Below are 52926 nucleotides of genomic sequence, written 5' to 3'. Positions count from 1 at the left end.
TATTCCAAAATTACAAAATATGACTATCGATTAGGTTTACAAAATAGGTTAAGGGTAGAGAGGAACTCCTCTCTACCCTTAACTATTCTCACAACCTTAATCTATGGTAAAAATTAGGTTGTAAATCTCTATCAAAGCTGTACCCTCAAAATGATCCAAACTTGCCAAGTTATTTTTTCCAGTGATCACCTACCGAGAATTCTACTAATAAGTTCACTCCTGGTAAGCTTACACACTCTTCCATTAATTGCTTAATTTGTGGCACATAGTTATAAATTAAGTGTTCTGGAATCGAGAATACTAACTCATCGTGTACTTGTAATAACGGTAGCACTTCTGGCATTTTCTCAGTAATAGCTTTATTTAAAGCCACCATGGCGATTTTAATAATTTCGGCAGCCGAACCTTGGATTGGATAGTTAGTCGCATTACGTTTTTCCGCCTCAGCTACCGGACGAATTGTCGACTGAATGCGTGGTAATGGAATTACTCGCCCTTCAATTGTTTGTACGTACATACAACTGCTTGCTTTATTAATTGTCTTATCAATAAAGCCCTTAATGCTTGGATAGGTCTCAAAGTAACTATCAATATAAGCTTTAGCATCTTGACGGCTAATGCCTAATTCGATTGATAAACTATAAGCCGTTTTCCCATAGTTTAAACCGAAGTTAATCGCTTTAGCAATTTGACGTTGTTTGTACTCTACTTGATATAGTGCAACATTGAAAAGTTTAGAAGCTGTACGAGCGTGGATATCTTCTCCATGGGCAAAAGCTTCTAACATATGCTCATCTTGTGATAAACATGCAGAAACTCTTAACTCGATTTGACTATAGTCGAAACTTACAATCTTATAGCCAGGTTGGGCTACAAAGCTCGCACGGATTTCTTTAGCTATATCTGAACGTGCTGGTACGTTTTGTAAGTTTGGATCTTGCGATGATAAACGTCCAGTTACCACTTGCGTTTGTTGGAACGTGGTGTGGATCATTTGCTCTTTATTCGCTTTAGCGAGTTCAATTAGCGGTAATACGTGGGTACTAATAATAGTCGTTAATGAGCGGTACTCTAAAATCGGCTCAATAATTGGATGCGATAACTCACGTAAAGCTTCAGCACTGGTCGAACCATTATTCATGTCTGGTAACATGAGTTTTTCAAACAGGATTTGTCCGGTTTGTTTTGGAGAGTTAATATTAAACTCTTGTCCGGCTAACTCATAAACCTTAGCTTCAACTTGTGCAATTTCAGCCTGTAAAGCTTGAGCAACAGCTTTGAGACGCGTATAGTCAACTTTAACCCCATTAACTTCCATGGCATAGAGGTATTTCCATAGAGGTTGTTCAACTTGCGCGTAAAGTGAACTTTGCGCAAGGGTTTTACAGCAACTATAAAGTACTGGCATAAAGGCAATACTTTCATTTAGCGCTGTCATAATTTGCTCAAGATCAACTTTAGTTTTTAAGTATTTAATTGGCGTAAAGTCTAGACCAGTAAAAGCTTTCGCATAACCAGCAATATTAGTATCTTTAACTGCTGAGTTACGTGTATAAGCTAGCACTTTGAGATCATGCACATTCGCGCCTACTTGTTGTACGGTTGCTAAGTCTAAAGCACAAATATGTGCTAGATCTTTTAAGTCACTTACTAAAACTGGAATATGCGCATACTTCTGATCCAAAAGAGGTAAAACTACTAACTCTTTAAAAGCCCCCACAAAAGCTTTAAAATTTTCGGTTACATATTGCGCAGATTTCTCTTTAGCAACAAAGATTTGTCCGGTAAGTAATTCTTGAACTCCTTCAAACGATAAGCTAAATACTTGGCGACTTGCAAACTCTGTTTGCCATGCCGGACGTACATAGTTACTATCTAATGCCGCAACTTGTTTCTCTTGCGCTAGAGCCTGTTGGTTGGCCTCTTGCGCTGCTGTGTCTGTTTGACTTTCAACCAGTACTTTTAGAGCCACAGGTGTTTTATGTAGTGGGTTGAATTCCCAGAGCAAACTTACTTGTGCCGCCTGTGCTAAAGCACTCATTAAAGGACTAGCTTGTAAAGCTCGACTAAAAACTTGTTGCTTAGCTTCTAATGAAGTAAGAGCGGGTAACTCATCACTTACGCTCGAGAGATTAATTAATTGTTGCTCAACAATCTTGTCAGAGTAGTTCGTAAGATCAACCGCAAACTTCTCGGTACTTGCTAAGAGAGCTAAATCTTGCTCCGTACAAATATAAGCTTCTTGTTTATCTGCTTTTGCTCCTTTAGAGCTCTTCGAACTTTTTGTTTTACTGTTGGCGCGCGCACGTGATGAAGCTGGAGCTTCACTAGCAGGAGTACCATCAGGCAGCAAACCTGTATTAAATACTTCTTGACGCTCTTCAGGTGTTAAATGCTTGATCGCAGTTTTATTGATTTTCAGGAACGGACGTGATTCAAACATTCCATGCTCAGAATGATAGGCTGCAATCCCAGGTTGTACTAAATCTTGTTTATCTTCTAAGAAGTGCAGCGTATTTGCCATTAAAGAACTACGTAAAGAATTTAATTCGTACTCTTCAACAATTTGCAAGATTTTGTTTACATCCGGATCTTGCATCACAAAATCTTCTAACTCAATATTCTCGAGCGGCACTTGGGTGTAAATAGTTGCTAGTTTATACGATAAGAAAGCATTCTCACGTCCTTCAAGTAAACGCTTCGCTAGGGTTTCTGGACGGAGATTAGTTACTTGTTTGGTAAACTCTCCATTATCGATTGCACGGTAAATGTCTTCTAAACCACCATAACCATTAATAATGGCAGCCGCTGACTTCTCTCCGACATTTTTTACCCCTGGAATATTATCAGCACTATCACCACAAAGGGCTAAGAAGTCAATTGTGTACTCAATTGGTACACCAAATTTAGTATGAGCATTTTTTAGATCATAGCTAGACTTACCTTCATCACTTAGACTAATATGTTCATCGATTAGCTGAATAAAGTCTTTATCGCGCGACTCAATAATTACGTGATGCCCTTTAGCACTGTGATACTTAGCAATAGTCCCGATTACGTCATCGGCCTCATAGCCATCAATAATACGCACTGGGAAACCCATGGCTTTAATAAGTTTAATAATCGGTTCAAACTGTGCTTTTAATTGTTCATCAGGTGAGGCACGATGTCCTTTATATTCGCTATAAATTTCTTGACGGAACGACGGACTCTTTGGGTCAAAAACTACCACAATGTTTTCTGGTAACTGATTACGCCACAGAGCATTTAAAGAAGTAATAGTACCGTTAATAGCACCGGTATCTTGTTTTTTCGAATTTAAATATAAATCTAAGAAGACATGATAGTTACGAAAAATTAAGGCCGTACCATCAATAATGTATAAGGTTTGATCAAACATAGAATATCTACTTTTAGGTCATTTCTCACAAATTAAGGTTACTTAAGCCTTAACTGGTAAGCTCTGACTTGAATGGGATTGCCATTCACATAAATCTTGGTTAATTAGGGATGAAAAAGTCCTTAAATTTTACCATATATCAGCAATCAAACGCGAAGTATATCAAGCTCAACCTTTGCGCAGGACAAGCAGAACTATCAGACATAACTAAAGGGCATTATGTAGTAAAATATAAGACGTAAAAAATTGTCTAACTTAAGAGTAAGCTTTTACTTTTAAGCTAAATTATTATTCGATTTATCCATGAAAAACTCATTCTTATCTTTGCCAGAAGTCACTAACCTTTGCAAAATCGTGTGGGGTAGTGATTCTAAGATAGCAGCAGATTTCTATACGCAGCCTTATGCCGAAGAATTTACGCAATTTAGCGGCTTTCAGGCTGGACGCTTGAGCGATGATCAGTACTTTGTACAACAATTAGTACGTTTTGGTTATCTCGTGCCAAGTGATCTAGATACGCAAGCCTTACCAGATCTGGTAACGCAAGCTCCTCTGTATGCAACTCATACAGACTATTTAGAGCGTTTACAACATAGTTTAGCTCGCGCTAGTGCTTTAACTCTAGAACTAGCACCGTTAGTAGCTTACGGAGAAGCTTTAGCTAATGAACTATTAGCGCAAAGCACTAATCTTCAAGCGCATAAAAAAGCTAGCACTAACAAAGCCGCTAACCTAGACAAACATACGCTACAAAACACCGCGCTTACCAATAGCCAACAACTTAGCACTAATGCTTGGGGACAAACAATTATTACAGCCTCTGACGCAGCAAGTGATTTAGTTGACATTGCCTCACTTCTTAGCGATAAGACACAAGCTACTTTAGGTACTAAAGGCTTATTACGTTTACGTCTGTTTTGGCAAGGTACTAAAGCGCAAGCCGCGCAATTACAAGGTAAATTTACCCTTAAGCAAATTAATGCCGCAGTAACGCAACGCCTCATTTACCAATACATTGCCCAAAACTCGCAACTCCAAGAGCAAGAGTGGGTAATGGTAGTTAATGAAGAGTTAAAACTCTTACCAGATTGGCGCTTACGTGTTGAGCAGTATCTGCAACTAGTAACAATCTTACAGCAATCTCTAGCGAACAATGCAGAACTACAAGCTCTTCGAGTAAAAGCAAACACTGCTAACCCTGCTAGCTCTCGCGTTGATATAAGCTTTGCTAACACTGATAGTGAATTAGCTTCAGCTACAAAGGATACTGACGCTAATACTAACGCTACACAAAGCACAGTTCAAAGCACAGAACAAATTGTAGCTCAAAGTACAGCTAAAAGTTCAGCTCAAAGTTCCGAGCAAGAAAACTTTGTAGCTTATAAACAAACCTATCGCCAAGCTTTACTGCAAGCTTATAGCGAACTCCCTGAATATTTACAAACGGCTCTAGCACGTGGTGAACATGCTTTAGTAGCTTTACTAGATCGTCTGGTACGTACCGGTTTAATTAAATTAGGGAACCAACTCTATCAAGCTAAAGACTTAACTCTTGCTAATTGGGTAAATGTCGATAATCCGCATAAACATCCAAGCAACCTAGTTAGCATTGCCGCTCATCAAGTACATCTAAATTTAAGCACTAGTCCAAGTGCTTATCCGCAAGTAGCTGAGCAAGATATACATCTCGGCTTAGAGTTTTTACAAGCTTTACAAGGTACGGGAGCTGCTGGTTTTTTAGTCTCTAAACGAGCCCTACTACAGAACCATATCGCTAGTACTACGAGCATAAGTTTAGATCAAGCTGGTTTTACTACTAGTCAAGCTCACAGTAAAATCCTGCAAAAACTAGGCTGGCAACCTTGTGTCCCTCAAGGACGTTATTCACTCTTAGCTGGAGCATTTAGTAATTGGCAACAAGGACAAACCGTTGTCGCTAATGCAATCCCAAGTTTAGGTATGCTTTTAGCTCAAGAGCAACCAGCAGTAGCAAATGCTTGGGCAACTATAAGTCAAGCTCTCTATGATGTAAATTATCAAAAAGGTACACTAAGTACTGGTTATGACTATTTAGCAACCATGCGTAAATATGTACTTGCACCAGCTGCAGCCCATAGTAGTCACTTAGATGCTTTAGGTTTTATTACTCCTGCAGCAAGTATCTCTTATACCACTTTAGGTAATAGTGCAACTAGTCAAGAAGTTTTAGGTAACTTCTTTGCGCAAGAGAACACGGTCGATTTCCAACTATGTAATACTCTTGCCCTTAACCATAGTACAAACCTGCAAGAAGCAACTTCTAAGTTAGATCTAGCTGCACTACTGCAAGATTTAAGCTTAAGCAATTTACAAACTCTTGCTCAACAAGTAAACGCTGATCAAAGTATTCTTGCTTACGATTATTTACTCCTAGTGCCACGTACGGCATGTTTTAGTGCAGATTGGTATAAGCAAGCAAATCAAGCTTTAACTCAAGCATTTGTACGTGCAGGTGAAGTACCAATCTTTATTATTTTACCGGTTAATAGTACTAATACCTCAAGCACTACTTCAAGTACTAACACAAATGAGACTAGTGCAACAAGTACAACAGATAATGTAACTTCAAGTGACATATCTCTTACTAACGAGCAAGTTAGTACCGCTACTTTAGCTTCTTTAGGAGGGATTATTGTCGCTAAACGAGCTTTACCTAAGATTGTGCAACAACTTGCAGCAGGAGAAACGGTTGCTGCGTTAGCGATAAACGGCATAGTTACCCACTTAGCTCCTTTAGCTCTGGATGTTGAAGCGCAACAAACAAGCTTACTCGCTTATGAACTAATGCAACAAAGCTTAAACTCAAGCGTTGCATTACATGACCTAGAACTAAGTGAGAAGCAGTTTGCGCAATTAGCCAAAGATTTACAATTAAGCCTTGCTGAGTTAACTAGTACTTTAAGCTGTGAGCCGCAAGTAGTTACTGCTAAGCAAGTAAATTCTTCTACAACCGCCGAAGCAGAAGCTACTGCAGAAAGTAATTCTCATTCAGTTTCTGACGGTGACACTTCTGCTAATAGTGACACTACTGTAAGTACCGACGCTACTGCAAATGCTGAAACTACTACTGCTGCTGTAAGGATCTCTCAAGCACAAAGTAAAACTAAAGGTGGCTTTTTCCGCAACCTCTTTAAAGGCAGCAAGAAAGAACCTAAAGCAGAGCTTAAAGCTGAATCTAAAGCTAACGCTAGCAATGAGGACAAAGTAACTAACAACCATCAAGCTTATAGCGAGCAGGTAAACAAACAACAGGAAACGTCTGCTTCTAAGAGCTCTTTAGTTGCAAATTCTGCAAACGAGCAAGCAACTGTATATCAGTACCAACTAGATTTAAGAAAATTAGCTGACTTAATAGTAGCTAAACAACTGTCTTAATATTTATGACTAAATTACCCCTTTTAGCCAGCATTCCTAAATTTGTTATAGAAATGCCTACCGGTAATAAGCCGGAACTAGACTTTTTTCATCAACCATATGCAGCAATGTTTACTCCAATTAAAGGGGTAGACATTGTTAAGCTTATGCTTGAACGTGGACAAATTAGCCAAGAGATGGCTAATTTGTACCATCCTGCTTTTGAGTTTGATATTAATGCTCCAGGTTTTACTACTGACGAATATGAGCATGCCCCATTCTTAAAAGCACTCCAACCCTATTTTGACTTTTATAAGTACAAAGAACAGTGTTCACCTTTACCTTCAACTGTCTTATCGATCCAAAGCGTAAACGAAGCTATTAGCGTTAATAATCTGTTAGCTCATGTTGCTTTAGATCCGAATATTGCTAATGGACAGTGGGTTTTAGTGTGTGAAGATCAAGTTAATCTTCATCCTGAATGGGCATGGCGTTTAGAAAGTATTCTCGCGAGTTATGGTTTAAGTGGACAATTACAAAGAGATCTTTGTACGCAAGAACAACTTGTAGCTTTAGAGCAGCGTACGACCGCAGAAGAACGTCAATACTTAAATAACACTAAATACATCTTCTTAAGCTATGATAAAAATGCCTCTTTTGCCCAACTAAGCAAAGAAGAATTAGATAATTTAGGCATTTATCCTGAAAGCCAGATCGATACCGATGTAAGCAGTTACACCTATAAGTTAAATTCGATTTTAGGGCAACAAGAAATTAACCCGTCGAATGTTTTTAACTTCTATCGTGGTGCATTCTTCCTGATCCGCAAACCAGCTTTAAGTGAAAAAATTGCTCCGTCTGTAATTCGCGCTTTAGATAAGCTGACTTATGGACAAGCTTTTACTACTCTAAACTCATCAGGGATCGTAAAAGTACAAAGCCTCAATGGTGATAACACTCATGAATCAGTACCTCTAGCCGTAAGTGAACAAGCCATTGCGCGTCAGCAAGCAGATTTACCAGAATACTTAAAACAAACAACTGCTAACTGGCAAGAATATCACACCCTCTTACCGTTTGATGGGAATCTGTACTGGACTAAAGATGCTGTGCACTTTATTATGGAGTTTACTACCCATAGTGTAGCTATGGCAAATCCAGCCCTAGGAGTACACACGCGTAAAGATAATGCCAATAATCTACACGACGCGCAAGCGCAACAACTAGCTTTACAAGCAAGTATGGCGCTCGGCTTTGAGCAGCAAAGTCATGCCATTACTTCTCATGGTTATGATTACTTAAGTAATATTCGTAAGTATGTAATGACGACTACTGATAATCAGCAATATTTAGGGCGCTTCTTTAGTCAAGAAAATACTAAAAACTTTACCGCTTGGCCTTTACCTAGCATCGAAAAATGGGATTTAGAGCAGGTCGAGCAAAGTTACTATTATCCAATTGACATGCAACGCTCGCAACCGGTACAACCGCGTTTAGAGACTACGGCGCTAACCTTAGCACAACGTGAGTTACTGCTAAGCATTGTTAATGATCAAACCATTGCCGATGATGACTTTGTGCTAATTGCTAAAGACCGAGCATTATTACGTCCATCTTGGTATAACACTTTAAATAAAGCCATTGGCTTTATGCATCAACGTTATCCAGAGTGTAACTTATTATTTACTGGGATTGGCGCGGTTGAATCTGGTTTTAGACCAATTGATGATCCGAATTTCAATACTAAACTCGAACTCTTACGTAAAAATAACTTACATACCCAACAACAAGATTGGGTGCACCCTCTAGGTGCTGATCTCGAAGCAGCAGTAAGTAGTTCATATATTTTTAGTGAATATCCTTTAGTCCTGATTCGTAAAAAAGCACTAACGCAAAAACTGCAAGCCGATGATTATCGTGATCGGAGTAAACTTTACCTCGATCGCTATGCGTCGCTGTTTGAGTTTAAAGTGGGTAGTTGTCTGTGGTTAAACCCAAGTTTAGCTCTAGTTTATAGTCAAGAGAAAATTAGCCAAAACCCAAGTGCGGCTACGCAAGAAGATCATTCGGTTGATTATTTACTACATGGTGAAGTTGAGCAGCAAGACTTAAATAAATTAATTGCTGAATATCCTGGTAAACCGCAAGATATGCAGCAAGCATTAATTCAAGCGCAAATTGAGCGTATTAATCCTTTACCTGCAACTAAATTGCCAACTGATGAAGACATTACGCGTGCTGACTACTATAAAACCGGTGAGCTCAATGCTCCTTACGTACCTGAAAACCTCGACACCAGTGATTTAACTGCCGAGCAAGCTGCTAAAATTGCTGCTGACAAACCATGGTACTTTGGGACAGATGTGCCAATTACCGAGTTAATTGCGCAACAAGAGCCAGAACTTCAAGCTAAAATTCAGCAAAAATCACCAGAATTACAAAATCTGGCTGGATATGCACGTGCTGGCTTTTTACCAGATAAACTAGCCAAAGTTAAAAAATACGTAATTAACTTACCTTCTTCGGTAGATCGTCTGCAAGCCTTTATGCAGCAGTCGCATATTGCCGACTTTTACGTGCACCATGCTGTAATCGGAAAAAACCTCAACCAAGAAGAAAAAGAAGCAGCCTTTGATATTCCGCGTTATCACGCACGTTACAATCGTGAAATGCAGCCAGGCGAATATGGTTGTTCCTTATCGCATACGCAAATTCTGCGTAAAGCTTTATATGATCCTGAACTCGATCTCGATGATTGGGTAATGATTATCGAAGATGACACTAAATTACATCCAGATTGGTATAACTTACTGAATCAGATTTTAATTTATGTTGAGTATCATTTACGTGATCGTGTAATGATTATTAACGGGGCGCAAAACCAAGTACCTCACTTTAACTTCTTAGAACCAGAAGAGTTCTGTAGTGTACACTCGTTAAACTCAATTGTTCCAGGCTATCATGAAATAGCTCCAGATACTCTAGGTATAGGTTTATTACAAAAACCTTTCCCTGCTGGTGCAGGTTTCTACCTAATCAAGAAACGTCTGCTCGTGGCTGAACGTAAACGTATTGAAGGTAAAATCGACTGGGTAGGTGATGACATTGCTGCTTACTATCGTTTTAGACCTGGCATGTTTGCCTACACTAATCCACAAATGGGTTATGACGATACAGCTCTTGAGTCTATTCTTAATGCTGAACGTATTGCTAGTCTTGAGCGCGAGAAAATCAAACTGCGCTCAGTGCCACTTACTTCTCCATCTGAATATTTACAAGCTAGTCACTACTTTGTGATCCAAAAAAGCTTAAGTGAAGAAGAGATTAACCGTAAGTTCCCAGGATTTACGATCATTCCGTTTAAAGACTATGCTGCTTTACCGCGTGCTGAACAAGAAGAGTTATTCGACTTCGAACGCTTTAAGCAATCGTACGGACGAGAAATTACACCTGCAGAGTTAAATCTAACTCTGGCACACCAAGCTGCGTGGAATCATATTCTGCAAATGCCAATCTCGAACTTTACGTTCCACTTTATTGTAGAAGATGATCAAGAGTTAATCCATGATTACAAATATAAGCTCAATTGCTTATGTGATTATGTCGATACGCGTCTAGATTTAGATACACTCTTAATCATGACTTCAAACTCGATTCAAGAACAAAGCTTTGAGAATAAGTTACCTTATGAACAATGGGAAGCTAACCATCTCTTTGTTCCAGAAGATAAGTACTTCCACGTTAACGACGAAATCGATATTGGTGTAACTACGCGTAAAACACCAAACGGTTCGGGATCGTACATCTTCTTAAAATTCGTACCAAGCGTTCAACATCATTATTTAACTAATGGTACTAAACGCTTCTTCTTAGCAAGTGATTATGTGTTAGGTATGCCATATAGCGTTAAGTCTATTGCCGTATGCCAACCACCTATGACCATTTCCTCTCAAAAATAGGTATGACTAAACTCGCTAAATCTTATTTATTACTCTTAGGGCATAATCTTTCTTATGCCCTAAGTTGTCGTCAACCTGGAGCGCAGATTTTTACGCATGTCCCAGCCTTTAACTACAGTGAAGCGCAATTAGCGGCTCGCTTTGATGCGCAAGCTTATAAAGCTACGCTAAACAATGACGAGCAAGTATCGATGACCTTGCAACAACAAATCCTTGCACACTTAGACCTCTATGCTTTAATTGCGAGCGATGAACAACTTAGTGATGAGCAATGGGTAGTTGTTTGTGAGAACGGACAAATCCTTGCTTCAAATTGGCAAGAACAAGTAGAAGATATTCTGCATGTGCTGACAACTGATCCGCTTGCAGCTAAGATTGGGGTAATTAATTTATCTAATCTTAAGAATTTATCATTATTAAGTCGTGAGCCTGCACAATATGATCCGCAAACAAACGAGCAAATCCAAGCGCAAGAGCTAACAACTACTTTTAGCTTAGAGCAAGCTCGGTATCAAAGTCAGCGTGCTGCTTTAATGCCTGAATTTGCAGCTTATCTTGAGCAAGCCGATCCTTTTAACTTTGCCAGTGAGCAAGCCCAAGATATTTATAATCTACACGGACAAAAAGCTAAAGAGTTTGCAACAATTAATTTAAAGAACTCGACGTGTAACTTCGAGAGTTTAAATCAGGCGCTTAAACTTGAATTAAACAACCAACAGGCTTATAGTCCGTTCTACTTAATTAAAGTAGCAACAGTACGCCAAATTGTGCAACAGCTGCAAGTTGATGCTGCATTAATGCAACAACAAGTAGCACAAGCACAACAAGCTATAGCTAAGCTTGCAGCCCAAGAGGCTAAGTTTTATCAAGCCGCACCTGCGCTTGAACGTCCTAGAATTGATGCTGCCCCTTGGCATAAAACTATTGCTTGGCATCCTGGACAATGGGAGTTAATTCTTACAGATTATCGTTTAGGGCAAGCCTATGCAGCTAATCCGGATCTCGGTGTTAGTCAGCATCATCAAGGACAAATTGTTCTCTCGTTTGACGCGCAAAAGTATGTTAACTATATGCTAGGCATGCAGATCGTAGTCGAGCAAAAAAGCCTTGGCTACGACTATGTAGCGCAAATGCCTAAGTTTGTTACCTATGATGAGCAAGACCCTTATACTTTAAGTTACTTTTATCGCCAAGAGGATACAGCTGACTTTATTCCGGTAGCCTTAAGTTCACCTTCAGCTCATGAGCAACAAAGTCTAGCTAATGCGTGGACGATTATGGTGAATACGATCGGTAATAGCCAACTCCTTGTCTACAAAGAGCATTTAAATAAAAGCATTGCCCTATATCGCATTTTCCAAGCATTATTAGTAAACCAAGACTTTAAAGCTGGTGATTACTTTATTGTCCTTAATGCTGATAATGAATTAGCTCCGTACTGGAAAGCGCGTTTAAATCAAGCTTTACGCGTAACGGCCAACCTTGTAAGCAGTAACTTAATGATTGCTGGTAGTGTTGATGGTGCTACGGATTTTAACTATTTACCTGCTAACTTCTTTAAACAGTCCCATCAAAACTTTGATGAGTCTCTGCATAAATCATTATCTTTACTGCCAACCTTAAGTCCGCAGCTCTATTTAGAGCATGACTTTTATGCACAAACGCTAAATTCACTCGTGCGTTTTGTGCGACGAGATATAGATTTTTGGCTCTTTAGTAAGCAATTTATCTTCTCTTACTTAGAGCGCTTACGTGATAGATTAAGTAAAGTAGTACTTGATCCTGCAAGTATCCAAGCAAGACAAGCCGAGCTGCAAAAACAGCAAGCTCATACAACCCAAGTGGAACAAGAGTTTTATGAGCAAAACAGTAACTATGATCTAATCGAAGATTATCTGAACACTGTGCCTGAAGCTTACAATATGTTCCAAGGCTATCGCTTAGAAAAAAGCAGTAAAATTTACCGCCAACTAAGCGAGCAAGTGCAAGCACTAACTAACTTAGCTAAACAGCTAACTCCGCATGAGCGCCAAACCGCTACGCTACAAAGCCTCTTAAGCTTTAATTACTTATTACGTCAAAGTCACGGACAAAATCATCCTTTTGTTGATCTTAATGCCCTTGCCGAACTTGTAGACTGGCAAACTTTAAGTGATAGTCAGGTAATGGCAATGGCTGCGCCATTGTTTATGTTTGAGTTTTTACAGATTACTAATCTGATTAAAGTTTTTAGTGCTCATGATATTGTGCAACTTAATCCACCTTTAAGCATTCCTAATACTAAGGTGAAGGATTTTGCTCAGGCGCAAAACGATCTGTATGCTCTAACTTCACGCCAAGTGCGTCGCACTAATCGTCAAAGCCAAAGATCTTTACGTTATAGTCAAAGCAATAAATCGCAAACTCCAGATTACGTTGCTCCTATGCCTAAGTTCTTAATTAACTTACCGCAATCAGTAGAACGTAAACAAGCTTTCTTAGCCCAACCTTATACGCACGATTTCCAAATCATCCCAGCCGTATATGGTAAAGATCTAAGCCCAGAACAAGTGCACGAGCAATTCGACGTCCTTAAGTTCTATCAAATTTACGAACGTCCTGTTGCTCCAGGAGAGATTGGTTGTACGCTCTCACATATGCACTTATATCAACAAGTGCTAGCTGATGATTCAATTGCCGATGATCAATGGATTTTAGTTTGTGAAGACGATACAGTATTCCGCGCTGATTGGTATCAACGCTTAAATCACTTACTGCATTATCTACAAACACAAAACCAAGCAGCTCCAGAGTTTATTCAGCTTAATAACAATAATCTAAACAAAGATAGCGAATTAAGCCTTGAGCAATTAAAGAAAATTACTTTCTTTAATTTTGCCGACGAAGACCTGTACTACTTACAACAAGGGCAAAGTATTTTCTTCCCGCACAATGTTGTAAGTTATGGTTCATCGAACTATCTGTTCCGTAAATCTTTATTACGCCAAGCGCGTTTTATTAATCAGAGTCGTCCTTATTGGGTAGCTGATGATTTTCCACAGTTTTTTGCTTTTAAACCAGACGCTTATACTTACTCGCTACCGATGTTAAGTCAACAAAACGTCGAAGAGTTTAACTCGTTAATTAACGATGACCGCGAAAACGTAATTCTGCAAAATCGTCAACGTTTACGCAATAAAGAACTCTACAAACCGCTTAACTTTATTCATAAACACGTAATTATTCTGCAAAATAAACTTACAACCGTGCAGATTAAACAACGTTATCCGGAAGTAACACATATTATCCCGCGTGCTGATTACGAGAAATACAGCGATCAAGAATTATTAGATAAATTCTATAACCAAGCTGCATATCAAGAGCGCTATAAGTGTTTACCTGGACGTGAAGAAATGATCTTGGCGATTATGCACCAAGAAGCCTATAAGTACATTCACAAACTAACTACCGAAGTGCATAATTACTTCTTAGTTATTGAAGATAATCAGCTGCCATTAACTAATCAACTAGCGAATTATCTCAACTTAGTAGTGACGGCTGTAGCTTCACGTTTAAATACAAATACTGGTTTTATTCTCCTCCAAAACACCTTTATGGAGCGAGCGCTTAAGGCCGTAGACGGTAATCCTTTAGCCTTACCAGGACATGTAGATCTAGCGGCGCAATTAGCTCAACAAGGACGTGATTTAACTAGCTTACCTATGTATGATGAGCAAGTTAATCAGTTTGGCTATAAGTTTACGGATTACGTAATTGCACCAGAAGCTTATCCGCAATATTATGTCTTTGGGGATCAAGCAGATACTACCTACTTAAAAATCAATCCGTATCTAAGCATTCAGGTGCTCAATCAATACGCTGAACAATATCCTCGTGCTTACTTTATTTTCAGTTATGACATTGCTGAATATAAAGTCGCAAGCGAAAAAATTAGTTGGCGTCATGGTGATTTACCGAATATGCTTTACTTCCATAGTGTAGCCTTTGCTACCGTGTTTCCGCCATTATTTATTACGCAGGAAAATTAAATTTTATGGCACAAACCAAATTTCGGGCTTATATGCTTACTGGCTTAGACGCAGCACGCGACTTTGCAGCAAGCTTTACGCCTTTTGTGCGTCAATTTACGACTGTACAAGCCGTAAATTGGGCAAGCTTACCGCCAGAGATTCCGGATTTGTTTAGCACTGAAATAAGTGCTACACAAAAAACGCAAGTGCTAAGCCATTTACGTTTATGGCAAAACATTGCCCTTGATCCGAGTCTAGATGAGCAAGCTTGGGTGGTAATTGTTGAGCAAGGTACTGCCTTAGCTCCGCATTGGCAACGCAAGTTAGATCTTGCTATAGAGCAAGTTAAACAACAAGCTGCGCAAGAACAAGCTCAACAAGCTCAACAAAATCAGCAAGAACAGCAAGAACAGCAACCTCAACAAGAATCACAAGAACAAGAAGCTGCAAATATCCAAGGCTTAATGCCAATTGTGCACTTAGGGCATCCGCAATTTCTTGCTTGGCATGCTAAAGAGCACGAGTTTACAGAGAGCGCTCTAGCTAAACTGCAAGTAAGTAACCTCTTACCTATTAACGATCCTGTACAAAACTATGTACATGAGAAAATGGCTAACCATCCATTATGGCAGTACCAAGAGCCTTACTTACAAGCTAGTATGCTAGCTCAAGCTAATCCTGAACTTGCATTTACCGGAGAAGCTTATGCTCTAACTAAAGCTACAGCTAAACATTTAGCTAATATGTATTTAAGTGTTAACCAAGCTTTAGCCAGCTATAAACAACCTGAGTTTGCGCAAGATTTAGGCAAGCAAATTGATTTAAGCTTAACGCAGATTCTTGCTCAATGCTCAGCCCGTGTAATCTTACCTAGTTTAAGTGTTGCTTTTAGCCAACTGACGAAAGCGCAACCGCAAGTACTTACCGATTTAGCTCTGGCAGGGAGTTTACAAGTAGTAATCCCTTCGCATGTAGAGTACAAAGAGTACATTAAAGAGCAAGTGAATGCCTCATTAGAGCATTGGCAAAGCTTAAGTGCAACCCAGCAAGAGTTTTTACAAACTTTAGTGCAACAAGAAGTGCCGGTATTTCCTAATGATCTAAGACTACCGTGCCAAGGTTATAACTTAAGTAGTCATATCCAAAAATATGTCTTAGCAGATCAAGGAGCATTTGCATGGCGTCCAACTTCACAATTATCACGTTTCTATGCTCAAGCTCATACCGCTGATTTTAAGTTAGTAACCTTACCGCAAGTAAATCAAGCCGAGTTCCAAGAGTATCTCTCACTGCAAACTAAACAAGGACAGCTTGAGTATTTAACTCCGCATGCAAGTTTAAATACTTTACGTACCGAATTCGCATGGGGGAAATTACTTACGCAAGTGCTTACTGATCCTAATCTTGGTAATCACGATTGGGTACTACTAAGTTCGGATAATGTAGTGCTTGATACCCATTGGCAACAAAAACTTAATGCTCAACTCTTTAGCCTAGCTTATCAGCAACCTGAGACTGGAGCTTTAGTTTTAGGGACAACTAGCGAGCGTAACTTTAAAGCTACTTATGCAGCTCGTGCTGGTAATAATGCTCTAGCGACTTGTGCTAAAGCAGAAGCTGGCTATAGTGTGTTACCAGTAGCGCAAGTAAATGCTCGTTATACACTTAATGCAGCTCAAGCCTTGGCGCAAACGAGCTACCAATGGGAAAATAATCTAGCTCTAACTTATCAACCAGTTGAAGTGTTATATGGCATCCTTGCGGATAACTTCCTTGCAGCTCCTACGCAGCAAGCGCTAGCCTCTCAAGCAAATGCCGTAGAGGAGCAAGATGAAGCAGCACAGGAGCAAGCAAATGCCGAGGAAAGCCAAACAAATGCCGCTCAGGATCAAGGTGCTAGTCTGCAAGCTCCACTCTATCTTGCAAGTACTGAAGCCTTTATGGGTAGTCTGCCAGATAGCGAAGAGTTCTTACGCTTAGCTGGAGTAGAGCCTAGTCTCTTAAGTGCCCAAGATCAACAACGCCAAGTTGAACTTAGTCGCCTGTGGCAAGTAAACTTAGCGGCATTAAGTGCACAACAAGTAGGTATTCTGCGTCAAGAGCTCGAACAAGCTGCTAATACCAATTCTAATACTAACGCTACTAGTGATCAAAACTCATCGCTGCAAGTAATTACGCGCTTTTTACAAAGCCACACTGGGCACAACACCTTTCCACAAAATGGCGTTGATAGCTTTAAACGTCTGGCAAGTAAAGCCGACTTACAAGCTGTTAAAGAGCGTGTCTTTAAATTTATGCAGCAAAATGCTCAACGCATTAGTAATGAGTACATTGACTTTAGTCAGCAGATTAATACTCCGTATACTAACCAAGATAGTCGTACCAACCAAGATAAAGTTGTGCGTAAGCAAATTGCCCAATACGTAGATGCTTTAACTCCAAACGACTACCTCCTAGGTACTAATAGTTTATATAGCCAAGCTAATACTACTCTTTCATATGTTTGGCCACAAGCACAAATTATTAGTAAAGGTGAGTATGTATTAACTGACTGGCAGTTAATTTACCCACGCGTAAAATGGCTTGATGATTCAAATTCTGTAAGTAGTGAAGCTTTAAGCTCGAGAAGCGTGTCTGCTACTCTCACACCAAATCTTCTACTCTTAAACGTTGGAGCTTTACGTGCTAAAGCCCGTGCTTTAGCCTTTAATACATTTACCTTTAAGCTTGAAGAGTTTAGAGAGTTAGTGTTACCTGAAACTAAGGTTGGGCAAATTGAACCTGCGTTAGCAATTAACAACTACATGCAGCAATTCTTTGCGCAAACATCGCCACGTCCAAGTTTACATCAATCACGTGATACTTCGATGACTAGTCTCCAGCGTTTCTTTGCTCAAGATACTGCCCGTAAAGTAGGTACACAAGATCATGTAAGTCAATTACACAAGTTTGTACTTTATGATCCGAGCGCCCCTCAAGCCTTAGCTTACTTTAAGCATCAAGTTGCGCCATTAGAGTTTAATGCTCAAGCAGCTGTTAACCCTAATGACAAGCAACTAGCTACTAAGTTTAATACTGACCTGTTCCAACGCTTAGCTGGTTATAAACCAACGCCACAAGCCATGGCACAAACCGCTAGTCATTGTCAGCTTTATACGCAAATCCTTGCCGACGATACTATTGGCGAGCAAGATTGGGTGCTAATTTGCCAAACGCCACTAATGTTTAATCAGCAATGGCGTGAACGCTTAAATGAAATCTTGTCTTATGCTAAGTCTCCTTATGCTAAACATTTACAATTAATTCTTACGCAAGTGGAACAAGTAGATACGTTTAAACCTCTAGGTGACTTAAACCTTGGAACACATAAACAACTGCTTACTTATCCGCAAGAATACTTAATTGTAAGTGATCTGCAAGATTTACAATTAATGCCAACCTTACCAGCTCATAGTAATGGTTGTTATTTAATTCGTAAACAAGCACTACGCAATGCGGCTTCTGAATTTGCTAAACCTTATTGGTTAGCTGATAACTTTACGTTTGTCTTACCGTTTGTACCATTTAGTGTAGCTATAGCTAATCCTGTATTAGCCCAAACTAATGCTAAACTTGTACAAGCCGTAACGCACGACTAAGACAAAAAAAGATCCAAGATATTACTATCTTGGATCTTTTTTTATATTAATACTTGCGACCACTCTGGAATAAGAGTAAAACGACATTGTTGTTGCTCATCTTGCTCTACCAGAGAGACTTGAAGATTAAGTACTTGTGCACTTGCTGCCGGATACACCGACCATAGGGCATCTTGCAATAAAGCTTCTAAAAAGCCTTGTACTTGCCAATAAGCATAGAACAGATTGTCAGGAGTACTTAAATAGAGATCATATTGCATATCAACTTCAGATAGAGGAGTTATCTCTACCCAGAGTTGCATAATCCCTAGGCGTTGTTGCGCTTGGACAGCAGATAAAACACGCTGCTGTTGAGCTGTTAGTCCTTGAATTAAACTATTAACCTTACCTAGAGCTAAGTCCGGACTTAAGCATTGAGGTACATGATATACCGCCATAAACTCTAGTTGTAAGGTTTGTTGTTTAACTTCTTGTTCTAAACGAGCACTGCGCACAGCTTCTTGTTTTTCTTGTAAAGTTTGGGTTATCGCTTGTAAAACTAACTGGTTTATATAGCTTACATTTGGTCCATTAAGCTTATGCACACTTATGTTTGGTAGTTTATGTTTACTGCCTAAGTGTTCTTGCATATAACGAATCAAATGCGGTAAAGCTTGTTGTCCTGTAAATCTTACATTACGATAAGTACCTACTTTAGTGATGTACACCAAACTAAAATACTCAATTAAACGACTACTTATGCGCGCAAAACTATATTGCATTAAATCTAGACTTGCACGTAAGTTACCAATTTCTGGAGTCGTTAGTTGTGGTAAATATTTTACAAACACATAGGCTGAAGCGATTTGTTCGGCTTCGTCCAAGTAGTTAGTTGCAAAAATATTCGCCAGATGAGAAATGGTAGTTTGGATAGGTGCAGACTTATCTCCATTGTCTGGTTGCTGCGTATCATTACTAACTAATAGTTGTTGGTTTTGCTCATTGGTTAGCTCGGCCGCTAAAGGGCTCGTAATTAAAGAATTAACCTCAGTTTTTTCTTGTTTAGTTGTTTGAGCCGCTTTAAACTGCGCTAGAACTCCCATGTCAATATTTACCTTGCCACGAGTAGTATATTGCAGTTGCGCTAAGTCTAAAACTAATGGTTCAGTATCTACTTCCCCATGAGTAGCTAGAGCACCTAGATTTAAGTTAGCTTCTAAACCATAAGAGCTTGTGGCTTGATTTAAGTTTAAGAGATCAGCTGGACTTAAGTAATCATTACTTTGGCGCGGCAGAGGAGTACTTAAATCTGCTAAAGCAATATTAGCCGCTGTCGTTTTAGTTACGGCAGCTTTAGGTGGTTTAGAGGCATTAAGTTTACTTGCGTCTAAAGTTAAAGTACTTGGAGCAATAATTGCTTGTTGCTTGTCTGTAAGATTAACTTTAAACTCAGATAATGGCGTATCTTGAGCTGCCAGAGAAGATGGTAAGTAGAGAGCATTAAAACTCTCTAAATGCCGAGCTAAAGATACTGACGGACTAGTATATGGTTGATATAAATGTCTAAGATTTATTAAGTTCCAATCACGTGAGAAAGGTAATGGTAAATCTTGACTTGTATGTTCAACCGTATACTTATAAGCTTGCGCTCGTTTAAAGTCTAAAGCGTAAGTTAATAAGTCGTTAACTACAGCTAGACGACGTTGCCGTAGCACTTGCGCAAACTCAGTGCGAGCATTAAGCCCTGGTTGAGCATAACGCACTATAGCTTCTAAGGTATCACAATTTTCCCCTAAGTAAGAACCTATAGCCGTAGGTACAGACACTAAATTAGCAGCTTGGATACCAGGATCTAAGCGAACTTTATGCATTAAGCCGTAAAGTTTTTGTCCATGCACAAAAGGATAAACTTCAATTACTTGTCCCAATTGTTCCGGATGATTTAACCAAGGAGATATCGCAGCCGTTTGCTCGAGACTAGCAGCTGCAGCATGAGCTGCAGCTTGTGCTCCAGCAATATGAGCCGTTTGTAACACATGGTTAACTAATAACTCTTGGCGTTTATATTTCCACACTTGGGCATAACTTGCTAAAGGTGTTGATATAGCTAGAGAGCTATTAAGCGGAGTTAATACTTGGGTTAATTCACTTGTTAGTTCTGGAGTTAAGAATGTTGCTTGGTTACTAGAAGCAAGAGCATCAACAGTCTCAACTAATTGATCTTGTGAAGTTAAATTGTGAACCCTACGTCGCGCTTGCCCTAAAGCATGCGTGGCTTGCGTTTCTAAGTCTTGCGCTGGTATAACCTCGGTTTGACTAGCGCTTTGCGCATCCAAGTTGTTCGCACTGGTTGCTACTTTAATCGCACTATGCTTAGCAGTTGCTAAACTTTGGGTATTACCTTTGCCTTGTAGCTCTACTTGGGTCTCGCTTACATTAACAAGCGTAGATGCTTGCTCTGTATTGCCTAAGCTTGTACTTGCAGTACTTGCAGTACTTGCAGGATTTGCAGCACTTGCAGCACTTTCTGGATTTGTAGTACTTGCAAAGCTAGTACTTGCAGCCTCATTTACCCTTAAGTTATCTTGTCTACTGCTGTTATTGTTTGTGCCTGAGCCGTATAAGTCAGATGAGGTTACTGCTTTTAAGCTTTCATTACCATTACTTAGTGCAACATTAACTGGTGACTGTAAAGGTAAAGATTGCATAGTTACTTCACCTCGTAAAGCTTGATTTAGACTTTCAACTGTAGGGGTAGGATGATCAGCAAATCCTGGCAACATAAACTTAGCTGTTTGCACAAAGTCATAGTCATCATCGACAATGAGCGGCTTAGCTAAAGTATGTTGCTTATTACCTAGCATATTCAGATATTTTTGTAAGCGCGTATCTGTAGTTAAAGGATCTGTACTTATGCTTTCAGTACTAAGAGTACTAAAGGATGGAGCTAAAGGTGGTATTACTGCCGCAGCAGCAATAGCATCTAAGCTTTGCTTGCCATTAGGATTAATCTGCGCATTCTTATCTAAAAGCACCGTTACCGAACTTAAACCAGCTCCTGCACCACTAAATGGTGGCAGTAAATGAGCAAACTCATTATTAGTCATGGCATTAGTTGCTAAGACATCGACTTCAAGCTTATCGCTTAAAGTGTAGTCTACAGGTGTGCCTAACTCTAATAAGATATTGTCTTCGGTTAGATAACGGAGGTTTTGGTGATAAACGCGGATTTGTTCTTTTCCTGTAACACAGATTTTTACTTTGGCATAAATAAGATTACCTAAGTAATTAATGTAATTGTAGTTTAGAGCCCGATAATCTCTAAAGTGCGCTAAAACAATTAACATTAATTGCGGATCATAGTTATACCAGTGTAGAGCTCCTTTAACCGGTAAAAGATAAGCCGATAAAGGTTTAGGAGCTGGAACTACAGACGCCTCTACTTTAAGGTCAGCTTCTTTAGGAGAATCAGCTGAAGTTTTTGCTAAAGCGCTAGTCACTCGCGCTAGATTATCTAAAGCATAACCATTACGCACCGTACGATTATATAAACTTGGTAACGGTGAATAACTTTCGTAGTGCGATGAGTTAGCAGTGGTTTGGTCTGTAGTTTGAGCTGTAGTATCAACTGTAGTTTCAGTTGTAGCAACAACCGGAGTTTCTGCTGTGGTTTCAACAACAGCAGCATCAATTCGACTTTCTGTTGTAGCATCTGCTGTAGTGTCAGAAATAACTTCTGTAGCAGTACCTTTACCCTCTTCTTGCTCAGTGTTAGCTGTAAGGTAAACATCAGTACTTACAAATAACGCAGCATTATCAGCTTGGCTATTGCTTGTACTTTCAGTAGCTAAAGGATTAACCTCTCCAGTTTGGAGAATTGTAGGTTGTTGTCCTTCGAGATTTTCATACTTGTTATTTCCAACACTTGAAGAGACTGAAACCGCACCTTCTACATTTGTAGTTTCAGCTACTGCATTAGTCCTACCAACGACCTCATCTACACTAACTGTATTTCGGTCTTTGGAAGCAATATCTCCATAAACCTGTTCATCAACAGTTGTTGGTACGTTTAAACCTATAATCCCTAATTCATCTAACACTTGCGCCGCAAGAATTTCACTTTCAGCTGAAATAGGGACAACAATTTTAGTTTCTTGTTGCAAGCCGCTACGTAATTGCGTTAGAGATTGTGGAGATTTAGCTGATGGTAATTCATACCATGAACGGAAGTTAATACTTGCTGGTGTTTGTTGCTCACTTGCTTGTTCATGCTCGGCTAATTGATTATTAACTTCATGATCGGTCAGTTTAGCATTGGTAATGTAGTTGGCAATGTGTGACTGATCTGGTGAAGCTGTATAACCTTGAGTTAGAGCTGAACTTGCAGTTGCAACTGCAACTAAATTCGCTGCTTGTAAAGCCCGATCTCGTGCTTGATCTCCTGCATTAGCAAGACGCTGCGCTAAAGATGCTTGTGCATGCTCATGAGCTTGTACTTGCCAGAGATTATAACTATCAGCAGCTGCAGCATAACTTAAGAGTAATTCCCAGTTATCCGTTGTACCTGCTATTTGGGTTAACGGATAGACTTGTTGTCCTAAGTTAATGTTTTCTGCTTGGGCTTGAGTTTGGAGTTTTTGCCACGCAGTTTGCATATGGAAATTTGGTAAATCCATATGATCTGCTGCTGGACTTAAATCTCTAAGATGCACTTGCCCATAAGTAACATGTCCATCAGCATGTGCCCCTGGAGTTTCAGGTACAGCTGTATGTACATAAGCTGCCGTAGCTTGTTCACTAAATACTGTAGCAATTGCATTTTCAACTTCAGTGGTTAATGGTTGGAGAGACACACTATGGGTTTGAGATTCACCTTTTTCATTAACAACTTTTTGTTGGAATAAGGTGTTATAACCTTTAGTTTGTTGTCTTATTAAGTCATTATCTTGCGCTAAAGTTTCTAAAGCATTAGCTATTCCTTGTAATGGATCTGCTTTAGACGAATTATCGTCTTGAGCTAGATTTAGCTGACTACTTTTCTTATTAGCAGTAGCATTTTCAAGAGCATTAACTTCTTGAGATACAACTTGAGACGTAACAACATCAGAGTTTGCTAGTTCTTGTTCTACCGAAGCAAAAGATGGATTAGCTCGAGCACTTAAAGTGCGTGCAGCATTTTCTCTTTCTTCACCTCTTGGAGCAGCAACTACTTCTACATGTAACAGTTCATTAGAAATTGGTTGTTCACGTTCAATATCATGATTAGCAACTGTAGAAGTCTCTTCAGTATGCTGTACCGCCTCACCTTGTAAATAATGATGGGCTAAGTTCAAATTGATACCCATGCGTGTATAAATACGTCTAGGGTAAGGAGTTGAACTATAAGGAGCAGTTACTCGTGCATGTAGAGCTGTAATCGTTGAGGCAGCTTTAGCATGTTCGGTTTGCTCATGCTCAACTGCTGTAGGTTCAGTATTTGCAGCTTGCTTATGCTTAACTTGTGTTTGAACATCATCAGTTACTGCAGCTTGCTCATCGCTAACTAAAGTTGAATCATTAACTAGTTGCGCTTTCTCTGCTGTTGCTAATCCTTGCTCATGCTTACCAAAATCAGTTTGAGAATTATTAGAGTTAACTTCATCGGCGTTATTAATACTATTTGCCGTAACCTTATCTTTAATATATTCAAAGATCCGACCATCTAAGCATTTCGCACGATTACGGAGTAAAGTTACGATCTCTAAAGCTGATTTTTTTTCCTGATTAACAACTTCGCTAGTGTAGTATTGTTCTGAAGCTACTTTGCTTTGTTCTACTTGAGCTTGTAGTTGCTGCGCAACTTGTTGCGCCATTACTTGCGCGGCTGCTAAAGCAGCTGCATGAGCATAGATATCACGACCAGCTAGCTCATAACCTAGATCACCACTTTCTGGTAAAGCAGCATTTTCCGCTTGTTGATCTAAAGAAGCATAACTATACCAACTACGATCAGTTGTAGGAGATACATAAGAAATTTCTTTAGTAAAGGTACGTTTTACTAGTTGAGCTACAGCTTTGGCTGCTGCTTGGGTTACTTGTACGGCTGGGGTAATCCCTAAGAAAATTTCTTTAACTGTATAACCTTGACTTACTACTGCTGGTAAGTAGTTTTTGAGCATAAAGCCTTGTGGGGCTAAAGCTAAACTAGCGTAATACTCGCGAGCTAGCTTACTTAGATCATGATAAACAAAGGCTTGAGGTTTATTATTCCAGTAATTACTTGCACTCGTAACACTAAACAAATAGAAGAACGAACTAATTGACTGCATAATTTGCAGTACTTTAGGTGGTTTAACTTTCTCGTTACTATTAACTTGTTCCGTAGTAATTTCCGGTAAGGTTAAACTAATTACTTCGCTTTGCTCTTGGTTACTTTCTCTAATTACTTGGGTTAAGAGAGCTGCGTAATTAGTTGATCTTGGATTAAGGGCAATAGTAGTTTGTTCGTTACTATTATTTAGGCTCGGATTTAGATTGTTATTTAAGTAGTTGCTATGACTTGCAGCTTGCTTATTACCTTGCTGATTACTATTTAGCGTTATTTGTGCCGTAATAGTTTCAAGATTAGTTGCTAAGAAAGTTGCTGTGGTAATAGCTTTATCTTGGGTATAAGTAGTTTGCTCTGGTTCAGCGGTTAAACCACCGCCAGCTTGCCAAGCTTTAGTTGCAGCTAAGGTAGCTGCACAGGTGATTTTCTCTACCGAACTATTATCTACTTTTGGAGCTAATTCAAGACAGGTTGCACGCGAGGCATTACCTCCTAAGGTTAAGCCTTGCTGACTATTCTCCGCATTGAAACCACTATTCTCTTTACTATGAGTATCTTGCACTAGGAAAGATACTCTTCCTTGCCCCTTAAACTTACTTTCAATTTTTAAGTCAGAGATATAACTAGTGTCTATAGGGATCTCTTGTCCTGGACCGGCGTTCTTCCAAGCATAGAGTTTACCTTGTGGTTTAACTGCTTGTAGTTCGTGCTCGGTATTAACCTCCATAAATGGATAAGTTTGTAACTCGGTACGTGCTTGTAATTGCGCTTTATACAGATCAACGGTTAAAGTTTGCGAAAGATCTGTCACTGGTAAAGATACCGCTGCACCTACAAGCATTTGGCAAACATCTTCGTTGGCTAAAGACGAATGTAAACTTACGACTGCTTTCCCTTTAGTTAGGTACATGAGATCTGTAAGATTTACATCTTCTTGCACCGCTAAAGCTAAACCTGCAGGGAACTTCATACTGCCTGATACATATGTATCTTGGCGACTTAAGTTCACCATACTTGTGACTTGTACTTGTTCAACTTTTACTTGCGTCGAAGTATTGTCTAGCGACATTACAAGTTGCGGAGCTACCGTATCAGTGATAGCTGCAATAGTTGCACTAGCATTATCTGAAGTAGCAATAAGATCTAAAGAAGTAATCTTGTCTTGCTCTTCTAAAGAAGTAAGTTTAGATTGTTCTTCTAACTCCACCTGTGGTTGCTGCACAGGTGTTACCGGCACGCCAACCAGATGTAAGCTAGTTGTTTCTTCTGCAGTTGATTTTTGCTCAGTCTCTTGCTTATGCTCTTGCGCTAGAGATAGTACTCGGGCTTGTTCTTTATCCGCTTCTTGTGAAAGCTCGTACGAAGAGACAACTATCTCTTCAGTCTCTTGCAGTTCATACTGTTCAGAGTTAGTAATTGTTACTGCTGCATTAGCAAATTGACTTTGACTAAGACCTGCATTACTTGCAGTAACTTCTTTGCTTGCTTCTTCGTTTAAGCCTAAAGCTTCATTAGCATTAGCAACTAACTCTGAGCTAGCACTAGTTACTAATTGCGTAGCATTAACTGGTAATTCAGGAGTACTTAAATCAACTAAGGTTGAATAAGCAATATGCGCATCTCTTTTATCTTCCTCCCAAGTAAGCATTCCTTGGTTACGCATTTGCTCTTTGAGCTCTTCACTCGTAACAAAATCCTGTACCACCGTATCTAAACTTGGAGCAAGATTAGTGTTTTCTTTATGGGATTTTGGTTGTAAAAATGCTGGTGTTTGTTCACGGAAAATTTTATTTACCGCTGGGATATGGTTAATTGCACTAATAGTAGTAGGATTAACACTATTAGCACTAACATGCCCTTTCCCTTGTGCCATCAGACCGGTCACCGGATCACGGTACACTTGGTTATCTTCAAATAAATAATCCGATACCGCACGCGACAAACGTCCAAAGTACGAACCTAAATTGCCACGATTACGTAAACCTTTAATCAGGTTTACCAGCATTTCTTGGTTAAAGTATGGATTTTGTTTTAACTGAATGCGAGTTTTGGCCGTAATTAAACCATTAAAGTAACACCAACAAACTAAACTTATTAAGTCGTAGTTAATTTCTAAGTGTTTACGTTCAGCATTAGCTAATGGGTTATGCTTATCCACATTCACTACGTACCAAACTATATTCGAAGCATCTTGTTGATTGTCAAACCAACCAAAGTATAAGAATGGTTCACTAAGATCTAATTCCGGATAACGGTTATAGATCATAATCTGGTTACGGTGGTGAACAAATAAACTAACAACGGCTTGTTCAATAGCCTGTAGCTCTTGCTTATCAGTAAAGCTAATAGCTTTCTTACTTTCACTTGGGATTTGTAAAACAAATTTATATAGTGAAAGATAAGTACGCACTAAAGCTTTTTTATAATCATCAGTGTATTTAACTAATTCCCCAATATGCCAATACTTAAAGCGTAGAGCAATTTGCAGATCAATTTTATTGATTGCATATCTTTGCTGTAAGCGAATGAGCATCTGACGTAAATCAGTTGGCACTTTAATATAAGGATCAGAAAAGTCACTTAGATTATCAAGTAAATAATCTATTGCCTTGCGCTCATGACATTTTAAGCGCTGCATAATGCGATTAATGCTTGGCTGAAAGAGTTTATTTACTTTTAAAAGAAAGCTGGTTATTGCTAAATACTGACGATTAGTATCACCAATCGAAGTTAAATAAGCTAATACCTTATCTAACACCATCTCATAAGCGTCAAAACCAATCCCAAAGTAAGTCGAACTTGCAGCTTGCTCTGTACCATAAAGGTGCATAAAGCTATAGTCGTCATTAACGTTGGGTGTTTTATTAGTTGAAGATGGATCTTCAACTAATAAACCAGCTGCTTTAGCAATAGTGGCATTAATCGCCCCAGCCGTCCAAATTTCGGCTGTAGTCGTAGCTAAAGGAGATACTTTATAAGCTTTAGGTTTAGTTGCTTGGGTAGCATTAGTCGTACTAGTGCTATTGCTTGCACTTTGCGCTTGCTGTTGACTTTGCCAATGTGCATGGGCTTTTTCGGCTAAACGATTTTTTACCCATGCAGCAGCGCCCCCAGTGTCAATTGACGCTTGGGCATGCGGGTTTACGGCATGTTGTAAGCTTAAAGCTGAATCAGCTGTAGCATCAAACATCCCGTGTTTCCAAATATGAGCCGTAGTTGCCGCAGTTGGTGAAGTTTTATGAGTAACCGACGCAAAAGTTACCGGCACTCGCGCTACAGGAGGTGTTACTGTGACTTCATCTTGCTGCAGAATACGACGTTTCATCGATACCGAAACTAACTCAGTATAAGGATATTCGTTGAAATAGGCTTCTAATAAGCCGATTTTAATAAAGGATTTAAAAGGGTTTTGTAAACCTTTATAGATTAACCATAGAACATTGGCATAAAACGCTTGGTGACTTAAAAGTTTTAAGTCCATATCACCAAAATCGATCCAGTTACATGGATGAATTAATCCAAAATCTATAAAAGCTTGTTTTACTTCTTGATAGCTATAACCTTTAACTTCTGGTAAGAAATACCAAAGTAACCACTTACCTGCTAACTTAGTAGCCGAGCGATAGAACTCATCGAGTAAGAAAATCTTTTCTCGAATTCCCCCATCAGCTAAAGTTTGATTAGTGTGACGATTATAAAGAAGATGTTGACAGTCAACAATATAGAAACTTGCTTCGACATGATGTTCAGCTTGTAACCATTGACTCATTTTCTCGAGTTTTTGGTGTAAAGCTTGACGCTTTACAGCTTCAAGTTCGGGACTTACAACTACCCACAGATCTATATCTGAATCAGCGGTAAAAGTAACCGAACTTGCCGATCCCATTACATACACCCCTTCAATGGTATAAGTCCCAGGATTAGTTAACTGGTCGTAGTTAACATCTGCATAGTTAGCAAAGCTTTCTAATTGTTGCGGTAAAGGAATGAAGTTATATACTCCGTGTGGAGCATCAGGCACATAGAAACGCATGCCTGGTGGATTAAAGTGCAGAATAAAAGGAACTTGCAGCAGAAATTCTCGTATGTTTGCTGATTTAGAAGCCAGCGTAAAAGCGTACCGACGTTGATGAAAATCGGTCATACGCACAATATTTTTGCTCAGTTCTTTTTGGGCTTGCTTGTAAGTTAAACCAACTTTTGTCATAAGAAAATCCTGTCATGCTGGCCGCATAACAACCTAGGTCAGATTATTAACGGTAAAGAGTGTGCCTATAGATTAATATCTCTGAAAGGGAATGATATTTAGCTTTTTGTAACTTCTATCTAAGAGAAGGAAATAAAAACTAAAATTAATCCGCAAATATACGTAAAGTGCAGGAGAATCTTGTTCTCCTGCTTATATATTACAGAAAAATCCCTTAAAGTGGCATTTTTTAAGCCCTAATTGCGAAAACAGCTACCCTCAAAAATTCAATCTACACTTATCAATAAGATACTTTCGAGTAAATGGCACTTTTTACTGAAACTCTGCCGTCAAATTTAAACGAAAATAACGAAAGAAATATTCTGAAGCAAAAATACCCACACAAAAATCACGGGTATAGTTAAAATTTTGTAAATTTTCACAAAATTTATACACACCCTTTAACCACCACAAAGAGAAGAAAAAACTCTAAATTAGAGGTTAAAAAATCTCCAAGCCCCTAAAAAAGGATAAATTACAACTTTATAATATCAGTTGCTACTTCTTACTTAACATCTCCCCAATGTTAATTTACACGAAGCTGTAATTTCACAGACTAAAAATTATCTTTATTTGGTTCGCCTATTTGATTATGTAGAACCTAAACTTAAAACCAAATAGCCTTAAGGCAATCTATAGTCCTTTGTTGTTCAGAACTTAACTGGTGTGAAGCACCTCTTTTTTGCCAATCATTTACTAAATTTTATGATAAAGAAGATGTGATTTAATTCAAGATGAAAGTAAGATTTTGTGAAGTATAGATAAGCATGAGTAATCAGCAAAGAGTAAAATTTTGCTGCAAGTTTAACTTATGTTTTAGCAAGAAAACTTTCGTTTATATTACGTTTATCTTTCGTTTATGTTTCGCCTCACCACAGGATTACTTACGTTTAGCTTTTGTATTATTTACATACCCCCCATTTTCATCTTTACAGTTAACAGCACCTCCTTTTCAGGATTGTATAGTGTTGTTGTGATAATCAGCTAGAACTAAACTTTTCCCCTCCATTTGCAAGAGTACATAGACAGCCTGCAATACACACTTGTTGCTAAGTGTATTTCTACCCCATAAATTGCCAACTTAGCCTTTATTATCTTGGGGATTCTCTTGTTGTTTGTTATAATAAAAATGAAGTTATGTATTAAACGCTTTTTATTTTCAATCGACTCTAAGAAAATGAAAAATCAACTTAATCTAAGCTAACAATTAGTTTATCTAAGAGTTACTACCTTACTGACTTCAGAGTCACTTCCTCATACGCAAGACTAACAATTTCTACTAATGAGAGATTAGCAAATAAATTGTTTTTCTTACTATTTTTACTTTTCTTTACTTTGGTAAAGACTTAACTATAAGGTTCTAACGCATGAGTGAAAAAGACCAACGCGATTACGATAGAGAAGATCTAAGCCGCGATTTAGAAGAGCGCTTTAGAAAATATCGTGAAATGAGCGGTAAGACAGAAGATAAATCTGAAGATGAGACAGAAAAGGAAAAGTCTAAAACTATTCCTCGTACCCCTAAAAACGAAAATAGCGCAACAGACAAGCAGACTACTCGCACTTCAGCTGAACCTGACCAATCATCAAACAACAAACAACAAAAGAAATCATCATTTACTATGCCTGATTTTTCTAATGTTAAATTTAACTTCGGTAAAGGCTCAAAAGCAATTAAAACTCTAGGTTTAGGAGTTGTGCTTTTAGGCTTTTTAGCAACAGGTTTTTACACCGTAAACGAATCTGAACGTGGGGTAGTAAAACGTTTTGGTGCTTACTACGCTACAAAAATGCCAGGTCTAAACTGGCGTGTACCGGTTATTGATAAAGTAACTAAAGTTAACGTGCAACAAGTTGGACAATTACGTATTGAGGGAACTATGTTAACTCAAGACGAAAACGTAGTTAATGTTACTTTAACCGTACAATATCGTGTTGACGATCCATACAACTACCTTTACATGGTAGACGCTCCAGAAACTACATTACGTGAAGCAACCGAAGCTTCATTACGTTTTGTGGTGGGTCACATGAAAATGGACGACGTAATTACAACTGGTCGTTCTATTGTGAGAGAGAATACACGTCAAATGCTCTTAAAAACTCTTGAGAGCTATAACGTAGGCATCGGTATTGTGGACGTAAACTTCCAATCAGCGCGTCCACCTGAAGAAGTTAAAGAGTCTTTTGACGATGCGATTAAAGCGCAAGAAGACGAGCAACGCTATATTCGTGAAGCTGAAGCTTACCAACGTTCACGTGAACCTATTGCACGTGGTCAAGCAAGACAAATTATTGCTCAAGCACAAGGTTATGCTGCAAGCATTATCGCTAAAGCTAATGCCGATGCTGCTGAGTACAATAACCTCTTACCACAATTCTTGGCTAATCCGTCAGTATTTAAACAAAGATACTACCTAGAAGCAATGGCAGAGCTATACGGTAATACGCCTAAAGTTATTATGCAAGATAACAATGCGATTACTTTCTTACCTTTAGATAAACTTTTATCTACGGGCAAAGCTCCTACACAGGTAAAACAAGGTGATGGTTCATTACTGCAAGATCCAAATCAAGCACAACCAACAACTCCTACACCAAGTTATGCCCCAACTACGACTACTCCAACCACGACTACTCCAGCTGCCACTGATAACCGCAGTCCAGTAACTCGTGATGGTTCTCGTACCGCTCCTAGCCGTTTTAACACCAGAGGTAGTAACTAATGTCAACAAACAATAATAATCACAATAAACTTCTTGCTTTAGGTGTGGCACTAATTATTGTTGTGGTGCTCTTACTAAACTCGGTTTACTTCGTGCAAGAAGGAACTCGTGCTATTAAATTACGTTTTAATAAAGTAGTGCGTGACAGTAACAACAACGTGGTAGTAATTCAACCAGGTATTCACTTTAAACCACCATTTATTGATAGCGTAGTAAATATTGATGCTCGTTTACAAACGCTTGATGATACATCTGACCGTTTCTTAACTGTTGAGAAAAAAGACGTATTAATCGAGTCATACGTAAAATGGAAAGTTGTAGATTTTGGTAAATTCTATACTTCAACTGGTGGTCAATTTACCCGTGCTAATGACTTATTACGTCGTAAAATTAATGACCGTTTACGTTCTGAAGTAGGTAGCCAAACTATTTCTGATATCGTATCAGGTTCACGTTCTGAACTGATGAGCCAAGCGCTTGATGCTGTAAACAAAGCTGAAGACGGTGCGTTAAACTTCGGGATTCAAGTAATTGACGTACGTGTAGTGAAAATTGAATTACCTACTGAAGTCGCAGATTCAATTTACCAACGTATGCGTGCTGAACGTCAAGCTGTAGCAGGTGAACACCGTGCTCAAGGTCAAGAGCAAGCACAAATTATGCGTGCCGAAACTGACCGTAACATTACCGTAATCCTTTCTGAAGCACAATTAGAAGCTGCAAAAATCCGCGCAACTGCTGATGCTCAAGCTAACGCTATTTACAACCAAACTTATACGCAAAACTATGAATTATTTACTTTCCTAAAAAATATGGAAGCATATAAAACAAGTTTAGCGCAAAACAATAGCGTGCTTTTAGTGAATCCAGAGAAAGATAGTTTCTATCAATTCTTATTCAATAACGGCATTTCAAATACTAATTTAAAACCACAAACTGGAGTACAAGTACCAGCGAATGCTTTACCAAGTAATCCTGTTAGCTTACCAGCAACTGTACCAGCTACGCCAGAGCAACCTGCTCAACCAGCTGCGCCAACAGAAACCACTCCAGCAACCAATGAGCAAGCTCCAGCTGCACCTGCTGCACCAGCAACCCCTGCTAGTCCAGCTGAACCAGCAACATCGCCATCTGCTCCTTAATTAATGGTTATTACTTTAAGGCATTATGTCTTAAGTGGTAAAGCACCTCTTCGGAGGTGCTTTTTCTGTCGAAAAAATTTAGCGTTTGAGGAATATGGAGTATTGATTTTAGTTTTAGCTGCTAAATTGATGGGGATGATTGAGCATTAGATTGGGTACTTGTTTAAGTGTTAGATTTAGGTGCGAGATTTAGGCACTTGTTTAAGTGCTAGACTTAGGTACTAGATCTAAGTGTCAGATTTAAGTATGAGTTTTAAAGTTTTGCAGACAACCCGCAACCATACATACAGTCTTGTAGGATTTACTTAATTCCCGTAAATAAAATTATGGTTATTAACCAGATAATCCATTATGGCAAACTAAAAAACAATAAAAATACAAGCCTTAACTTCTGGAGCTTTCGCATATTTGTGAAGATATCACAACTTAAACTGATGAAAAATCTTCATTTACCCTTTGACATTTACGTAAATATCGCTATAATCTACGAGCTATTAAGGCAGGATCTGCTAAATAATAATCTTAAGATCTGTTGCCATTCTTGTAGCTTACTTTAGATCCTGGGGCGTCTAAAGTTGAATAAACTCTACATATGCGCCTATCTTTACCTTTAAATAGTTTAGGTTTCCTTAACTAAGGAATATGTAGTTCTTGCCCTCCTCCCTTTATGGGTCACCTTTAATTTGAAATTTTTTATGTCACAAAGTAAAAATGACACTTTAATTGGTAAAGCCGGATCAACTTATGTAGGCTTTGACGCTATAACTCCTCACCAACAAGCCTTACAGAAAAAACTTCCTAATAAGATCCTTTTAATTTTCACTTTAGGTCTATTAGCGATGAATGCATCGTTAGTTAATGACGCGGTTATTCCTGCTTTATTAGACCTTTCAACTTACTTTAATGCTTCGGTAGAACAGATCCAAGCGATTATCCCTTACTTTGCTATTGGTCTGGGCATCGGACAATTAATTTGGGGTCCGTGCATTGACCGCTTTGGACGGAAAAGCATTATTATGCTTTTAGTAGTTCTGGGCTTAATTCTTAATGGTATTCTACAGTTTACTGCTAACTACACCGCACTCTTAACTGTACGAGTTTTACAAGGGATTGTCTTTTCTGGTATTGGTAGTATTCCTTCTATTGTGCTCAAAGATGCTTACTCACCTAAAGACTTTGTTATTTATAACTCTTACTTAATGAGTATTTTCTTCTTTGGTCCAGCCTTAGCGCCAATGATTGGTGGTTGGTTACTTCTAATCATGCCTTGGAAAGGAATCTATTACTTTATTTCACTTCTCATTCTCTTTAGTGCAGCCGTATTCTTAATTAAGATCCCTGAAACTTTAGATCCAGAGAAACGTCAATCACTAAATACCATTCGTATCCTTAAAAACTACGGTGCGATTTTAAAAGATCCACGTTCAGTAGTCTTAATTCTTGCTTTTACTACCTTTGAGTTAGCGAGTTTTGCTTATCCAACTTTACTCCCTGCAGTATTAATGATTGACTATAAGGTAAGTAGTACTAATTCTTCGTATTTCCTAGCTATGTTAATCGTATTCCTCTCTTTAGGGATGTATGTAAGTCAACACTTAATTAAAAAAGGCGTTAACTTACAAACTATCTGGACAGTTGCTGCTGCCGGACAAGTTTTAGCCGTAGCTTTAAATATTCTGGTAATATATACAGTTAAAAACGAGTATACTATTACAGCCGCTATGTGTTCGAATACTTTCTTTAGCGGTATGATTAGTTCAAGTATTATGATGGTGTACTTAACTCGTTATCCACATATTACAGGTACAGCTTCGAGCTTAATGCAAGCAATTATGTTACTTGTACCAGGTTTAGTAATTAGTCACTGTGACTTTATTATTAAATCAGATCGTCACGAAGGAACTACTATGCTCTTAATCACTGGAGCGGCAATTGCGCTTAGTGGTTTATGCTCATTATTCTATCGTGCGGTTTGGGGCATTAACAGTAGCGCAGGGGCTGGCATGGCAGCTGGACACTAATACAAGTAACATTTCTTAATAAATATTTTTACGACTCCTAAAAGTTTGAAACCTACGACTACGGTTGTAGGTTTTTTTATTAGTTTTTGCACAAAAAGGCAAAATAATATATAATAAAGTCACAAAAAACAACGAACAAACATCATTAAGTCATACGACTTAAGGACATTAGCATGAAAAAAATGCTTTTAAATCTGCTATTTGTAGCTGCAGGTTTAGCAAGTTTGAGTGCTCAAGCAGCAACAGCGGCTTCATTTCCGAAAAATTATGGCATCCCTCCGCAACGCGAGTTTGATATGCCATGGCAAGAATACAATGATCCGTATGGGTATAATTTCTACGGACACCAAGATTTCGCCGTAATTAAAACTCCAGAGCGTGCGATTGTCGCAACCCTATACCGCTCACCTTATGTAAGTAATATTCTGATCAATACTAATCACGATGAAGAAAATATCTCCTTAATTACTTACAATTTAGGTTCGTATATTATTCAAGCTCCGGCAGTAATTACGCAACAACAGATTGCGCAACTTTTAGAAAAACTGCAATTAAAAGTTGCTTTACCAGATGACTTAACGCAAAATAACTAAACGTTAAGTTACCTTCCTATCAATGTTGATATGATAGGGAATCTTTTGTTTATTACATTGAAACAATACATTTAAATGATTACTCCTTTAACTCTGTGCTTACGCACAGAGTTTTTTTATGCCCCCAAAAAAAGCCTTATTCTAGGGATACTAGAATAAGGCTCACTTGTTGTCTAATAATATTTATATACTTAAGGTTAATTTAAAGTAATAACTTTAAAAACTATTTTGCACCTTTAGCTTTTTTACCAGCGATGAAGTAGTAATCGTAGAAGTAACGAACGTCGTTATTTGGATTATAACCTTGTAACGCTGGAGATTTAAGAGCTAAAGTTGTTGGATTCCATAATGGACCTACTGGTAAATCTTTTTCTAAGATTAAATTAGCTTTAGCGTAAAGTTGAGCACGTTTTGCACCGTCTTGCTCAGCTGCAGCAGTTTTCACTAATTTATCGAACTCTGGATTACAGTATTGTACATCGTTGATTGGTGAGTCACAAGTAAAGATGTTGTAGAAAGTTGACACTTGGTCGTAGTCTGCATTCCAACCACCAATCGTTAAATCATAGTTACGTTCGGTAGATACACGGCTTTGCCATGTTTTACTTTCAACTACTTCGTTTTTCAGGATTACTACACCACCAGTGTTTTGTTCCCAAAGACCTGATAAAGCAACGAAAGTTTTCTTATCTGCACCCGAACTACTTAATAAAGTAACAGTTAATGGTTTTTCTTTACTGTAACCAGCAGCTTTTAATAATGAAAGAGCTTCTTCTACGTTTGCTTTAAAGTCTCTTTCCAACCATGCTGCTTGTTTGATGTCTTGACCATCTTTAATGCCTGGAGGAGTTACGGTACTTGTTGCTACCCCGAAGCCTAAGATTTTCTCGATAAAGAATTTACGGTCAACAAGTAAAGTTAAAGCTTTACGTACACGAGCATCTGATAAACGTTTGTTATTAAATTTTAAGTAAGTTGTACTTAAAGGATTAATCGTTACTAGTTCATCTTTACGTTCAGCTAATACTTGTTTTTTAAATTGTACAGGGATACCTGTTGTTGGGTATTCACCTTGTAAGTATTTATAGTAACTGGTTAATGGGTTGTTAATAAAGTCGAAGTGTACTTTAGTGATCACAGTGTTTTTAGCATCCCAGTGACCGTCCCATTTTACAAAGTCCATAGTATCATTTAGACGGTTAGTTACGATTTTGAACGGACCAGTAGTAACAATGTTCTCTACAGATGTCCATTTTTCACCGTGTTTCTTAATTACGTCTTCACGTAATGGTGATAACACCGATAAGGTTGTCATTTGTGATAACCATGGAGTTGGTGTTGTTAAGTGTACTACTAAAGTGTAGTCATCTTTTGCTTCAACACCTAATTCAGAAGGTTTTTTCTTGCCTGCGTTAATTTCCGCTGCGTTTTTCACGTTTGCCGTTGCTAAGTAGTCAGCATAGCCAGCACCAGTTTTAGGGTCAGTTAAACGTTGCCAAGAATATACGAAATCTTTAGCGGTTACAGGTTTACCATCTGTCCATTTAGCATTTTTACGTAAGTAGAATGTCCAAGTTAAACCGTCGCTTGAAGTTTCCCATTTTTCCGCAGCCCAAGGGATATAGTTACCATGGCTGTCTTGACGTACAAGTGTATCGAATAACATTCTTAAAACTGAGAATGAATCTGAATATACACTTAAAGTTGGGTCAATGGTATCTGGAGAGTTACCATAGTTATAGTTTAATTCTTGTTTTTCTGCAAGTTTAGTGCCTGCTGGAATATCTGCCGCAAATGCAGAGGTTGCCGTGAAGCTGCCGGTTGCAGCTGCTAATACAAGGGCTAAAGCAACTTTAGTGAAATTTTTCATACTGCGTCCTTAATCAACACGAAGTTAATACTTCTTTTATATTTATCTTAATGCGGATAAAGAAACTATTCTTTATCTCGTTCCTTTTTATAATTAAAAATTATAATCTTCTACTTATATCCTAACAGCAATTTAAAGTCTGCGCAATAACTTAAAAGCATTTTTTAGTAAAAAAATTAGCTTCCAAGCCTTAAACTTGTAATTTTTCGGGATAAAAATTGCTAAAATTTTTATCTATGATTGTCGTTTTAGAGGCTAAAACATTAAATCTAGCTGCTTATTTGCTTTTTAGTTCTTTATTTTTCCTAGCTTGGAAATACAGTTTTCCGAGTCATACGACCCGGAAAACTAATCTAGTCAATAGTGTAACCCATAAAGGATTACTATCTTAAGGAAGAAGGTGTAAGTAAACTACGTAAATTTTTTATTAAATTACCACTTGTAATTTACTTGTTTTGTAGATTCTTCACTTTATTTAAATGAAACTTTGTTCGTTGCTGGATCATAGGTTACAACCCATACTTCAGCTAAACCTTTACCACCATCGGTTTCACCACCAAAAATTAAAGCTTGATTACCATAGGATAAAGTTACACCATAACCCGAACCTAGAGGTAAGTCACCTGCAAAACTCCATTTACCATCATTGAGGACAAAGGATGCTTTTTGGTAAACTTTTTTCAGACCTTGGTGTGCATATAATTTACCTGCTTTATAAGCATCGTGAGCACCAGGGAAGTTTGCCCCACCGGCAACAAATAGAGTTTTACCTACAAAGGCAGTGTAGCTACCAGCTACGCCGTCTTGTACTTTTTCACCTGGGTTAGCAGGTAAATCTTTAATTGATTCCCAATCTACTTCACCATTACGTTCAAACTTACCTACAGAAGCTTTATCTGTACGTAGACCAGGTTTAATTTCCCCACTTACTACGTATAGTTTGTTGTCATAAACGGCAACACCTGCCCCTGCACGTCCACGCATTTCCATACTACCTTCGTTAGCCCATTTATTGGTCGCTGGGTTGTAACTAAAGAGTACGTTATTAAAGAAGTAATCTTCTGCTCTTAAATCAAAATAGGCATTAGCAATAGCTGTTTTAGCTGCGTCATCTTTAGCTGCGGTGTGATCTTTGAAAAAGCCATTAAAGATTTCAAAGTTCGTACCACCTACAACATAAATTTTATCTTTGTAGTTTACACCTGCAGCCCCTACTAAACCTAGTGGTGAACGTGTGTTAAGTGTCGACCATTTATTAGTTGCTGGATCATAAACATAAGCGTCATTTACCGAAGTATTTACGCCATTAACTTTAGCCAAACCACCAAAGACATAAATTTTACCGTTTACCGCTACCACTACAGGCTGTACACGAGCTTCACCAGGGAATTCAGCTAACTCACGCCACGTAGGGGTTGCTGCTTTAAGGTCTAAGGCAAAGAATTTTTTACCTGCCGAACCTAAACCAACATAAGCCGTATCTCCAATTAAAGCACCGCCACCTTGAGCAACTGGGCTAGGAAGATTTGGATATTGGTTTGCTAAAGCAGTACCAGCTAAAGCTAGTAAACTAAAAGTTGCCAAAGATTTAAGAGCTAATTTCTTCATTATGGACTCCAATAAAGTGCGAGGGAAGTGAAAAGGAAAGCGATTGTTACCAAGCAAGTTACTTTAAGTTTCGATGACTTAAAGTTTTGGTTACTTAAAGCTTGTGTTAAAACTTCAGTAACTTAAAGTTAATGTCATTCAAAATTACTGTTGCTTGGTGGCAAACTTAAGCTCACACGACAAACGGCACTAACTTGCCGTGAACGCGACTAGTTAGTGCCGTTTGCTTAAGCAAGACAATTAATCAGATTTTATGCTGTAATTAAGCTGCTGATTTACCTTTATTTGTTGAAATAATAGCTTCAACAGGAGAAACCGGAGTAGCTTTTACTGTTTCGTTTACACGTTTAATACGACGATAACGACGTACTAATTTCACTTTACGACTTAATAAGTATAAAGGTAGGATCACGAAAACAAAGATAATACATAAAGAAATACTAATATGCATTAAGGCTTTTAACACAACATCAATAAGGAACATAAGTCCTCCTTAAAATCTAAATCCGCTTAGTGTAAGGCGCTAACCTAAATTTTAATTGCTAATTATATGTAGGTCTTGCCTTATTTATACTTTTATATTACTCCTATTTAATGAAAAAATCTTTATATCCTTTGCGATTTGTGTCAGCGGTCACACTTTTTTTGTTGCAAAAGGATTTACGTGATAAAAAAGGAGTAATTTTTGCTAGCTAGGTCTCCACGGTTGCGCTAATTTTCAAGGACTTAGAAGCAAAACCCAAACCAACACTATTTATATGGTTATTTGACGCAAAAACCCTCCTAAAAATTAATTTAGGAGGGAAAAGAAATTTTTTATCAATTTAAATTGTGCGGTGTGGTCTATAACCATTTAAGCACAAGCTTAGTTAAGATTGTTCCAATCTCAATTATTTAAAAGTTTTCTAATAATTAACTTAGCTTGGTGCGTTTAGATAAACTAAGCTTGACTAGCTAATTGCAAACTAAACTTAACCTGCTAAATACAAACTAAGCTTGACCAGCTAAATTAGTTACTTTTAAGCTACCTAAGGCATAAAGTTCAGCTTTAGTTGTACTACCTTGCACTAAAGATACAACTTCATCAGCTGGTTCAGCATATACACGCGTATTAAATACTTCAGCACCATCATTTAAGAAGATTTCTAAAGTCGAAGTATCGCTATATACGTGAATACGACTTAATGCTTGAGCTAGTTTTACATGACGCACATCACGACCATAACCTGATTTACCCATAGTTAAGGTTGCCACTTGCGTTTGTGCATTATAAGATAAAGTTACGTCACGACGTAAAGCCAGAGTAATGTCACCAGCCGCTGGTACTACGTCTAGTTCATATACTTTAGTGTTAATGCCAGCACGTAATTGCTCATCTGTCACTACAGCTTGAGTAGCTGGAGTTTGACGTAGAGCTTGTAACTCGTTAATTGGACATAAGTGTAAACGACCGTTTACATTTTTTAGTTCACGAGGTACTGATAAACAGTGTTGCCAACCTTGCGCTAAAGTAGGGTTTGTATAAGTAATATCTGGTAAACCAAACCAACCCACTAAAATGCGACGGTTGCTATCATCTACGTAAGTTTGAACTGCGTAAAAATCAAAACCACGATCAATTTCAATAAAGTCCGAAGTAAAACGATAAGTTTTTGCTTGCAGATCAATATCTAATGTATGGTAACCACATTGGTATACGTTGTTATATTCGTAACCTTTAGCTTCGATTCCTTGTGGGCAAGAGATTAAGAACCATTGACCGTCTAAATTAAATAGATCCGGACATTCCATCATATAACCACAAGTACCATTTACGTCTAGACGCATGTGGTATGACCAGTTATGTAAGTCATCTGATACATAGATTAGTACCATACCTTTAGACTCTAAAGTACGTGCACCTAATACCATGTAGTAACGACCATCTTGTTTCCAAACTTTTGGATCACGCACGTGGTTTGACATATCTGCAGGATAGTCAGCATTACACAATACTACTTCTTTCTCACTAAAAGTTACACCATCTTTAGAAGTTACGAGAATGGTATTTTGTTCACGACCAGCAGTAATGTAATCGTATTCTTGATCACGATGTTTTACATTACCAGTGTAAAAATAGTAAGCTGTACCATTCTCTATATACGCTGAACCTGAATACACCCCATCACGGTCGGCAGGATGATCGTTATATAGTGCAGGCGCATGATGCGTAAAGTTCACGTAATCTTTAGTAGAAACATGACCCCAGAAAATAGCTCCACCTTTAGGATTAAATGGATTGTATTGGTAGAACCAATGAATAGTACCGTTTAATACACTTAAACCATTTGGATCGTTCATCCAACCTGATTCAGGTTGAATGTGAAACTGTAAACGATAAGGATCATTAGCTACGTTTTGACGTACTGCTTGTTGTTCAGACGTATGATACTTATCTAAATATTCTTGTTTGTTCATAGAAATCCCTAAGTATTGTTTGATTGTGGTACAGGTAAAAATACCTGCTATTTTTTTCTAGCCTATTATAGCATTAAAGCAAATTAGTATTAAAATGATACCATTGTGGTAAAAGTGCTCGCGTGCTGTTCGCGTACGTACTTAAGATGTGTACTTACTTGCGATATGTGCAGTGCGTGCAATATATGCAATACTCGCAATTTGTATGCTTGCATAAGTACGGAGTATACCGAGCGTGCGTACAGTAAGCCTTACGGACAAAAAAGTACCCAGAGATTCTGAATCTCTGGGTTTAATTTGTTGTAAAAGTAGAGGTTTAAATTACTTAGACATTACGCTTGCGGAGAGCGCCAAAGAATAAGGCGTATCTTACTACCTTGCATCTAAGTGAGGCAAAAAGGAAGAAATTAGCAATAGCAACTAGTCTTACTTTTTGGCAAGCGCTTAACCATTGGTCTAAGAGTTAAGCCTAAACTTTTAGGTTGACTATTTAGCAGCTACTACTAATGCAGGTTCATTGTGGGCTAGATCACCACTACGAACATTTACTACTGCATATTGTTCTTCACCATCATCGTCTTCGAAGTTGGTAATAACAATTGGCGTTTCTGTAGATAAACCTTGAGATTTAATGAACTCAAGATCAGCTTCAAGTAATAAATCACCAGCGTTAAAACGGTCACCAGTTTGGACGTGAGCTGTAAAGCCTTGACCATTTAAGCTTACAGTATCCATGCCAAAGTGAATTAGTAATTGAATACCGTTATCTAATTGTAAGATTAAAGCGTGTTTTGATGGGAAAAGACTTTCAACTTTACCGCTTACTGGAGCGTAAACTCGACCTTCGCTTGGTTGGATTACCATACCCGGTCCCATAGCACCAGAAGCAAAGCCTGGATCTGAACCTTGGTCTAATGGTAATACTTTACCGCTAATAGGTGAAGCTAATTGACATTCTTGACCTTTTTCTAAAGCTTTAACTTGCGCTACTGCGATTTTTTTCTCAAAACGCACTTGTGTGTTTAAATCTTTATTTTCTTGTGCTTTTTTTGCAGCTTCTTGTTCTTCAAGAGCTGCTTTAGCTTCAGCACGTTTACCTAAAACTAAAGTAACTACGAATGCTACCACAATCGAAATTGCTAAAGCAATGAAGTAATCACCCCAGTGAGCAGGTACAACTGACACAAAGCCCACTAAACCAGCAGCACCTAAAGCAACTGCTAAAGTTTTAGTGAATGACATAAATGCCGCACCTAGAGCCGCACCAGTAATCGCACCAATGAACGGATATTTAAGTTTTAAGTTAACCCCGAACATTGCTGGTTCAGTAATACCTAGTAAGGCTGAAATACCTGCTGACGCACATAAAGATTTAACTTTTTGGTTGCGTGAAGTTAGTAATACTGCTAGAGTTGCAGCACCTTGTGCTACGTTTGAACATGCAGCAGTTACGAAAATGAACGTACCACCAGTTTCAGCTTTAGCAGCAATTAATTGGGTTTCGATTGCTACGAATGATTGGTGTAAACCGGTAATTACGATTGGTGCATATAGACCACCGAAGATTGCTCCACCCACAAAGTTTAACTTGTAGTAGATCCAAGATAAACCTGCAGCTAAGTAATCACCTGCGTCACGTAAAATCGGACCTACGAAAATAAACGTAATTGCTGAAGTAACAATAATCGCAATTAATGGTGTAGATAAGTTATCTAACCATGATGGTGTAATTGAACGTAGGAAATTTTCGATTTTCGCAAGAATCCAAGTTACGGCTAATACTGGTAATACTGTACCTTGGTAACCAACTTTATCAATGTGGAAACCAAAAATATCCCAGTAAGGAACTTGGTCGGCTGCTGTACTACCATATACGTAAGCGTTTAGAAGATCTGGGTGCACCATGATCATCCCCATTGCAGCACCTAAGAATGGGTTACCACCAAAGATACGGCTTGCAGAGAACGCAATTAGTACAGGTAAGAAAATAAATGGCGCATTGGCAAATGAGTTAATCATTTGGCTAATGCCATCAATGCCTGGATAACGAGATAATAATGAAGAACCGTCAGCAAAGAATGAAGCGGTTAATACATTATAAAGTCCCATTAAAAGACCCCCAGCAACGATTGCTGGAATGATCGGCACGAAAATATCAGAAAGAATTTTTACAACACGTAAAACTACGTTTTTCGGTTGTTGGTCGTCAGCTGCTGCAGCGTTTTTGTTTTCAGTTAAGCCGAGCATCTCTTGCATTTCAGCGCAAACTACATTTACTGTACCTGCACCGATAATAATTTGGAATTGACCTTTAGTATTAAAAGTACCTTTTACTAGATCAATCTTATCTAGCTCTTTTTCGTTAGCTAGATCTGGATTTTTTAATACCATTCGTAGGCGCGTAGCACAGTGTACTACAGAGATAATGTTCTCTTTACCACCTACACCTGCAATAATGGCTTTTATATCTTGTTCGTATTTCATGGAAATAATTCCTAGCTTTTGCACTTTTACAACAAAGTTTTTATTTCAAAAACCGGTCTATATTATACCTTATTCTGTGACTAAAAATAAGCCTTTACCCCAGAAGAGGGTAATACTTAAAGCTAGTACCTAACAAGACAAATATAACCCGTAAACTAGCTAAGGCTCATTATGAACTAAGATCCGTTACGAACTAAGCTCATGAGAACTATAACCATTCTACAGGTGGTAAAAGTATTTCCTCTTTTTCCCTACAATTTACTCAAAATTTAGAGCTGATTATTGTCAACAAAAATTAAACTGGAGAGTGTTAGAAAAAGTAAGAATGTAAGAAAGTAATAGAGTATATTTGGAGCATGTAAAAAATATACCAAGTTAACTCTCTACTCTACCTTTCGTTTGCCTAACAACTTTCATATCTACAGTTGCAAGTGAATTAATAGGTAAGATGTTTTTATGAGTGATTAATTACTTTTAGGTCTTTGCTTTAAATACTATTTTAGTATTAGAAAAGGAAAGAGATGCAACTTTTTACGCAAAAACTTACTTTTTGCCAACTAAGTCACAAATTGATTTAGATGATTATGATCTAAACGATCAGAAAACACCTAAAACGAGCAAGAAGTTAGTAAGAAGAAGAGGAGGAAGAGGAGAAAGGAGACGAGAAAGAAGAGGAAGAAGAAAGCGATTTTTATGTCATCTTTAAGGTACAGCTCACGTTGGGTAAAGAGATCACAGTGTGGTATCACTTTTTCCTTGTGGCTAAGACTAAGTTAAGTATAATAAAGGGCAAATTTACAAGATTAAAGATACTAGTAGGTAAAAATAGAGCGAAATTTTCTGAAGTTTTAATCTTGTTAACTCCAGTTTTCTTTATCCTAGAGCTAATCTTTAGTGATTATGCTTAGAGCTATCTTTTTTGGAAACAAATATGTCTACAAAAAAACGTTTAATATGGGTAATTATTTTCTTTATTATTGCCCTAATTCTTAAACAAACTTTCTTCCCTAATAAAAATGAAGATACAGCTGCCGCAGCTTTAAATAATCAAAAAGCCGCAGCAACAACTGCTGCTAACACCGATGACATTAAAACTCCAGCTGTGCAAATTTCTGGTAATGTCTTCGGTACGTCATATCACATTACTTTCTTACCTTCTGAAATGGATCAAAAACCAGAACAAATCCAAGCTGGTTTAATTGAGTTCTTTAAACAATTTAACAGTGAGTTCTCAACCTATGATCCTAAATCAGTAATTTCTCAATTTAATGATTTTGATAAGGCAAACGTTGAGTTTCCAGTATCGCGTAACTTTGCAACCGTAATCGCTAAAGCTCGTGAAATTTGGGAAATGACCGAAGGTTACGAAGATGTAACGGTTTACTCTTTAGTAAAAGCTTGGGGCTTTGGTCCAGGCAAAGCTAACGATTCATTAACTGATGAGCAAGTAAAAGAATTACTTACTCACGTAGGTATGGATAAGTTAGCTCTAATCGAACACCAAGATGGGACTTTTGCCTTAGTTAAAAGCGACGGTAAATTACAAATTGACCTTTCTTCAATTGCTAAAGGTTATGCCGTTGACCTAGCAGCACAATACCTTGCTGAGCACGGCGGTAAAAACTACCTCGTAGAAATCGGGGGCGAAATTGTTGCTAAAGGAGTTAATCCATCAAATCGTCCATGGCAAGTAGCTATTGACCAACCGCGTGAAGATGGGGCGAACTCTGTTAATACCATTATTGGTATTGAGAATAAAGCTCTGGCAACTTCAGGTCACTACCGTAACTTCCGCTACGTAAATGGTAAACGCATTACCCATGAAATCGATCCATTTACCGGTCATTCAGTTACGCACGATACCGTTAGTCTAACAGTTATTGCTAACGACTGTATGACAGCTGACGGTTTATCTACCGGTTTATACGTAATGGGAGCGGATAAAGCTTTAGAAATTGCCGAAAAATACAATTTAGCAATCTTTACTATTCAATTTAAAGATGGTAAATTTGTAATGCGTCAGTCTTCAGCCTTTAGTAAAGCTGTACTAACAGAAGCTGAATTAAACGCGAAAAAATAATTAACCTTTTGCCTTGCTACTAATTGGTTAATAGACTAACTATTAAATACATTCGATAGATGTATTTAGCAGATGTATTTAGCAGATGTATTTAGCAGATGTATTTAGTAGATGCATTTAGTAGATGCATTTAGTAGATGCATTTAGTAGATCCTCTTAGTAGATCAATTTAGTAAAAGCCCTTAAGAGGCGTATTAATCGCTACACTTAATTTACACTCTAAAGCTTGCAAGAATTTCTTGCAGGCTTTTCGTCTATGCCGATTTTTAAGTAATCCTAAGCTAAATCGCTTATAATAGTCACAGATTTAACTGCATATTTTATTCTTCAGTTAAATCTTCCATATCTCTTATTAACCCTGATAAAATCTAGGCTCAACTTCTTATCCCTCCTCTGAAGAAGCTATAAGCCTTAAGGCCAAGGTGGTATGTATATTACTTTTATCCTGACTTTTGTCATTCTCCTACTTGTAGTAGCTGGAGCTTCAATTGGTGTAATGTTTAAACGTAAACCAATTCAAGGCTCATGCGGCGGCTTAGATGCTCTAGGCATTGCTAAAGCTTGCTCATGTAAAACTCCTTGCTCACAAGCACAAGAACGTATGGCAAAAGAACAACTCGATCAACGTAAAGCCCAAGGTACTGATAAATTACCTGAAGTTGATGCTAATCTGCAAGCTGCATATGTGGCTGACCGTACAGGTGAAGGTAAATTCACTCGGGATTAAGATTTTTAAAGGCAGCTCATTTAGAGTTGCCTGTTTTTTGCTACAGATTTTATCGCTAACAGAAATGGTTTATTTATGACATTGCAAACCGCAAACGTGCAAGAACTAATTGCCCATTTAAAAGCCAGTGCCAAACCAGAAAATGCCAACACTAAAGTAATTGTCGGCATGTCTGGTGGTGTGGATTCATCTGTTTCGGCTTATATCCTGCAATTACAAGGATATAAAGTCGAAGGCGTGTTCATGAAAAACTGGGAAGAAGATGATGGTACTGAATATTGTACTGCTGCCGCAGATTTAGCTGATGCGCAGGCTGTAGCTGATGCTCTAGGCATTAAGTTACACAAAATCAACTTTTCAGCCGAATACTGGGATAAAGTTTTTGAAAACTTCTTACAAGAATATGCAGCCGGACGCACTCCTAACCCAGATATTCTTTGTAATAAAGAAATTAAGTTTAAAGCCTTCTTAGAGTACGCTCTCGAAGATCTAGACGCTGACTACATTGCTACCGGTCACTACACTCGTAGTGGCGCTGATGCCGATGGCAATGCTACGCTTTTACGTGGCTTAGATAACAATAAAGATCAGAGTTATTTCTTATACACTCTTTCTAAAGATGTTTTAGCTAAAGTGCTCTTTCCAGTAGGCGAACTCGAAAAACCACAAGTACGTCTGATTGCTGAACACTTAAACTTAAAAACAGCTAAGAAAAAAGATTCTACTGGGATCTGTTTTATTGGTGAACGTAAATTCCAAGAGTTCTTAGCCCAATACTTACCAGCTAAAAAAGGTGAGATCCGCAATTTAGCAGATGGACAAGTAATTGGTACACACTCGGGTGCTATGTACTACACTATCGGACAACGTAAAGGTCTAGGCATCGGTGGGATTAAAGGTCATCAAGATGCTGGCTGGTTCGTAGCACAAAAAAACGTAACTACTAATACGCTTTATGTTGTAGATTCAGATAAAGATCCTGCTTTATATGCAACAGGCTGTACCGTTACCCAATTATGTGTATCAAGCTTAAGCTTTATGGACTTTATTGATTCACAAACTGGACGCGTAAAAGAAGGCATTACTTGTAAAGTACGTTACCGTACGCAAGATGTGCCATGTCAATTAACTTACTTAGACGAGCAAACGTTACAAGTAACTTTTAATGAGCCTCAATGGGCAATCACTCCTGGACAATCAGCTGTCTTTTATTATGGCGAACGCTGTCTTGGTGGTGGCATTATCGACAAAACTCTAAATTAAGATCGGAGTTACATATGGATTTAATTGTAATTAGTGGTCGCTCGGGAGCTGGTAAATCAGTCGTGCTTTCGGTGCTCGAAGACCAAGGATACTATTGTATTGACAATATTCCAGTAAAATTACTGGATCAAGTTGTAGATGCTCTAAATAATACTACGCAAAAAGTAGCCATTAGTTTAGATATCCGTAATCTTAAAACCTTTACCTCTGCAGCAGATATTGAGCAAGAATTACAAGTTCTGCGCCAAAAATATCGCACGAGCATCGTCTTTTTAGATTGTGATCCAAATGTAATTATTAGTCGTTATGCTGATACACGTCGCACCCACCCTTTAATGAGTGCCGATGGTTTAAGTCTCGAAGAATCAATTGAACGTGAATATGGTTTACTCGCCGTAATCCGCGAATGTGCAGACTTACAGTTAGATACGACCAACTTAAACGTACACAAGTTAGCTAGTCGCATTAATGATTTCTTACAATTAAGCGAAATCAATAATGAACATCAAGGCTTTAAACTCCTGTTTAATAGCTTTGGCTTTAAAAAAGGACCTCCACCTAGTTCGAACTTTGTCTTTGACGTAAGACACTTACCTAATCCTTATTGGGATAAAAAACTAGCTGTACTTACCGGCAATGATAAACCAGTACAAGAGTTCTTTTTACAACACCCTGAACCTCAACTCGAACTCGAACGCATTATTACTTACTTAGATGGTTGGTTACATATGGTTGATAAAACTACCAGTCGCCGTTTTTGTATTGTCTCGATTGGTTGTACGGGTGGACAACACCGTTCGGTATATATTGCCGAACAACTAGCCCAACATTATGCCCGTTTGGGTTATCGTACGCAAGCCCACCATTATAGTTTAGGTGTGACTAACAATTATCAAGCATAAAAATAGACCCCTCATTACGAGGGGTCCATTTTTATGCTTATTTATTTACGAGTTACTTTAGCATTAGCTGGGTAATTAACTTTAAATGAATCCGCACCTAAACTAGTAACTGTAAAGTTACTAAATTTATAACTTGCTTGATTACCATTAGCTTCTACATAGCTAAATTCAGTTAAATTACCATCATTTAAACAAACGCGTAAAGATTTGTAGCTTTGTTTTAATGCAGAATCTTGAATGTCGTAACAACCATCAGCTTTTTGTACACTTACATTATCCCAAGCTTCACTTTTAGTATTTAATAAATATAAAAATGGCATAGGTTTGTTTTTATCTAAAGCCGAAATAGTTACTTGCTCTACGAACGGATCATAGTAAGTAATTTGGTTGTTATATACCGCTAGGTAGTTTTCTACTGGACTAGTTTGGTGTAAGTATAAATTACTTGGCTTTTGCGCACGTAATTCACCGCTTTGTTCATTTAGCACTTTACCTTTAGGATCAGTTGCTTTAAGTGTGAATTTGGCTGTAAAAGCATTGTAATTTTGTAAATAAGTTAATAATTCTTGTTTAGCAGCACCGGCAAAGCTTACTTTAAAAGCTTGAGCGCTATTCATTAAAACCGGACTTGCTAAACAAGCAACAGCTAAACCTAAACTAACTAGAGATCGACGCATAATAAGAGAATTCCTTCGTATTACTCTTTATCAAGGATAAAGGTAAATATTACTAGCTCGCTCTTATTTGCTCTCTTGATCTAAGAATGCTGGACGATAAGAGGCAAGACTAGGTACTTTCGTAATTAATGGACGTTTGGTAACTTGTGCTAAACGAGCTTTAATTGCTTCATATTCAGCTGAGTATTCTAAACCTAAAGTACTAGCCGCTTTACCTAATACTTCTAAAGCTTGTTCAGCATAAGCTGAATCAGCAAAGTTAATTAATACTGTGTTTGCACGTTTGTATGCAGCCACAGGATCATCAAAACGTAAGTAAAGTTGTGCTACTTTTAAGTTGTGTTGCGCTACTTTATCAGCATAGAAGTTGAAAAGATTTTGCGCATACTCTTTATAAACAGAAGTTGGATATAAATCTAAAAGAGCTCGTAAGTCAGTTAAACCTGTTTCAATATCTGTTAAATCGTTATCCGCTTGGTTCATGTTAAATAACTCTTGGAAGAAACCACGGTTAGCTTTAAATGAACTTTCAGCGTGAATTAATAACATGTAGTCACCGTAAGGAGCTACTTTATTTGGGAAACTTGTAAAGTATTTATTGATTTGCGCAGTTGCTAAATCATAGTTCTTTTGCGCAAAATCAGTATATGCTTGTAACACACTTACTTGTTGTGCGTATTGACCAAACGGATATTGTAATGATAATTGCGTTAATACGCTATTGGCATGTGAGAATTTATTTTTATTTAAATCACTCACTACCGTTTGGTATAAAGATTGTTCGTTACCCGCAATGTAAGTTACGGTTTGCTCTTTACTTGCACAAGCAGTTAATGCTAAAGCAATTGCGATGCCTGAAACTAATTTTAATTTGTTAAAAGCCATGAGGGTTTCCAAAATTAGCGGTTTAAGGTAGCGTAAAACGCTTTTTAAACTGTATTTTTATATAAGCAAATAACCATAAAACTAGCACTACCTAGTTTTAGGTAAGAGAAAAATCTGAGGAAACGGTAAATTTTTTACCGTGCTGTTTAATTATAGCATAGCAGCCTATAGCACGTCTGGCTAACAAACGGCACTTTGCAATCTTTACTATAATTAGCGCTAAGAAAATACAGTTAATTACCAACTAAGATAAATATATGGCTGACATAGCCATAATTCAACTGCTCAAGCTAATTTTACTTAACAGGACCAATAACCTAACTAATTTAACCACCAACAAATTCTGCGCCACCAACGAGGTTTACGTAGAGGATCTACGTGATGATCTACCTGCGGCTGGGCAAAGTCAAAATTGCGTGGTTTACGAGCTTTAGGATTAACCTCTGGAGCTCCTAAATCATTGGCATCAAATTTATTCATAAGAATTTTTTAAAATTTAACTACTTAGACAAATCTTTTTTGCGAAAGTGGGCTAAATAGCGCAAAAATATATCGCTATAAATACAAGTTAGAATAAAGCTAGCTTAATTACAAGATAAAGTAGATCTCATTACAAAAGGTATAAGCCACAGCTCAAAACCTTAAACTCGTAATCAAAGCTTTAACTAATACTTTAACTAAAGGCAAAGTCGACAGCAAGCTGTCGACTTTTACTACCTTTACCGGTTCATCTTAACCTTAGAACTATATCTAAGCATCTACCTAAAATCTAATCTTTAATAACCGGTAATAGGTTCTACAGATGGAACTACATCGAGACGATATAATTGCTGCTCAATAGTTCCGTTGGCTTCTAAACTTAAAATCCGATAGCCTGGAGCTAATTCATCTAAGGCAAAATCTACCGCATGCGGTTTAAATTGAATAGACGTAGCTGGTACTGCCATAACTTTAGTATTGCCTACCATACTAATAATATCTTGATGAATATGTCCATGCACTATACCTTTAATAGCCTCTAAGGCTTGTACCTTTTGCCAAAACTTATCTACTCCCTTAAAATCATAACTATCTAACCAAGCACAGCCGGTTGGTAGAGGATTATGATGTAAGGCTAAAAGTACATGTTTATCGGGCTGGGAAACTACTAACTCTTGGATGAATGTACATTGCTCTTGAGTTAGTTCCCCTCCCACTTGGGTTGGTAATTGGCTATTGAGTAATATCAGATTCCAATACTGATTTAAATTAATAACTACTGCTTGATTTACTTGCGCAACTAATTTTGCTGGCTCAAAATGTGCATGTTGCACAAGTTGGGCAAATAAATCTAACGGATCATGATTACCGGGGCAAAGGTAAACAGGTGTTTGCGGATATTGCGATCTCAGAGCTTGAATAAACAGCTCATAAGCATCTGCTAAATGATCATGCGATGACACTACATCATGTACTATATCTCCTGTACAGACAATGGCATCATAGGTTAGATCTAGCTTGACACTAGTTTGCGCAGCATGCTCTAATACAGCTTGTAAACAGCTATAAGGAGCGATACCAGCAAATAAACATTGTGCTTCTGGTAGCAGATGGTGACCCGATATATGCAATATCTTAAAAGATTCTAATTGCATTGTCTCTCTTGGTGAAATCACCGCTTTGGATAGAGGATCTAGCCAGAAAGGAAATTTTCCTTTGCTATATTACAGTGGATATCATAGTTTGCTAACTCTGAATCCAGCTTTGTAATAGCTACTTCTGACCACAGGTTGGGACATGCAGGGAAATGTCAAAAGCTCAATCCTATTTCCTAGATAAGATTAAGTAAAAGTTACTCTGAAACCTGACTAAGTTTAGCGATCTTCTATACATTTAACTTACGCAGTAAGCTCACATAGGGCTTAGAGCACTTAGGTACAAGGAGCTATAGAGCAAAAAGCATTAATAAATTCTTTCCCTGTGCTTAAGATTACTTTTAGTTCTACAACGCAATAATAAATACAGCATTTGTCGCAAGATAAGATCTCTTATCTTGCTAAAAAATCGACTTAAAATTGACTTAAATTTGTGATTGCAGCCTTTGCTACCAAGCTCAGCAAATTGAGGATGGCAAGACAAATCAAAGCTTATTCCTTGTATGGATCACTATATCATACTTAGATACAAGAAAAATTACTAATAGTCAGATTTGTGTCACCAGTCGCACTTTTTTGTGCTCAATCGAGTAGATCCGGCCTAGGTTGTATAGTTATACCTAGGATCGCGACCTCTCACACTACCGTACGTACGGGACCGTATACGGCGGTTACGTCCAAAGTCCAGAGACCTAGTACTCTGGGCTTTTCTTATTACCCTAATTCTTGTTAAGATATTCGCGATGAATTAGGTTTAGCCAAGTAAAACCAGCTTTAGCTAACGCTTCGTTAGTTAATGCTGAGTTTAATAGACTAGAACAGAACCTATATCTGCGGCATCCTGACCATGGTATTTTCCCTTTGAACTTAGGATTAAGTTGGAGTAACTTTTTCTTCCTGTTCTGTGGTGTTTTCCATTGTCTCC

General features: G+C 38.2%; 22 protein-coding genes and 2 pseudogenes. 12 read left to right on the top strand and 12 right to left on the bottom strand.

Features of this window, described 5'->3' with window-relative positions; all coding sequences use genetic code 11:
* Window positions 1–169: 169 nt before the first annotated feature.
* Entirely contained in the window at window positions 170–3400 is a 3231-nt protein-coding gene (gene polA, locus CKF58_RS01255) for a DNA polymerase I (protein ID WP_119530176.1), read from the bottom strand.
* 303 nt (window positions 3401–3703) lie between these two features.
* Between polA and CKF58_RS01250 the strand changes: the two genes are divergently transcribed.
* The 4 genes from CKF58_RS01250 to CKF58_RS01235 are packed head-to-tail and all read left to right on the top strand — an operon-like array spanning window position 3704 to window position 18400.
* Window positions 3704–6814, top strand: coding sequence for a hypothetical protein (locus CKF58_RS01250; RefSeq protein ID WP_119530175.1), 3111 nt, complete (start codon window positions 3704–3706; stop codon window positions 6812–6814).
* 5 nt (window positions 6815–6819) lie between these two features.
* The gene (locus CKF58_RS01245; RefSeq protein WP_119530174.1) at window positions 6820–10752 is read left to right on the top strand and encodes a glycosyltransferase family 25 protein; all 3933 of its coding nucleotides are present in this window, start codon (window positions 6820–6822) and stop codon (window positions 10750–10752) included.
* A gap of 2 nt (window positions 10753–10754) precedes the next feature.
* Window positions 10755–14780: a glycosyltransferase family 25 protein gene (locus CKF58_RS01240; RefSeq protein WP_222987645.1), complete on the top strand. Its 4026-nt coding sequence runs from the start codon at window positions 10755–10757 to the stop codon at window positions 14778–14780.
* Between the two features lie 5 nt (window positions 14781–14785).
* The gene (locus tag CKF58_RS01235) at window positions 14786–18400 is read left to right on the top strand and encodes a hypothetical protein (RefSeq protein ID WP_119530172.1); all 3615 of its coding nucleotides are present in this window, start codon (window positions 14786–14788) and stop codon (window positions 18398–18400) included.
* Between the two features lie 41 nt (window positions 18401–18441).
* Here CKF58_RS01235 and CKF58_RS01230 read toward each other — a convergent pair whose 3' ends face one another.
* Window positions 18442–28893, bottom strand: a complete 10452-nt coding sequence (locus tag CKF58_RS01230) for a class I adenylate cyclase (RefSeq protein ID WP_119530171.1) — start codon at window positions 28891–28893, stop codon at window positions 18442–18444.
* Window positions 28894–30299: 1406 nt separating this feature from the next.
* Between CKF58_RS01230 and hflK the strand changes: the two genes are divergently transcribed.
* From hflK to CKF58_RS01210, 4 genes and pseudogenes are all read left to right on the top strand, one after another.
* Window positions 30300–31658 (top strand): FtsH protease activity modulator HflK, encoded by a 1359-nt coding sequence (gene hflK, locus CKF58_RS01225; protein ID WP_119530170.1) that lies wholly within the window; start codon window positions 30300–30302, stop codon window positions 31656–31658.
* Window positions 31658–32554, top strand: a pseudogene (hflC, locus tag CKF58_RS01220) (protease modulator HflC); the annotation flags it as partial. The gene hflK and the pseudogene hflC, both read left to right, overlap by 1 nt.
* Before the next feature lie 941 nt (window positions 32555–33495).
* Window positions 33496–34821, top strand: a complete 1326-nt coding sequence (locus tag CKF58_RS01215) for an MFS transporter (protein ID WP_119530169.1) — start codon at window positions 33496–33498, stop codon at window positions 34819–34821.
* Window positions 34822–34994: 173 nt separating this feature from the next.
* Window positions 34995–35414 carry a hypothetical protein gene (locus tag CKF58_RS01210; protein WP_119530168.1) on the top strand — a complete coding sequence of 140 codons (420 nt, stop codon included), beginning with the start codon at window positions 34995–34997 and terminating at the stop codon, window positions 35412–35414.
* Between the two features lie 223 nt (window positions 35415–35637).
* Here CKF58_RS01210 and CKF58_RS01205 read toward each other — a convergent pair whose 3' ends face one another.
* The 6 genes and pseudogenes from CKF58_RS01205 to CKF58_RS01185 all read right to left on the bottom strand — a co-directional run.
* Window positions 35638–37284, bottom strand: a complete 1647-nt coding sequence (locus tag CKF58_RS01205; protein WP_119530167.1) for a peptide ABC transporter substrate-binding protein — start codon at window positions 37282–37284, stop codon at window positions 35638–35640.
* Between the two features lie 471 nt (window positions 37285–37755).
* Complete coding sequence (locus tag CKF58_RS01200) at window positions 37756–38892, bottom strand: N-acetylneuraminate epimerase (RefSeq protein WP_119530166.1); 1137 nt, start codon at window positions 38890–38892, stop codon at window positions 37756–37758.
* A 262-nt stretch (window positions 38893–39154) separates the two neighbouring features.
* Complete coding sequence (locus CKF58_RS01195; RefSeq protein ID WP_119530165.1) at window positions 39155–39376, bottom strand: hypothetical protein; 222 nt, start codon at window positions 39374–39376, stop codon at window positions 39155–39157.
* A 506-nt stretch (window positions 39377–39882) separates the two neighbouring features.
* Window positions 39883–41349: a glycoside hydrolase family 32 protein gene (locus CKF58_RS01190; protein ID WP_119530164.1), complete on the bottom strand. Its 1467-nt coding sequence runs from the start codon at window positions 41347–41349 to the stop codon at window positions 39883–39885.
* A 486-nt stretch (window positions 41350–41835) separates the two neighbouring features.
* Complete coding sequence (locus CKF58_RS08525) at window positions 41836–42363, bottom strand: PTS sugar transporter subunit IIA (RefSeq protein ID WP_245959220.1); 528 nt, start codon at window positions 42361–42363, stop codon at window positions 41836–41838.
* A 60-nt stretch (window positions 42364–42423) separates the two neighbouring features.
* Window positions 42424–43833 (bottom strand): annotated as a pseudogene (locus CKF58_RS01185) (sucrose-specific PTS transporter subunit IIBC); the annotation flags it as partial.
* A gap of 931 nt (window positions 43834–44764) precedes the next feature.
* Here CKF58_RS01185 and CKF58_RS01175 point away from each other — a divergent pair.
* The 4 genes from CKF58_RS01175 to rapZ all read left to right on the top strand — a co-directional run bounded on the left by CKF58_RS01175 (window position 44765) and on the right by rapZ (window position 48805).
* Window positions 44765–45913, top strand: coding sequence for an FAD:protein FMN transferase (locus CKF58_RS01175; RefSeq protein ID WP_119530161.1), 1149 nt, complete (start codon window positions 44765–44767; stop codon window positions 45911–45913).
* Between the two features lie 427 nt (window positions 45914–46340).
* Entirely contained in the window at window positions 46341–46640 is a 300-nt protein-coding gene (gene nqrM / locus CKF58_RS01170; RefSeq protein ID WP_119530160.1) for a (Na+)-NQR maturation NqrM, read from the top strand.
* Window positions 46641–46715: 75 nt separating this feature from the next.
* Complete coding sequence (mnmA, locus tag CKF58_RS01165; protein WP_119530159.1) at window positions 46716–47903, top strand: tRNA 2-thiouridine(34) synthase MnmA; 1188 nt, start codon at window positions 46716–46718, stop codon at window positions 47901–47903.
* A 14-nt stretch (window positions 47904–47917) separates the two neighbouring features.
* The gene (gene rapZ, locus CKF58_RS01160) at window positions 47918–48805 is read left to right on the top strand and encodes an RNase adapter RapZ (protein WP_222987643.1); all 888 of its coding nucleotides are present in this window, start codon (window positions 47918–47920) and stop codon (window positions 48803–48805) included.
* A gap of 41 nt (window positions 48806–48846) precedes the next feature.
* On the opposite strand, the gene CKF58_RS01155 is transcribed toward rapZ, so the two are convergent.
* The 4 genes from CKF58_RS01155 to CKF58_RS01145 all read right to left on the bottom strand — a co-directional run bounded on the left by CKF58_RS01155 (window position 48847) and on the right by CKF58_RS01145 (window position 52001).
* Window positions 48847–49482: an outer-membrane lipoprotein carrier protein LolA gene (locus tag CKF58_RS01155; protein WP_119530157.1), complete on the bottom strand. Its 636-nt coding sequence runs from the start codon at window positions 49480–49482 to the stop codon at window positions 48847–48849.
* Between the two features lie 63 nt (window positions 49483–49545).
* Window positions 49546–50367, bottom strand: a complete 822-nt coding sequence (locus CKF58_RS01150) for an outer membrane protein assembly factor BamD (protein WP_119530156.1) — start codon at window positions 50365–50367, stop codon at window positions 49546–49548.
* Between the two features lie 321 nt (window positions 50368–50688).
* Window positions 50689–50847 (bottom strand): hypothetical protein, encoded by a 159-nt coding sequence (locus CKF58_RS08340; protein ID WP_222987642.1) that lies wholly within the window; start codon window positions 50845–50847, stop codon window positions 50689–50691.
* A gap of 296 nt (window positions 50848–51143) precedes the next feature.
* Complete coding sequence (locus tag CKF58_RS01145; protein ID WP_119530155.1) at window positions 51144–52001, bottom strand: metallophosphoesterase; 858 nt, start codon at window positions 51999–52001, stop codon at window positions 51144–51146.
* Window positions 52002–52926 lie beyond the last annotated feature (925 nt).

The sequence above is a fragment of the Psittacicella hinzii genome, assembly GCF_003585935.1.
Classification (GTDB): Bacteria; Pseudomonadota; Gammaproteobacteria; order Enterobacterales; family Psittacicellaceae; genus Psittacicella; species Psittacicella hinzii.
This window is presented reverse-complemented; position numbering and strand designations above follow the sequence as displayed.

Coding starts and splice junctions, on each gene's coding strand:
- CKF58_RS01215 (WP_119530169.1), top strand. CDS start 33,496: ATGTCACAAAGTAAAAATGACACTTTAATTGGTAAAGCCGGATCAACT.
- mnmA (WP_119530159.1), top strand. CDS start 46,716: ATGACATTGCAAACCGCAAACGTGCAAGAACTAATTGCCCATTTAAAA.
- CKF58_RS01210 (WP_119530168.1), top strand. CDS start 34,995: ATGAAAAAAATGCTTTTAAATCTGCTATTTGTAGCTGCAGGTTTAGCA.
- polA (WP_119530176.1), bottom strand. CDS start 3,400: ATGTTTGATCAAACCTTATACATTATTGATGGTACGGCCTTAATTTTT.
- CKF58_RS01145 (WP_119530155.1), bottom strand. CDS start 52,001: ATGCAATTAGAATCTTTTAAGATATTGCATATATCGGGTCACCATCTG.
- CKF58_RS01235 (WP_119530172.1), top strand. CDS start 14,786: ATGGCACAAACCAAATTTCGGGCTTATATGCTTACTGGCTTAGACGCA.
- CKF58_RS01150 (WP_119530156.1), bottom strand. CDS start 50,367: ATGGCTTTTAACAAATTAAAATTAGTTTCAGGCATCGCAATTGCTTTA.
- hflK (WP_119530170.1), top strand. CDS start 30,300: ATGAGTGAAAAAGACCAACGCGATTACGATAGAGAAGATCTAAGCCGC.
- CKF58_RS01190 (WP_119530164.1), bottom strand. CDS start 41,349: ATGAACAAACAAGAATATTTAGATAAGTATCATACGTCTGAACAACAA.
- rapZ (WP_222987643.1), top strand. CDS start 47,918: ATGGATTTAATTGTAATTAGTGGTCGCTCGGGAGCTGGTAAATCAGTC.
- CKF58_RS01245 (WP_119530174.1), top strand. CDS start 6,820: ATGACTAAATTACCCCTTTTAGCCAGCATTCCTAAATTTGTTATAGAA.
- CKF58_RS01240 (WP_222987645.1), top strand. CDS start 10,755: ATGACTAAACTCGCTAAATCTTATTTATTACTCTTAGGGCATAATCTT.
- CKF58_RS01175 (WP_119530161.1), top strand. CDS start 44,765: ATGTCTACAAAAAAACGTTTAATATGGGTAATTATTTTCTTTATTATT.
- CKF58_RS01250 (WP_119530175.1), top strand. CDS start 3,704: ATGAAAAACTCATTCTTATCTTTGCCAGAAGTCACTAACCTTTGCAAA.
- CKF58_RS01205 (WP_119530167.1), bottom strand. CDS start 37,284: ATGAAAAATTTCACTAAAGTTGCTTTAGCCCTTGTATTAGCAGCTGCA.
- CKF58_RS01195 (WP_119530165.1), bottom strand. CDS start 39,376: ATGTTCCTTATTGATGTTGTGTTAAAAGCCTTAATGCATATTAGTATT.
- nqrM (WP_119530160.1), top strand. CDS start 46,341: ATGTATATTACTTTTATCCTGACTTTTGTCATTCTCCTACTTGTAGTA.
- CKF58_RS08340 (WP_222987642.1), bottom strand. CDS start 50,847: ATGAATAAATTTGATGCCAATGATTTAGGAGCTCCAGAGGTTAATCCT.
- CKF58_RS01200 (WP_119530166.1), bottom strand. CDS start 38,892: ATGAAGAAATTAGCTCTTAAATCTTTGGCAACTTTTAGTTTACTAGCT.
- CKF58_RS01230 (WP_119530171.1), bottom strand. CDS start 28,893: ATGACAAAAGTTGGTTTAACTTACAAGCAAGCCCAAAAAGAACTGAGC.
- CKF58_RS01155 (WP_119530157.1), bottom strand. CDS start 49,482: ATGCGTCGATCTCTAGTTAGTTTAGGTTTAGCTGTTGCTTGTTTAGCA.